68 protein-coding genes, 1 tRNA gene and 2 pseudogenes (1 of these 71 running past the window's edge) are annotated in these 53,135 nt (G+C 62.8%); 41 read left to right on the top strand and 30 right to left on the bottom strand.

The window, feature by feature from the left end:
* Both PARHAE_RS16610 and PARHAE_RS16605 read right to left on the bottom strand, forming a co-directional pair.
* A protein-coding gene (locus tag PARHAE_RS16610; RefSeq protein WP_420899418.1) for a [protein-PII] uridylyltransferase crosses the window boundary here: on the bottom strand, window positions 1-1,529 show its 5' portion. It extends 1,246 nt beyond the left edge of the window; 1,529 of the gene's 2,775 nt are visible here — the first part of the coding sequence; it begins with the start codon at window positions 1,527-1,529; its stop codon lies off the left edge, out of view.
* A gap of 11 nt (window positions 1,530-1,540) precedes the next feature.
* Entirely contained in the window at window positions 1,541-2,749 is a 1,209-nt protein-coding gene (locus PARHAE_RS16605; protein ID WP_126155686.1) for a penicillin-binding protein activator, read from the bottom strand.
* A gap of 89 nt (window positions 2,750-2,838) precedes the next feature.
* Between PARHAE_RS16605 and rsmI the strand changes: the two genes are divergently transcribed.
* The 3 genes from rsmI (at window position 2,839) to PARHAE_RS16590 (ending at window position 4,616) form a co-directional block, all read left to right on the top strand.
* Window positions 2,839-3,747, top strand: a complete 909-nt coding sequence (rsmI, locus tag PARHAE_RS16600) for a 16S rRNA (cytidine(1402)-2'-O)-methyltransferase (RefSeq protein WP_126155685.1) — start codon at window positions 2,839-2,841, stop codon at window positions 3,745-3,747.
* 113 nt (window positions 3,748-3,860) lie between these two features.
* On the top strand, window positions 3,861-4,190 hold the full coding sequence (locus tag PARHAE_RS16595; protein ID WP_241232854.1) for a YraN family protein: 330 nt from the start codon (window positions 3,861-3,863) through the stop codon (window positions 4,188-4,190).
* A 276-nt stretch (window positions 4,191-4,466) separates the two neighbouring features.
* Window positions 4,467-4,616, top strand: coding sequence for an H-type lectin domain-containing protein (locus PARHAE_RS16590; protein ID WP_164555293.1), 150 nt, complete (start codon window positions 4,467-4,469; stop codon window positions 4,614-4,616).
* Here the strand turns inward: PARHAE_RS16590 and PARHAE_RS16585 are convergent.
* Together PARHAE_RS16585 and PARHAE_RS16580 are read right to left on the bottom strand one after the other, a co-directional pair.
* Window positions 4,613-5,389: an alpha/beta fold hydrolase gene (locus tag PARHAE_RS16585; RefSeq protein ID WP_126155683.1), complete on the bottom strand. Its 777-nt coding sequence runs from the start codon at window positions 5,387-5,389 to the stop codon at window positions 4,613-4,615. The two genes, PARHAE_RS16590 and PARHAE_RS16585, sit on opposite strands and share 4 nt — an antisense overlap.
* Window positions 5,386-5,985 carry a 2-hydroxychromene-2-carboxylate isomerase gene (locus PARHAE_RS16580; protein ID WP_126155682.1) on the bottom strand — a complete coding sequence of 200 codons (600 nt, stop codon included), beginning with the start codon at window positions 5,983-5,985 and terminating at the stop codon, window positions 5,386-5,388. Before PARHAE_RS16580 ends, PARHAE_RS16585 begins: the two co-directional genes overlap by 4 nt.
* Window positions 5,986-6,067: 82 nt before the next feature.
* On the opposite strand from PARHAE_RS16580, the gene PARHAE_RS16575 reads away from it, so the two are divergent.
* Entirely contained in the window at window positions 6,068-7,087 is a 1,020-nt protein-coding gene (locus PARHAE_RS16575; RefSeq protein ID WP_126155681.1) for a ribose-phosphate pyrophosphokinase, read from the top strand.
* Between the two features lie 120 nt (window positions 7,088-7,207).
* Window positions 7,208-7,518, top strand: a pseudogene (locus PARHAE_RS16570) (transposase); the annotation flags it as partial.
* Between the two features lie 252 nt (window positions 7,519-7,770).
* On the opposite strand, the gene PARHAE_RS16565 reads toward PARHAE_RS16570, so the two are convergent.
* The 4 genes and pseudogenes from PARHAE_RS16565 to PARHAE_RS21210 all read right to left on the bottom strand — a co-directional run bounded on the left by PARHAE_RS16565 (window position 7,771) and on the right by PARHAE_RS21210 (window position 9,364).
* A complete protein-coding gene (locus tag PARHAE_RS16565) occupies window positions 7,771-8,820 on the bottom strand; it encodes a tyrosine-type recombinase/integrase (RefSeq protein ID WP_126155680.1) in 1,050 nt (349 codons plus the stop codon).
* Window positions 8,821-8,840: 20 nt separating this feature from the next.
* Window positions 8,841-8,993, bottom strand: a pseudogene (locus PARHAE_RS22175) (helix-turn-helix transcriptional regulator); the annotation flags it as partial.
* A complete protein-coding gene (locus tag PARHAE_RS21930; protein ID WP_277600683.1) occupies window positions 8,990-9,124 on the bottom strand; it encodes a hypothetical protein in 135 nt (44 codons plus the stop codon). The gene PARHAE_RS21930 and the pseudogene PARHAE_RS22175, both read right to left, overlap by 4 nt.
* 66 nt (window positions 9,125-9,190) lie before the next feature.
* A complete protein-coding gene (locus PARHAE_RS21210; protein WP_164555292.1) occupies window positions 9,191-9,364 on the bottom strand; it encodes a hypothetical protein in 174 nt (57 codons plus the stop codon).
* Between the two features lie 298 nt (window positions 9,365-9,662).
* On the opposite strand from PARHAE_RS21210, the gene PARHAE_RS16555 reads away from it, so the two are divergent.
* Window positions 9,663-10,061 carry a hypothetical protein gene (locus tag PARHAE_RS16555; protein WP_126155678.1) on the top strand — a complete coding sequence of 133 codons (399 nt, stop codon included), beginning with the start codon at window positions 9,663-9,665 and terminating at the stop codon, window positions 10,059-10,061.
* A 48-nt stretch (window positions 10,062-10,109) separates the two neighbouring features.
* On the opposite strand, the gene PARHAE_RS16550 is transcribed toward PARHAE_RS16555, so the two are convergent.
* The 8 genes from PARHAE_RS16550 to PARHAE_RS16515 form a co-directional block, all read right to left on the bottom strand.
* A complete protein-coding gene (locus PARHAE_RS16550; protein ID WP_126155677.1) occupies window positions 10,110-10,706 on the bottom strand; it encodes a hypothetical protein in 597 nt (198 codons plus the stop codon).
* A gap of 498 nt (window positions 10,707-11,204) precedes the next feature.
* Window positions 11,205-11,492: a hypothetical protein gene (locus PARHAE_RS16545; protein ID WP_164555291.1), complete on the bottom strand. Its 288-nt coding sequence runs from the start codon at window positions 11,490-11,492 to the stop codon at window positions 11,205-11,207.
* Window positions 11,493-11,841: 349 nt separating this feature from the next.
* Entirely contained in the window at window positions 11,842-12,060 is a 219-nt protein-coding gene (locus PARHAE_RS16540) for a hypothetical protein (RefSeq protein WP_126155675.1), read from the bottom strand.
* A gap of 98 nt (window positions 12,061-12,158) precedes the next feature.
* Window positions 12,159-12,575, bottom strand: coding sequence for a hypothetical protein (locus PARHAE_RS16535; RefSeq protein ID WP_126155674.1), 417 nt, complete (start codon window positions 12,573-12,575; stop codon window positions 12,159-12,161).
* A gap of 92 nt (window positions 12,576-12,667) precedes the next feature.
* Window positions 12,668-12,988 (bottom strand): hypothetical protein, encoded by a 321-nt coding sequence (locus tag PARHAE_RS16530; RefSeq protein ID WP_126155673.1) that lies wholly within the window; start codon window positions 12,986-12,988, stop codon window positions 12,668-12,670.
* Window positions 12,985-13,359, bottom strand: a complete 375-nt coding sequence (locus PARHAE_RS16525) for a hypothetical protein (RefSeq protein WP_126155672.1) — start codon at window positions 13,357-13,359, stop codon at window positions 12,985-12,987. Before PARHAE_RS16525 ends, PARHAE_RS16530 begins: the two co-directional genes overlap by 4 nt.
* Window positions 13,356-13,874, bottom strand: coding sequence for a DUF3780 domain-containing protein (locus tag PARHAE_RS16520; protein WP_126155671.1), 519 nt, complete (start codon window positions 13,872-13,874; stop codon window positions 13,356-13,358). The genes PARHAE_RS16525 and PARHAE_RS16520 overlap by 4 nt, the downstream gene beginning before the upstream one ends.
* Window positions 13,875-13,973: 99 nt before the next feature.
* Window positions 13,974-14,474: a hypothetical protein gene (locus tag PARHAE_RS16515; protein WP_126155670.1), complete on the bottom strand. Its 501-nt coding sequence runs from the start codon at window positions 14,472-14,474 to the stop codon at window positions 13,974-13,976.
* Between the two features lie 371 nt (window positions 14,475-14,845).
* Here PARHAE_RS16515 and PARHAE_RS16510 point away from each other — a divergent pair, with 371 nt between their 5' ends.
* Window positions 14,846-15,532, top strand: coding sequence for a hypothetical protein (locus PARHAE_RS16510; RefSeq protein WP_126155669.1), 687 nt, complete (start codon window positions 14,846-14,848; stop codon window positions 15,530-15,532).
* Here the strand turns inward: PARHAE_RS16510 and PARHAE_RS16505 are convergent.
* The 7 genes from PARHAE_RS16505 to PARHAE_RS16480 form a co-directional block, all read right to left on the bottom strand.
* A complete protein-coding gene (locus PARHAE_RS16505) occupies window positions 15,527-15,781 on the bottom strand; it encodes a hypothetical protein (RefSeq protein WP_126155668.1) in 255 nt (84 codons plus the stop codon). The genes PARHAE_RS16510 and PARHAE_RS16505 overlap by 6 nt on opposite strands.
* A 58-nt stretch (window positions 15,782-15,839) precedes the next feature.
* On the bottom strand, window positions 15,840-16,304 hold the full coding sequence (locus PARHAE_RS16500) for a hypothetical protein (RefSeq protein ID WP_126155667.1): 465 nt from the start codon (window positions 16,302-16,304) through the stop codon (window positions 15,840-15,842).
* A 68-nt stretch (window positions 16,305-16,372) separates the two neighbouring features.
* Window positions 16,373-16,573 (bottom strand): hypothetical protein, encoded by a 201-nt coding sequence (locus PARHAE_RS16495; protein WP_126155666.1) that lies wholly within the window; start codon window positions 16,571-16,573, stop codon window positions 16,373-16,375.
* 64 nt (window positions 16,574-16,637) lie between these two features.
* Window positions 16,638-16,865, bottom strand: coding sequence for a hypothetical protein (locus PARHAE_RS16490; RefSeq protein ID WP_206437005.1), 228 nt, complete (start codon window positions 16,863-16,865; stop codon window positions 16,638-16,640).
* Entirely contained in the window at window positions 16,862-18,181 is a 1,320-nt protein-coding gene (locus PARHAE_RS16485; protein WP_164555290.1) for a hypothetical protein, read from the bottom strand. The genes PARHAE_RS16490 and PARHAE_RS16485 overlap by 4 nt, the downstream gene beginning before the upstream one ends.
* A gap of 107 nt (window positions 18,182-18,288) precedes the next feature.
* A complete protein-coding gene (locus tag PARHAE_RS21205; protein WP_164555289.1) occupies window positions 18,289-18,465 on the bottom strand; it encodes a hypothetical protein in 177 nt (58 codons plus the stop codon).
* Window positions 18,452-18,871, bottom strand: coding sequence for a hypothetical protein (locus PARHAE_RS16480; protein ID WP_126155663.1), 420 nt, complete (start codon window positions 18,869-18,871; stop codon window positions 18,452-18,454). The genes PARHAE_RS21205 and PARHAE_RS16480 overlap by 14 nt, the downstream gene beginning before the upstream one ends.
* Before the next feature lie 412 nt (window positions 18,872-19,283).
* Here PARHAE_RS16480 and PARHAE_RS16475 point away from each other — a divergent pair, with 412 nt between their 5' ends.
* The 23 genes from PARHAE_RS16475 (at window position 19,284) to PARHAE_RS16365 (ending at window position 40,406) form a co-directional block, all read left to right on the top strand.
* Window positions 19,284-20,000, top strand: a complete 717-nt coding sequence (locus PARHAE_RS16475) for a hypothetical protein (RefSeq protein WP_206437004.1) — start codon at window positions 19,284-19,286, stop codon at window positions 19,998-20,000.
* Between the two features lie 271 nt (window positions 20,001-20,271).
* Window positions 20,272-20,922, top strand: a complete 651-nt coding sequence (locus PARHAE_RS16470) for a helix-turn-helix domain-containing protein (RefSeq protein WP_126155661.1) — start codon at window positions 20,272-20,274, stop codon at window positions 20,920-20,922.
* Entirely contained in the window at window positions 20,919-23,060 is a 2,142-nt protein-coding gene (locus PARHAE_RS16465) for a terminase gpA endonuclease subunit (protein WP_126155660.1), read from the top strand. Before PARHAE_RS16470 ends, PARHAE_RS16465 begins: the two co-directional genes overlap by 4 nt.
* 137 nt (window positions 23,061-23,197) lie before the next feature.
* Window positions 23,198-24,013, top strand: a complete 816-nt coding sequence (locus PARHAE_RS16460; RefSeq protein WP_126155659.1) for a hypothetical protein — start codon at window positions 23,198-23,200, stop codon at window positions 24,011-24,013.
* A gap of 38 nt (window positions 24,014-24,051) precedes the next feature.
* Window positions 24,052-24,288, top strand: a complete 237-nt coding sequence (locus tag PARHAE_RS16455; protein WP_126155658.1) for a hypothetical protein — start codon at window positions 24,052-24,054, stop codon at window positions 24,286-24,288.
* Window positions 24,288-24,791: a RuvC family protein gene (locus PARHAE_RS16450; RefSeq protein WP_126155657.1), complete on the top strand. Its 504-nt coding sequence runs from the start codon at window positions 24,288-24,290 to the stop codon at window positions 24,789-24,791. The genes PARHAE_RS16455 and PARHAE_RS16450 overlap by 1 nt, the downstream gene beginning before the upstream one ends.
* Entirely contained in the window at window positions 24,791-26,263 is a 1,473-nt protein-coding gene (locus PARHAE_RS16445) for a phage portal protein (RefSeq protein ID WP_126155656.1), read from the top strand. Before PARHAE_RS16450 ends, PARHAE_RS16445 begins: the two co-directional genes overlap by 1 nt.
* A 38-nt stretch (window positions 26,264-26,301) precedes the next feature.
* Window positions 26,302-28,416: a phage major capsid protein gene (locus PARHAE_RS16440; RefSeq protein ID WP_126155655.1), complete on the top strand. Its 2,115-nt coding sequence runs from the start codon at window positions 26,302-26,304 to the stop codon at window positions 28,414-28,416.
* Window positions 28,417-28,480: 64 nt separating this feature from the next.
* Window positions 28,481-28,825, top strand: a complete 345-nt coding sequence (locus PARHAE_RS16435) for a DUF2190 family protein (protein ID WP_164555288.1) — start codon at window positions 28,481-28,483, stop codon at window positions 28,823-28,825.
* 80 nt (window positions 28,826-28,905) lie between these two features.
* A complete protein-coding gene (locus tag PARHAE_RS16430) occupies window positions 28,906-29,205 on the top strand; it encodes a DUF2190 family protein (RefSeq protein WP_126155653.1) in 300 nt (99 codons plus the stop codon).
* A 101-nt stretch (window positions 29,206-29,306) separates the two neighbouring features.
* A complete protein-coding gene (locus tag PARHAE_RS16425; protein WP_126155652.1) occupies window positions 29,307-29,519 on the top strand; it encodes a hypothetical protein in 213 nt (70 codons plus the stop codon).
* A gap of 235 nt (window positions 29,520-29,754) precedes the next feature.
* A complete protein-coding gene (locus PARHAE_RS16420) occupies window positions 29,755-30,789 on the top strand; it encodes a hypothetical protein (protein ID WP_126155651.1) in 1,035 nt (344 codons plus the stop codon).
* A gap of 1 nt (window position 30,790) precedes the next feature.
* A complete protein-coding gene (locus tag PARHAE_RS16415) occupies window positions 30,791-31,174 on the top strand; it encodes a hypothetical protein (RefSeq protein WP_126155650.1) in 384 nt (127 codons plus the stop codon).
* A gap of 62 nt (window positions 31,175-31,236) precedes the next feature.
* Window positions 31,237-31,677, top strand: a complete 441-nt coding sequence (locus tag PARHAE_RS16410) for a hypothetical protein (protein ID WP_126155649.1) — start codon at window positions 31,237-31,239, stop codon at window positions 31,675-31,677.
* A 4-nt stretch (window positions 31,678-31,681) separates the two neighbouring features.
* Window positions 31,682-32,461 (top strand): hypothetical protein, encoded by a 780-nt coding sequence (locus tag PARHAE_RS16405; protein ID WP_126155648.1) that lies wholly within the window; start codon window positions 31,682-31,684, stop codon window positions 32,459-32,461.
* 54 nt (window positions 32,462-32,515) lie between these two features.
* Window positions 32,516-33,007 carry a hypothetical protein gene (locus tag PARHAE_RS16400; protein ID WP_126155647.1) on the top strand — a complete coding sequence of 164 codons (492 nt, stop codon included), beginning with the start codon at window positions 32,516-32,518 and terminating at the stop codon, window positions 33,005-33,007.
* On the top strand, window positions 33,004-33,246 hold the full coding sequence (locus PARHAE_RS16395) for a hypothetical protein (RefSeq protein WP_126155646.1): 243 nt from the start codon (window positions 33,004-33,006) through the stop codon (window positions 33,244-33,246). Before PARHAE_RS16400 ends, PARHAE_RS16395 begins: the two co-directional genes overlap by 4 nt.
* A gap of 4 nt (window positions 33,247-33,250) precedes the next feature.
* On the top strand, window positions 33,251-35,662 hold the full coding sequence (locus PARHAE_RS16390) for a hypothetical protein (RefSeq protein ID WP_126155645.1): 2,412 nt from the start codon (window positions 33,251-33,253) through the stop codon (window positions 35,660-35,662).
* Between the two features lie 4 nt (window positions 35,663-35,666).
* On the top strand, window positions 35,667-36,137 hold the full coding sequence (locus PARHAE_RS16385) for a hypothetical protein (protein WP_126155644.1): 471 nt from the start codon (window positions 35,667-35,669) through the stop codon (window positions 36,135-36,137).
* A complete protein-coding gene (locus tag PARHAE_RS16380; protein WP_126155643.1) occupies window positions 36,134-37,798 on the top strand; it encodes a hypothetical protein in 1,665 nt (554 codons plus the stop codon). Before PARHAE_RS16385 ends, PARHAE_RS16380 begins: the two co-directional genes overlap by 4 nt.
* Window position 37,799: 1 nt before the next feature.
* Window positions 37,800-38,915: a hypothetical protein gene (locus tag PARHAE_RS16375; protein ID WP_126155642.1), complete on the top strand. Its 1,116-nt coding sequence runs from the start codon at window positions 37,800-37,802 to the stop codon at window positions 38,913-38,915.
* Entirely contained in the window at window positions 38,915-40,000 is a 1,086-nt protein-coding gene (locus PARHAE_RS16370; protein ID WP_126155641.1) for a hypothetical protein, read from the top strand. Before PARHAE_RS16375 ends, PARHAE_RS16370 begins: the two co-directional genes overlap by 1 nt.
* Before the next feature lie 31 nt (window positions 40,001-40,031).
* The gene (locus PARHAE_RS16365; protein WP_126155640.1) at window positions 40,032-40,406 is read left to right on the top strand and encodes a helix-turn-helix domain-containing protein; all 375 of its coding nucleotides are present in this window, start codon (window positions 40,032-40,034) and stop codon (window positions 40,404-40,406) included.
* On the opposite strand, the gene PARHAE_RS16360 is transcribed toward PARHAE_RS16365, so the two are convergent.
* Together PARHAE_RS16360 and PARHAE_RS16355 are read right to left on the bottom strand one after the other, a co-directional pair.
* Complete coding sequence (locus PARHAE_RS16360; RefSeq protein WP_126155639.1) at window positions 40,403-41,989, bottom strand: AAA family ATPase; 1,587 nt, start codon at window positions 41,987-41,989, stop codon at window positions 40,403-40,405. The two genes, PARHAE_RS16365 and PARHAE_RS16360, sit on opposite strands and share 4 nt — an antisense overlap.
* A gap of 24 nt (window positions 41,990-42,013) precedes the next feature.
* Window positions 42,014-42,691: a hypothetical protein gene (locus PARHAE_RS16355; protein ID WP_126155638.1), complete on the bottom strand. Its 678-nt coding sequence runs from the start codon at window positions 42,689-42,691 to the stop codon at window positions 42,014-42,016.
* A gap of 291 nt (window positions 42,692-42,982) precedes the next feature.
* On the opposite strand from PARHAE_RS16355, the gene PARHAE_RS16350 reads away from it, so the two are divergent.
* From PARHAE_RS16350 to PARHAE_RS16340, 3 genes are all read left to right on the top strand, one after another.
* A complete protein-coding gene (locus PARHAE_RS16350) occupies window positions 42,983-43,735 on the top strand; it encodes a peptidoglycan recognition protein family protein (RefSeq protein WP_164555287.1) in 753 nt (250 codons plus the stop codon).
* Window positions 43,736-43,876: 141 nt separating this feature from the next.
* Window positions 43,877-44,179 carry a Gp49 family protein gene (locus PARHAE_RS16345; RefSeq protein ID WP_126155636.1) on the top strand — a complete coding sequence of 101 codons (303 nt, stop codon included), beginning with the start codon at window positions 43,877-43,879 and terminating at the stop codon, window positions 44,177-44,179.
* Window positions 44,180-44,205: 26 nt separating this feature from the next.
* The gene (locus PARHAE_RS16340; protein ID WP_126155635.1) at window positions 44,206-44,607 is read left to right on the top strand and encodes a hypothetical protein; all 402 of its coding nucleotides are present in this window, start codon (window positions 44,206-44,208) and stop codon (window positions 44,605-44,607) included.
* A 76-nt stretch (window positions 44,608-44,683) separates the two neighbouring features.
* On the opposite strand, the gene PARHAE_RS16335 is transcribed toward PARHAE_RS16340, so the two are convergent.
* The 4 genes from PARHAE_RS16335 to tig all read right to left on the bottom strand — a co-directional run bounded on the left by PARHAE_RS16335 (window position 44,684) and on the right by tig (window position 48,128).
* Window positions 44,684-45,838, bottom strand: coding sequence for an AAA family ATPase (locus PARHAE_RS16335; protein ID WP_126155634.1), 1,155 nt, complete (start codon window positions 45,836-45,838; stop codon window positions 44,684-44,686).
* A 321-nt stretch (window positions 45,839-46,159) separates the two neighbouring features.
* Window positions 46,160-46,233, bottom strand: a tRNA-Gly gene (locus PARHAE_RS16330).
* A 41-nt stretch (window positions 46,234-46,274) separates the two neighbouring features.
* Window positions 46,275-46,694 carry a DUF1489 family protein gene (locus PARHAE_RS16325; RefSeq protein WP_126155633.1) on the bottom strand — a complete coding sequence of 140 codons (420 nt, stop codon included), beginning with the start codon at window positions 46,692-46,694 and terminating at the stop codon, window positions 46,275-46,277.
* A 99-nt stretch (window positions 46,695-46,793) separates the two neighbouring features.
* Entirely contained in the window at window positions 46,794-48,128 is a 1,335-nt protein-coding gene (gene tig / locus PARHAE_RS16320) for a trigger factor (protein ID WP_126155734.1), read from the bottom strand.
* 146 nt (window positions 48,129-48,274) lie between these two features.
* Between tig and PARHAE_RS16315 the strand changes: the two genes are divergently transcribed.
* Window positions 48,275-48,658 (top strand): hypothetical protein, encoded by a 384-nt coding sequence (locus PARHAE_RS16315; protein WP_126155632.1) that lies wholly within the window; start codon window positions 48,275-48,277, stop codon window positions 48,656-48,658.
* Here the strand turns inward: PARHAE_RS16315 and PARHAE_RS16310 are convergent, their stop codons facing one another.
* Window positions 48,659-49,039, bottom strand: a complete 381-nt coding sequence (locus PARHAE_RS16310) for a hypothetical protein (protein WP_126155631.1) — start codon at window positions 49,037-49,039, stop codon at window positions 48,659-48,661. It abuts the gene before it with no gap.
* 195 nt (window positions 49,040-49,234) lie between these two features.
* On the opposite strand from PARHAE_RS16310, the gene PARHAE_RS16305 reads away from it, so the two are divergent.
* From PARHAE_RS16305 to PARHAE_RS16280, 7 genes are all read left to right on the top strand, one after another.
* Window positions 49,235-50,416 carry a tyrosine-type recombinase/integrase gene (locus PARHAE_RS16305; RefSeq protein ID WP_126155630.1) on the top strand — a complete coding sequence of 394 codons (1,182 nt, stop codon included), beginning with the start codon at window positions 49,235-49,237 and terminating at the stop codon, window positions 50,414-50,416.
* Between the two features lie 165 nt (window positions 50,417-50,581).
* On the top strand, window positions 50,582-50,785 hold the full coding sequence (locus PARHAE_RS21435; protein WP_206437003.1) for a hypothetical protein: 204 nt from the start codon (window positions 50,582-50,584) through the stop codon (window positions 50,783-50,785).
* Between the two features lie 178 nt (window positions 50,786-50,963).
* Window positions 50,964-51,146 (top strand): helix-turn-helix transcriptional regulator, encoded by a 183-nt coding sequence (locus tag PARHAE_RS16300; RefSeq protein ID WP_126155629.1) that lies wholly within the window; start codon window positions 50,964-50,966, stop codon window positions 51,144-51,146.
* A 9-nt stretch (window positions 51,147-51,155) separates the two neighbouring features.
* On the top strand, window positions 51,156-51,368 hold the full coding sequence (locus PARHAE_RS16295; protein ID WP_126155628.1) for a hypothetical protein: 213 nt from the start codon (window positions 51,156-51,158) through the stop codon (window positions 51,366-51,368).
* On the top strand, window positions 51,365-51,595 hold the full coding sequence (locus PARHAE_RS16290; protein WP_126155627.1) for a PIN domain-containing protein: 231 nt from the start codon (window positions 51,365-51,367) through the stop codon (window positions 51,593-51,595). Before PARHAE_RS16295 ends, PARHAE_RS16290 begins: the two co-directional genes overlap by 4 nt.
* Window positions 51,592-51,951, top strand: coding sequence for a hypothetical protein (locus PARHAE_RS16285; RefSeq protein ID WP_126155626.1), 360 nt, complete (start codon window positions 51,592-51,594; stop codon window positions 51,949-51,951). The genes PARHAE_RS16290 and PARHAE_RS16285 overlap by 4 nt, the downstream gene beginning before the upstream one ends.
* Window positions 51,948-53,087, top strand: coding sequence for an AAA family ATPase (locus tag PARHAE_RS16280; protein ID WP_241232853.1), 1,140 nt, complete (start codon window positions 51,948-51,950; stop codon window positions 53,085-53,087). Before PARHAE_RS16285 ends, PARHAE_RS16280 begins: the two co-directional genes overlap by 4 nt.
* The last annotated feature ends 48 nt before the right edge of the window (window positions 53,088-53,135 follow it).

Here is a 53,135-nt window from a genome sequence, read left to right as displayed (position 1 = left end):
ATCTCGGCCAGGGCGGCGACGCATTGGATGGAATGTTCGTCCACCGTGTAGTGGTGATACATGTTGAACTGCATCATCGCCACGACGGGTTCGAATTCGGGGATGAAGGCCGCCAGCACGCCCAGCTCGTTCATGCGGCGCAAGCCCCGTTCGGGATTGCCGTGCTTCAGCAGCAGATCCATGAAAATCCGCGTCGCTTCGGGATCGCTGCGGACCTTGTCGTCGATCAGGTCCAGATTGGCCGCGACCAGCCGCATGGCGTCGGGGTGGATCAGGATGCCGGTGCGCAGCGCCTCTTCGAACAGGCGCAGGATGTTCAGCGGATCCTGAAGGAAGGCGGCGTCGTCAGCGATGGCCAGCCGTCCCAGGTTGTCGACGAAACCGTGCCGCAGCTTGCGGCGGCGGCGGAACAGCCGGCCCAGGAAGGGCGCGCTGCGAACATGGCGCGCCTCGAGTTCCGTCAGGAAGACGCGGGTCAGTTCGCCCACATGGGTGGCGTGGCGGAAGTAATCCTGCATAAAATACTCCACCCCGCGCCGGGCGGATGTGTCGCGATAGCCCATGCGGCGCGCCACCTCGACCTGCATGTCGAAGGACAGGACATCGACGGGACGGCCCGCGATCAGGTGCAGGTGGCAGCGCACGGCCCACAGGAAATCCTCGGCCTGCCAGAAGGCCAGATGTTCTTCGCGCGTGAAGACGCCCAGATCGACCAGTTCGACGGCGCGGTCCACGCGGTGGATGTATTTGGCGATCCAGTACAGCGTTTGCAGGTCGCGCAGCCCGCCCTTGCCCTCTTTGACGTTGGGTTCCAGGACGTATCGCTGCCCGCCCTGCCGCTGGTGGCGGGCCGATCGTTCCTCCAGCTTGGCCTCGATGAATTCGGGGATGGTCCTGGAAAACAGCTCGACCCACAGCCGTTCGCGCAATTCCTCGGCCAGGGGGGCGTGGCCGGTCACCAGCCGGTGTTCCACCAGCGAGGTGCGGATGGTCATGTCGCCCGCGCCCAGGCGGATGCAGTCGTCCACGCTGCGGATGGAATGGCCGATCTTCAGCTTCAGATCCCACAGGATGTAGAGCATGGATTCGACCACGCTTTCCGCCCAGGCGGTGATCTTCCACGGGGTCAGGAACAGCAGGTCCACGTCGGATTCGGGTGCCATTTCCGCCCGGCCATAGCCGCCGACGGCCAGCACCGCCAACCGTTCGGCCTCGGACGGGGACCGCTGGGGATGCAGCCAGGTGGTGGCGACATGATGGGTGGCGATGACGATGCCGTCGGTCAGGGTGGCGATGGCGCGCACGGTTTCGCGCGCGGCGCGGGGGTGGCTGGCAAGGCCCGCCTCGATGGCGCGCATGGCCTCGGACCGGGCGTCCGACAGCAGGGCCACGGTGCGCGCCCGGATCGCCCGGCCTTCGGTCAGGCCCGACAGCGCCCCGTCCAGGATCGGCAGGAAGGCGGCGGGGTCGAAGATGGGATGCGCCCCGGACAGGGCCGGGGCGCTTTGCAGAATCGTCGTCTCGGGCAGGTCGGCCAAGATCAGAACCCGGCGCCGCCAAAGCCGCGCTGCGCCGGATCCAGGATCACCAGCCGGTTGCCGCGCAGGGTGGCCACCGCCAGGGCGCGTTCCGAGGTTCCGTCGGGCCGCAGCCGAAAGACGCCGCCGACGCCGGCAAAGCCCGCGCGCTGCGTCAGCCCCGTCGTCGTCAGGGCATTGCGCTGTCCGCTGCGCACCAGCGATGCGATGGCGGCAACGCCGTCATAGGCCAGGCTGGCCAGTTCGTGCGGCTGTTCGCCATAGGCGCCGCGATAGCGGGCGTCGAACTGGGCGCGCAGGCCCTGATCGGGGATCGCGAACCAGCCTTCCTGCAACTGGGGCAGGGTCATGCGCGCGGGCGGCTGATCCCAGCGGGTCAGACCCATCATCTGCGTGACGGGCGACCGGACCCCGGCGGCGGCAAGCTTTTCCGTCAGATAGGGCAGGACAGCCTGGTTGTTGGCCGTCATGAACACCGCATCCACCTGCCCCGACCGGGCCGCCGCGGCGATCTGCGGGGCCACGGTGTCGATGCCGGTCACCGAGACGGGGTGGTTGATGCGCCCCGCCAGCCGCGCGCGGTTGCGGGCGATGGCGGTCTCGATGGCGCGGCCGCCCAACTGTCCGGCGATGTCATCCTCGGCCACGACATAGATGTTGCGCTTGCCCTGGCGGACGCCATAGCCGACCAGCCGGTCGGCGATGTTGGCGAAGCTGTTGCCCAGGATGAAGACGTTGCCGCCCGCGATCTCGGCATTGTTGGAGAATGACAGGACGTTGATGTTGCGCGGCCGCATGGCATTGCCCACGGCATTGGCGCCTTCCGCGAACAGGGGGCCGACGATGATCTGCGCGCCCGCATCGGCGGCCGCATTGGCCTGGGCCACGGCCTGTTCCGTGCTGGTCCCGGTGTCATAGACGCGCAGGTCGATCGTCGCGCCCTGCGCGTCGGCGGCGGCCATGCGCGCGGCATTCTTGAGGCTGCGCGACAGCCATTCCAGATCGGCCGATCCGCTGCCGCCCGGCGCCAGCAGGGCAACCCGCACCGGCTCGCCTGGGTTGATCAGCGGGCCGATGGCGGGGCCGCTGGCCTGCTGCGATCCTCCTACGGGGTCGCAGGCCGCCAGGACGAAGGCGGACAGGATGGCTGCGGCACGGGTAAAGGCGCGGCGCAATCCGGCGGCGGGCCGGGTTGTGGCGGAAACGACCATATGAAACTTCCCTGCTGTAAGGTATCGGCGAGGTGCGGGCAGCCTAGGACCAACGGGCCTGCTTGGCAATCAGTCGGAAGGAGAAGGCGATGACCGGAACACGCGAAGAACCCCAATCCGCCCATCGCCTGTCGGCCCATGTCGAGGCGACGCGGCTGGACCCCGGCCTCTACCTGGTGGCGACGCCCATCGGCACGGCGCGCGACATCACGCTGCGCGCGCTTGACGTGCTGAATGCCGCAGACCTGCTGGCGGCCGAGGATACGCGGGTGCTGCGCCACCTGCTGGACATCCACGGCATTCCGTTGCGGGGCAGGCGGATCCTGCCCTATCACGACCATAACGGCGAACGTGCCCGGCCCGGATTGATGGCGGCCCTGGCGGACGGGGCCAGCGTCGCCTATGCCTCGGACGCGGGGACGCCTCTGGTGGCCGATCCCGGATACCGCCTTGCCCGAGAGGCGGCGTCCCTGGGCCATCGGGTCCATGCCATTCCCGGCCCCTCGGCGCCGCTGGTCGCGCTGAGCCTGTCGGGCCTGCCCAGCGACCGCTTTCTGTTCCTGGGCTTTCCGCCAGCAACGAAAGGCGCCCGGCTGACATGGCTGCGCGACTGGATGGCGGTTGATGCCACGCTGATCCTGTTCGAAAGCCCCAGGCGCGTTAATCAAACATTGAAAGAAATGTGCGAGGTTGACGCGAATCGACTTACAGTGGTGGCGCGCGAACTGACCAAACGGTTCGAGGAAGTGATCCGGGGCACCGCCGCCGAACTGGCGCAGGATCCGCGCATGGCCACCCTGAAGGGAGAGGTCGTGATGCTGGTGGACCGGCCGCAGCCGGTGCAGGCGGACGGGCAGACGGTGCGCGCCGCATTGCAAACGCGGCTGGCGTCGATGACGGTGAAGGATGCCGCCCGCGAGGTGGCGGCGGAATTGGGAATGGCGCGGCGCGATGTCTATCAGATCGCGCTCGGGCTGGCGGATGAAGGGACGGATTGAGAATGGGCCATGCCGTCAGAACACTGGACCTGCCCTGGGCGGTGCCGCCGCAAGCCAGGCAGGTGTCCTTGGCCCGCAGGACGCGGGGACGCCTTGCGCATCTGTCCGGTGCCTTGGCCGAGGACAGCGTGGCGCGCGTGCTTGAAGGCAAGGGCATGACGATCCTGGCGCGGCGTTGGCGTGGCAAGGCCGGGGAAATCGACCTGATCGCGAGACATGGGGAATGCCTGGTCTTTATCGAGGTCAAGCAGTCTTCCTCCCACCAAGACGCTGCCTGTCGGCTGGGCGCCGCGCAACAGGGCCGCATCATGCGCGCTGCATTGGAATATTGCGAGGCGGCCGGACAGATGCCCTTGCCGGAATTGCGCTTTGACGCCGCCTTGGTGGACGGTCGGGGACAGGTGGAAGTCCTTGAGCGCGCGTTCGAGGAGGCCCTGGCCTGAGAGGCAGGGCGAGGCTGGTCAGGAAATCGCCGAAATCTCTAAGCGTCCGCTCGAACAGGACCGGGGATTGGACATCCTTCTGTCGAAGGAATCTTGAGGATGAGGCATTCGACCATCATGCGGTGGGCGTTTGCCGGGGATCCTCCCTGCTGTTCTCGGCCTTCGCAAACCACCCTCCGCTGTGGCCGTGCAAGGGGCCGCGCGTGATCCGGCAGGCGGTGTTCTTTGAGAGGCGCGCGCCGTTCATGTCGGTGTCCATGGGGGCTATCGGCCACAGTGCCAACCAGCAGGCCGATCCCGGACAGCGTCACCCGGCCAGGCTTCGAGATCCTTTTCCAGACCTGGGACGATACACATGTGGCGCGGATCCGGGCCGGGTGGCTGACCTTCGGCGCAGGCCCGCACAAGGACGACTGCGCGGTCTAGATCCTGTCCAGGTTCAGGGCGATCAGTCCGGCGGTCTGGTCGGGATGAGTGAGGGGCAGCATGTGTCCCGCATCCGGCACGGAGGCCCGGCCGACATCGGCAAGGCGGGCAGCCAGCGCATCGGCGATGCGGTGGATCACGGTCGGAGAACGTTCGCCGGCGATGATCATGACCGGCGCGTCGATGGATTCCAGCCCTCCGTCCCGCAGGATGCCGGCCTGGTCCCGCGTCAGGGTGTCTTCTGTCTGGGCGACAAGACCAATCTGCCGGGCCATGGTCTGTTGCGCGGGTCGGGGAAGCGTGTCGAAGGGCTGCGCGCCCCAGATGTCGATGAACCCGCGCGCGGCGTCCTCGGCCCGCCCCTGGGCCAGAAGATCCGCCAAGGCCGCGTCGCGGGCTGCCTGTTCCGGGTCCGGCGCGGCGGCGAACAGCACGGGTTCGATCAGCGTCAGGCTGCGCACGGCGTCCGGCGCGGCCACGGCGATGCGCAGGGCCACGGTCGCGCCCAGGCTGTGGCCGATCAGGTCCAGCGGGCGGTCGATGAAGCTGGCGGCGATCCGGGTCACGGCGGTGTGGAAGTCGGGGCCACCGGGCTGGTCCGTCCAGGGCCCGCTGCGGCCATGGCCCGGCATGTCGAAGGCCGACAGATCGACTCGACGCTCCAGCCGCGCGGCGATCGGTCCCCAATAGGCCGCGTTGCCCATCATGCAATGCAGCGCAAGGGCCCGGCGATCCTTGTCGCCCGGCCAGTGCCGCTTGTGGATGCCGCTCATGCCGCAGACAGGTGCCGGTCCAGGAAATCCAGCCGGTCCTGGCCCCAGAACCGCTGGCCGGTTTCGCGGACGATATAGAAGGGCGATCCGAAGGCTCCGGCCTCGACCGCCTGTTCCAGGTTGCGGCCATAGGTCTCGGCGCCGATGAACAGCCCCTTGTCCGCCAGGGCGGGATCGAAGCCATGCGCACCCAGAATATCGCGGATCACGGCATCGTCGCTGATATCGCGGTCCTCGGCCCAGACGGCGCGCAGGACACCCTGCACCAGCCCGCCCAGATCGCCGCCACCCGCCTGCTGCGCGGCGATGATGGCATAGGAAGAGGGCGCCATGTTCACCGGCCAGAATGCAGGCCGGACGTTCAGCGCCATGCCCAGGTGCTCGGCCCAGCGGGGCAGTTCCTGGGCGCGATACTCCATCCGGCTGGGATGGCGGTCGGCCGGGCGGACGCCTCCGGTGCGGTCGAAAAGCTGCAGGATGTCCAGCGGCTTGTAGCTGATCGTCGCGCCGTGGCGGTCGGCGATCCGTTCCAGCCGGTCGCCTGCCAGATAGGCCCAGGGGCTGATGGTTCCGAAATAATAGTCGATGGTCGGCATGACGATCCTTCGCGGTTTGCCCGCAGGCTAGCCCGGTGGTAAGGCGGGCGCAATCTGGCGAATCCCCGCGAAAGGCCCATCCATGCCCGTCATGACCGAACCCAAGCTGATTTCCGGCAATGCCAACCGCACGCTGGCGGCGGCCATCGCCCGGCGCATGTCGATGCACCGGGGCATGAATGTCAGCCTGTGCGACGCGCGGGTGGAACGCTTCAACGATCAGGAAATCTTCGTCGAGGTGTTCGAGAACGTGCGCGGCGAGGATATGTACATCATCCAGCCGACCTCGAACCCCGCGAACGACAACCTGATGGAGCTGCTGATCATGTCGGACGCGCTGAAGCGGTCCTCGGCGGCACGGATCACGGCGGTCATCCCCTATTTCGGCTATGCCCGTCAGGACCGCCGCGCCAAGGCCCGCACCCCGATCAGCGCCAAGCTGGTGGCGAACCTGCTGACCGAGGCGGGGATCGACCGGGTGCTGACGCTGGATCTGCACGCGGCCCAGATCCAGGGGTTCTTCGACATTCCGGTGGACAACCTTTACGCCGCGCCGGTCTTTGCGCTGGACGTGCAGCATCATTTCCGGGGCCGAATGCAGGATCTGATGGTCGTGTCCCCCGACGTGGGCGGCGTGGCCCGGGCGCGGGAACTGGCGACCCGGATCGGCGCGCCTCTGTCCATCGTCGACAAGCGCCGCGAGAAGGCGGGCGAGGTGGCCGAGATGACCGTGATCGGCGATGTCGAGGGCAAGGTCTGCATCATCGTCGACGATATCTGCGACACCGCCGGGACGCTGGTGAAGGCCGCGCAGACCCTGACCGACAGCGGCGCGACCGAGGTCCACGCCTATATCACCCATGGCGTCCTGTCCGGCCCGGCGGTGGAACGCGTCAGCAAGTCGGTGATGAAATCGCTGGTCATCACCGATTCGATCCAGCCGACCGAGGCCGTGAAATCCGCGCCGAACATCCGCATCGTGCCGACCGCGCCGATGTTCACGCAGGCGATCCTGAACATCTGGAACGGCACCTCGGTCAGCAGCCTGTTCGAGACGGACACGCTGCTGCCGATCTATGAAGGCCTATATTCCAGCCTGTAGCGCCCGGCCCCGTCCGATGCGTCCGGCGGGAATATCTGAGTAAGAAGAAGTCCAGGTCGTGTTGACAAAGGGACTCCCCTGCGCGGTCGGCTGTGATTCAAGATCATCTCTGCGTGGGAGGTGAGCTTGGCGCGCAACCTGATGTCCGACGATGAGTGGGCCTTTTTCGAGGGCTTCATCCGCTCGGTCCGGCATTCTCACAGGCGCAAGCCTGCGGATTATCGGCTTGTTCTGGATGGACTTTTCCGGGTCCCGGGAACGGGCGCGCCCTGGCGGGATCTGCCAGAGGAGTTCGGCAAGTGGTCATCTGTCTACGGCCAGCTTCGGCACTGGGCGCTCGCCGGCTGTTGGATAACATCCTGGACGCCCTGAACCACGCGGGGCTCGCGCCCGACAAGCTCCAGATGATTGACGCCGCGTGTGGGCGATCGTGAAGCGAGAAGGGGCTGCAGGTCTGGGGAAAGTCTGGGGCGGAGTATCCCCGAGCAGTCGTTTTTGGCCACTCAAGCCACTTCCGAAAAACTTCAAAACACGAAGCGTCAGAACGGAAGACAAGCAATCGCTTCTATTCTAACGTAATCTTCGAGATGGTTTGGAGCGGGTGAAGGGAATCGAACCCTCGTATTCAGCTTGGGAAGCTGACACTTTTACCAATCCTCTCCAACTATTGTTGAGGAAACGCATCATGTCTGGGGGCCATTCTGGGGCATGATCGAGAAGTCGACCATGGCGTCGCTCAGATCCGACTCGAGAACGTGCGCGTAACGCATGGTCGTTTCAATCGACGCGTGTCCGAGGAGGCGCGAAACGAGCTTCAGGTTTCCGGTCTTCCGAAGGACTCTGGTGGCGAAAGTGTGGCGCAAGTCGTGAAATCGAAAATCCTCGATGTTCGCCATCTCCAGCGCTTCTCGAAAGTCCTCCATCAGCCCGCCGCCCTTGTGCGAGATCGGTGTGAGCGGGTAGCCGCGGCGTCGATGGTCGCGGTAGAGGAAGACGAACTTGCCGGCCACGGGATCGTCCGACCGGGGGATGGCGTCCAGCAACGCGCCGATCTCGGGGCTGATCGGGAAGCGATACCGCTTGCCATACTTCCCGATGAACGTCATCCGGCCGTGGCGTCGGTCAATGTCGGACCAGCGTAGTTTGGCGACCGACGCGAGGCGCGCGCCGGTCATCAGCGCGAACATGGTGAAGGGGTGGAGGTCCCACCTGAGGTGCTTGAACAGCTCCTCCTGCTCCTCCATCGTCAGCTCTCTGACGCGCTCTTCAGGCTCCTTTAACCGCATCTTCCGGAAGTCGATTTCGGGAAGGGCGGAGCGATTGGTTCGGGCCATATGCTTGAGCGAACGGTCCAGCATATCGAGCTGCCGGTTGATCGTCGCCGGCGTGATGCCGTCAGCGCGCCGGCTGTTGATGAACGCCTGGACGTCGGCCGTGGTCAGCGCGCCGGTGTCACGCTTCTCATCGAGAAAGAGGAGCAGGCCGCGCGCCTGGCTCATCGCTGTCCGCGCGCTCGGCTGGTGCTGACAGACGTCCGTGTAATACGTGCCCAGTGCCTGACCCAACGTGAACCGACCGGTCGCCTCCGGCGCGTGTGCGGCCTCAAGCTTCAGCCGCGCTTCGACAAGCTTTGCCTCTTCGAAATCTTCGGTTTCGCAAGATCCGCGAAATCGACTACCCTTGATGACGAAATCGTATTGCCAAATGCGGCTTTTCTTGGTGCGAAATGGCATTCGTTTTTCCGGCTTTCTAAATAGTAATTAATGTCTTCAATTCGATAACGGATCGATCTGCTGGTGATCGCCACGAACGGCGGCCCGTCCCGGCCGCGCATGCGTCTGAGGGTTCGCGGGCTGATGCGAAGGAGTTCGGCTGCTTCGTCCGGTGTGAGGAGGCGGACCGTCATCGCGCGTCCTCCTTCTCGTCTTCCTGCTCTTCCCGAACACGAACGTGCTCTTCAAGAAGAGTAGTCAGGAGATGCCGCTGAAGAAGGATGTTGAGTAGCTCGCCCAGGCCGGCGCCGCCGATGATGCCCATATCGGTCCCCTCGGGTGTTCACGAAATTGGATTTTTTGGTGGTTTGGCGTAGACCCTGGCCGGGTCTCAGAACGACGTGTCTATGCCCGTTCGCACAACGCGTAAGGCCTGGACGAAGGCCTGGAAGCTTGCGCCGGGGCCCACAGACAGGATCGCCTGGTCGATGGCGTCAGGGATATCGTCATGACCGTAGCCCTCGATGGCCTTCGCGACGCCGGCGGCATTCCAATCCTTTTTCATACGATCCTCCATCTCCGCAAGACGAATTATTGCCGAGTTCGTATTACTTCGCAAGCCGGTCAGCCGGGCCTTCGGCGGGTATTTTCTCCGTCCTACACTCACCCACAGGCCCGAGATACAAAAAAACCCCCGCTCTCGCGGGGGCTTAGGTGAGCATGAGTCAGGAGATACACACATCCCCAATATAAGTCGGTCTGGGACAATAGCAACCTTCAATGTCTCGAAATGTCCGATTAAGTGATGACAGACTCGACATGTATCTCTATGCTGTGGATCCCAGAGCAACGAGGAGATGACGATGAGCTATGCGATGATGCGCCTCAAATACGAGCTGATCGGTCTGGTGATGCTCGTTGTCGGCGTGGGAGGGATTATTGGCTCTTACACGCTCGGCTTCTTCAACTGGCCGAGCGCTGGATGCTGGATCCTCGGCCTGATCCCGTTCCTACAAGGTCGCCGTTATTCGGAAGCGGGGGTCTGGATGGGGACGGTCATTCTTGTTGTCGCCCACGCCGTGGGAGCGATGTGCGCTCTTTACGCCTTTGCCGGCATCTTCATGAGCCCCTTGGCAATCTGGGAGCTGGCCGTCTACGCGCCCCGCGATCCGTCGAAGTTGGGCGAGGGCGCGTTTCTGTTCGTGTTCGGATACGTTCTGCCCGGCGTCGTGTGGCTCAAGCTCTTCCTCGGGTGGGACTGATCTGCGCACCCGGTGCGCACACGCAGGTCACGTTGCGCTTACGGAAGTTCACAGCAGATCGTCATCGTCTCGCTTCTCCAGGAACTCTCGGAAGGCAGCAGTTATCGGATTTGACCCTTGTTCGACCCCTTGGCTGGTGCCGGGGGTTTCATCAGGCGCGATCCCTAAACTCATGACAGGCGGCTCCGGTTCGCGCTCCGTCAACAGATCGTCAGCTCCGAAATACATTGCCGGTTCGTAAGGTCGATCTTTGAGCCAGTAGCCGTGGCCCTTCAGGTTAATGATCTGTGGCATCCTCGTAAGGCGGGCGGAGAGTGTGTTCCGCGGGTCACTACCACCAACCACGATGCCCGCAGCCTCGAGATCAGACAGGAGATCGGTGCGATTGCGCGGTGATTCTGCCGTTCCCAGCACCTCAAGAACCGCCTTTTCGAATTCGGCAATAGGGGTGATCGGACGCTCCGTGGTAGCCTCCTGTGGGACCTGTGTGGCCTCCGGGGAAACCTGATTAGGGGCACCGTGTGGCCCGAAGACGCTCGCTACTCGAGCCTCCCATTTCGCATACTCTTCAAGCAGTTGGTCGATCTCTTGCAGCCTTGCGCGGAGTGCGCTTTGTTCGGCCCTTAGCGTAGCAATCATGTCCATAGCCACCCCCTGATTTTGCATGATGCCTATCACGAATAATTCTGTGTCGCAACGCAGTCGTGACCGTTTACCACGAAGCGCTTGTGACGTTGTTAAAACCGGTGTATGTCTGGACCACGGGGTGCGGTGACGCACTACTCAACAGTGGAGGTCTAATCGAGAGCAGGAACGCGGGATGACCCGCTTGTGCTCTTCAGGACGAGAAAAGCCGAGCACAAGGCCCGGCTCTTCCTGAAAAGCTGATATCGACGGGCCGCAGGCCTTGGACATCGCTCACGTTGCAATGACGATTGTCACATGTCCTGCGTCTCGATTCAACAGGAAACTGCAACCGAAGGATGCAGACGTGACAGACATGTCCAAAACTCCCCGGTGGGTTCGAGCCTATGATCGGGTCCGCTACGACCGACCCGAACATGTTAGGGCCCACTGGAGGCCCCGTTTGGGGCCGAAGGACCGAAAGTGAGATTGGACGGGGCGCGTTGGCGCCCCGTTCTTTTATTGGCCGCTCGTCTGCCTGACTTCGCTGTCGCAGATATCGGCGATCTCAGCGTCCCCGGCAGGACCATTTTCAACGGGGTAGTGATCGGCGTAGACAGGACATGCTGCACGAAGCCGCTGCTGCTGTTCCGGGGTCCATTTCCCGTCTTCTCCTTCGGGACGCATCGAACGTATCTCCTCGAGCGTCTCCTGAACCTGCGCCTCCGTCATTTCGCCGCCGTCGGGCATCGCCAGTTCGTCTGGACGGGTCATCCAGTATGCAAGGGCGGCGATGATGACCAGCACGATGGCCCAAGTAAGCTTATTCCGCATGAGTTCTTCCCGGTAAAAATCAAGTGGTTGATCTCTACGCGGGGGTTTGCTGAGCAACAAGCATGATGTGCGGCGGCTACCCTCCCGGTCGGCACCTCACGAAGAGATCCTGCACCTGCGCATGAACGAACGCCTCAACGGCAGCATCAGGTGACACGAACTCCCTCTCCATGACAGCGACCAGGGCGGCCGGCGGGGTGCGGCGGAGGTGCGGTGCTTGCTGATGCTCCCTACGTTAATGGTCGGCTATGCCAAGGGGTCAGGCTTTTACGCCGACCGCCTCAGGGGGACATTAGGGTCCCCTTGTGTGTTTCTGGGTGGTCTACTTCATGTCCTCGAGCATCTTGATCACCTTGTCCGCTGCGGCCGAGACCTCCTCTGCCGGCGCGGCGAAATCTTCGTGCAGAAGGTTGATGAGCATGCCCGAGTCGAGCATCTCGCCGATGAACGGAACGGCTTGATCGAGCGTGTCGAACTCCTGACGTCCGAGATGTTGCATGCTCATCGGGCCTCCCCATACGTCCACGCGAAGCTTCGTCATGGTCTTCTCCTTCTGAATGCCCGGCTTCCGGCCGGGTGCGGCGCGTCGTGATGAGCGCGTCCATAGGCACCCCCCGGCTGCCCATGAAGACGCTCACCTCAGAAGATCGGAAATGTCCCCGCGTTCTCTGCCATGTCCTGCCTCGCTTTGAGCAAATCCCAGTCAGCCTGATCGTAGTGATCACGGGCGTGCTGGAGCTGGTCCTCCGCGATGACGAGCATGGCCTTGGCGTGCTCCCGGTTGTCCTCGGCGGACCGGATCTGACGATCGAGGCTGCGGTGGCGGAGCCAGCCTTTGAAGCGAGAGAAGGCGGGTTGGGGTTCTTCGTCGATCAGGTAGGACATGCCCGGTTTCAGGAGGCCCGCCTTCGCGCGACGATCGTATTCGGCGCGGGAAATCTTGATGCGGAATGCCCAGTCAGCCTCACGTTTTTCCGGGAGTTTGATCCTCAGGTCGCGACAGAAAAGCCGCCAGTTTTCTTCGGGAGTGATCCGGTTGGTGGTATCAGCGTGCATCGTCTTCTCCTTCTCGAAAGTCCGGCATCCGGCCGGTGCGGCGTGCTCGGTGAGCGCGTCGATGGGCTGTCCCGGACAGCCCATAAAGACACTCACGCTTCCGCCTCATCCTCGAGTTCCCGGAGCCAGCGGTTCGCCTTATCGCGAGAGATCCCCATAATGTTGTGTGACTTGAGGCCGTATTCATCGAAGCGGCAGTAAAGCTTGAGGACCTCTTCCCGAACGGCCCGGCTGCGGACCTGGACGCGGCTCAACTCGTCCGTCGTCATCCCGTCAGTGAGCGCCATAAGCTCGTCCACTTCACGTCCCGTCAGCCGGAAATTCCGCATGATGCCCCGGCGGCGGAAGTGGGTGCGGGAGGCGCTGACCGACAGCTCGAAGCGCTCGCGATCGTTGAATTTCTCGAGCTTCATTTACTGACCTCGCCCATCGAAAAAAGCTTGTCCATGATTTCTGCGAGGTCGTCCGGCGAGTGGATGTGCGCGATCGCCCTGGCGGCGCGGATGCCGTCTTCCTGCGCGGCGGTGACCGAGGTGCAGGAGGTGAGCGAGACGTTGTAGCGGCCGACCTCGACGCCTGTCCCCCAGGCATAGACCCGTCCCCTGACGGCTTTAGGGCGGCCGTCATCGTGGAGGTCGATGATCATGTCCGTGCCGATTGGGCGCTCGACCAGCTTGACGGCTTTCCGGGCGACCCACTTACCTTCCTTGGCGGGTGCCGGGGGCGGGGCGGTCATCGGCCGGGGCGTGACCGCGGTGATAGAGTCTCTGATGCTGGCGTTCATGCTGCTGCTTCCTCTTCCGAAGTTTCTTTTTTCGTGAAGGCGACTTTGATGGCGGCTCTCCAGCCATTCTGCGGCGCGTCCCAGGCGCGGCCGTCCATGTCGATCTGCTGGAAGAGCCACCACATTTCCTCGGGTCGGTAGTGCTTCCAGCGGGCGACAGCGGCCTCCGCTTGGGAGGGGGTCATGTGCTCAACGGCCCACGCGAGGACGATGACTTCTCGGCCCAGGATGCGGTCGATGCGATTATCACCGATCCTGATCCTGGAGGTCTTCAGACCCTGTTCACGAATTCGGGCGATCATGTGCGTCTCGACGGAGGGCGCGATCGCACGCCAGACTGCGCGGGGAAGGATGACGCGGCAGATGAGCTGGAGACTCGTCCCGATCCCGGCGGCGCCGAAATCTTCCCACAACTCGACGTCGGCCGAGCGATCGGATGGGACCTTGATGACGATGTGATGCGGGGCGGCGGTGTTCGGAACACCGAAGTCCCTGTAGGTGATGCTGTCTTTCATGATGTGCTCTCCTTTTCGGGTTCATCTGCCCGTCGCTGCTGCCGAACCCGGCAGCAATGAGGGGTAGACGAAGCCCCCGGTCCGCCGGGGGCTCGTTGATCAGACGCGGATCAGACCGCCATCTGAACCGACTATCTCCCAGCTGGTCTCGATCTTGAGGATGCTGACCTCCTCGTTCAGTCCGTCAGCGGGATATCCCCGATCCAGAAGTCCGGTCCGCATCTCGCCGTCCCAGTCGACAGGGCCTCCCCAGCTCTCCGCCTCCGCCCTCTGCGACGCGGACATGGTGATCATGCCTTTGGTCGGGTGCAGCGTATGTAGACGGTGAGGATGCCACCGCACGCCGATCCGCTGCTGAACCTGAAACAAGAATTCCCTGACTATCTCCTCGGCGCCTTCGACGCGGGTCGGGTAGATAGCGCCGATTTCAAGCAAGGTTGACCTGGGAGAGTAGGCGAAGAGGTGGATCTCGGGATGGATCGTGGTGGCGGCCATCTCGTGAGCCAGACGCCTCACTAGGCGGACGCCTTCTTCGGCTTCCCTGATCTGCTCCCTGGTGCCCATATAGCAGCTCGTCCTGATCTCGTTGGGGTGTTCCATAGTGCTTCTCCATGTCTGCTTATTGTTGCGTTCGTATTATCAACATAAGGGCTGTGGGTGACGCGTCAAAATCCTTTTTGCGCATACCTTTAAAATTTATCGGTATGCGTCAGTTAGGTGGCCGGGACTGTATGATGATTGCCCCTTATTCGGTTAGAGAAAGACAAAATCAGACATTGAAGTCACAGGCCTTCTTTCCGTCAGCGCGCTGATCATCAGCGCGTCAAAATCAGGGCGGAAAACGCGTCAAAATGCGCTGACGGGGCGAATCACCCCTGGGCGGGAGAAGGGTTCAGGAAGGGGGAGGATGGCTGGGACGTTGCGCCGGGTGCGATGCTCTGTCATCTGTCTGACGAACGGACGGAGGAGACATGGATCACGACATAGAGCTGCGTCTCCAACGCATAGCCGGCCACGCGAAGCGCGGGTGGAAGGGCGACGCGGCCAGGGAACTGGGCGTGACGACGCGGACCATCCACCGCGCGCTTACCGGTTATCTTCCCGAAAGCCTGCGGCAGCACATTGAAGACCTGGAGCGTCGGCGGGATGCTGAGAAGAACGAGTCAGTGCTCGACGTCGTGCTCCGGAAGTCTCTGACCGAGGCAACCCCGCCCGACGACGCGAAGAGCGAGAAGGATCACTACAGGGCGGGTCTTGCCGACGGATTCTGGCTCGGCGTCACAGAGATCAGGAAAAGGTCATCGGAAGAGGACCAGCCGCTGATCCAGCGCCTGATGAGCCAGCGGAATCGCGAACGTCCTGCGGTCCGCGAGGCAAGGGAGGCCCAGCCGCCCGGCACGATCAGCGGCGCGATGCTCAGACGGGTCGCGGATCACTTCGAGAAGGAAGGGGAGATGGTGGACTCGGGTCTTCGGTTTTACGAGCGCACGAACATCCAGCGTCAGATCGACCAGATCGTCATGCCGTCGATACAGCGGATCGCCGATGCGATTTGGAGGCACGGCCAAGACGACGCGCGACGGGTAGCCGAGATCGAGGAGAAGCGCTTGATCCGGGACTTAGCGTTTCTCTTCGATCGTCAGCACTACTCGTCATGATCTGCAGCAGTCACAGATCCGGTGCGCCGGCTGAGTGCTAATAAATGGCCGACTGCAACTGAGACAGGAACGGACCGCGGCGCGAGGGGAGATCGGCTGACTCATCGGGATGCCCGCTTGCTCGAGCCGATTGCAGATAGCGACGCGAGTGATCCCGAGCTTGAGCGCCATTTCGGCGGTTGTCATGCCGGAGATGCGGAGCTGGAGGAGTTCGGCGAGTTCTGCGGCGCGGGATTTGACGGCGGTCATGTCATCGTCCTTCGTGAATGGCCCCGGCCGCCGCGGGCCGGGGAGGGGTTCGGGAAGATCAGGAAGCCGGCAGTTCGATCAACTGGAAATCCACGGCTGCGCTCTTCGTGCCGCAGGTGGACGTATCCCCGGATTTAGACCACCTGATGCGGACCTCGCGAGCCACGTTCTTGAGGTGTAAGACGTTATCTTCGTCAATCCGACATCCGATAAGCGGGGCGTTGATCAGGTCGGACAGGTTCCCGTCCACGCTCTGGATCACGATGTCTTCACAGCACTCCGACGCGTGGAAGAACCGGCAGGCGGTGCCGTCATAGAACCAGAGGATCAGCTGATCACCCGAGTTCTCCTCTGATGTCTCCAGGCGAACATCGTGGACCGGGCGGACACACGTCGGCCATTTGAAATTGATGAGGTTGTCTATCTGAGCGTTGATGTCGGACGGGCGCTCGTAGTCGGGCCAGGTCGGCTCGGGGAGACTGGCGTCGCTGTCGTAGGCGAGGGAAGCTCGGGCGGGGGTCATGGCTGTTCTTCCTGAATGATGCGGGGGACGCCCCGGCCAGGTCGGCCGGGGAAGGGTTCGGGAGGGGTTCAGCGGACGAGAGCCATACGGGCCTTGCGCTCGGCCTTGGATGCGGCCCTGCGGGCTTCCCTGGCGGCGGCGCGGTCCTGGTATGCGAAGATCCCGGCGCGGCGGCGGTAGTCTTCGAGGGACGGCTGTTCCATCAGATACTGGAGGCGCTGGATGGCCTTCATCTGGCTGGGGGTCAGGGTGCGCGGGGTGTTGTCCATGGTGGTCTTCCTTCTGAATGGAGGGGGGTGCCCCGGCCTTGGGGGCCGGGGTCTTTCGAGAGGGTCAGGCGAACGCCTGAGCCACGTAGCTCGCTAAGGAGAAGGTCAGCGACAGGGACACGAAGTAGGCCGCCAAGGTCGCCGAGATGAGGAATACCCAGTCGCTGGCCTCACGTCCGGACGCGTCTTGCCCGAGAGCTTTCTCCACCCCGATGTAGATGGTCAGGAGGAGGGCTGAGGTGATGAGTTCGTAACCCATGATGAAGAGCAAAATCATGTCGTCACCCTTCATGCTGCGTCAGAAAAGACGCTGACCCAGCCGGTGCCGGCGTCCCGGCGGGCGCCTTTGTCCGGGCAGGCGTCGTCCCGGAGGAAGATCGGCTGCCGGAAAGTAATGCCGTGCTCAGGATGGACCACGATCAATGTCTGGGACGGGTCCTCGGCCGGGACGCGGAGCATGCGGAGGGCATACTCGTCGGGGCCCTTGAGCGAGCCGCACACCGTCGTAGTCGGGAGGAAGATCGAGCGGTGCCAGTGGCCCATGATGATGTGGTCAACCGGGACGCCGAGGCTTTCGAGGGAGTTCGCCGTCTTGAACGAACCGCGGGTGATCGGGCCGATCGGGCCGATGATGCCGTCCCCGCCCTTTGCGCCGATGCGGTCGCCGTGGGTCAGGAGGAAATTCATGCCGTAGACGCTGAAAACCGTTTCCCCGGCCGCCGGGTTGACGATGTGGACGCGGGGGTCGTTCTCGAAGGCCTTGCCGATGAACTCGTAGATGATGAAGTCGGCGTTCCTCTCCGCATAGCCCTTAGCGCGCGGCTTCCGGTCCATGAAGCGGCCGTGGTTGCCGAGCGCGGTCGGGATGAAAACCTTCCCGAACTCGTCGGCCAAGCGGGTGATCGCGGACACGAGGACGTCGCGGGCCGTGATCACGGATGCGATCAGGCTCAGCTCGTCCGTCTCTGCCAGCTCCGCATGGATACCCCCGGAGACCATATCGCCGCCCAGAGCGACCACGATGCCGGGGTAGCGCAGGCCAGCGAGATGGCGGCGGGTCATCGCGATGGTGCGGTCGACGGTCTGCGAGATGCGGGACTTGGCGATGGCCACGTCGAACCCGTATCCGCCGGCCTGAGACGGGTCGACGCGCTCTCCCAGGTGCCAGTCCGTCAGGACCAGGACCGGCACGCTTTCCTCTTCCGAAGCCTTCTTTTCGGAAAGCCACAGGGGCTCGGGGCGGACGGGGATTGAGGAGATGCCGGCAAGGATCGCGTTCAGCGCGGTCAGGTCCTTCAGCTGCTTCTCAGCTTCACGGGCGCGGGCCTCTGCGGCGACCACGCGGTCGGGATTGCTGCCCCCTGCGGTGGGGACGCTGCACGCTACGGAGGCGAGCGTGTCATACTCCGTCTTGATTGAGGCGAAGCGCGTCAGGAGAGACGTCGGGGCGATCCCGGCTTTGACGTTCTTTGCGATGCGGCGAATGAAGTTCGATTTACTTCCGCCAACTCGGCGATGGGCTTCACCCAGGGTGATTGTTCCTGCGACAAGCATGCTGATTATGTCAGCCGGTATTATCTGCGCCTGGGTCAATACTGTGTGCTTCACGTGCTCTCTCCTCGTGTCTTCCCCCGACCCAGGGATTAACACGACGGATGATTAGCACTGTTGCTACGCGGCCTTATTAAAAACTCGGCCGGTTTCTCGTTTTTACCTTATTGGGAAGGAGAAACGAAAATAGCGGGCATGAGCTGGATATCGGGATTAGTAACAACCTCGTGAGCAAACTCGGTGGAGCGGCCGGCGAAGGCGGCTGTCGAGTATGCGAGCCAGACCAGGAGCAGGCCGTAGGTCCAGCGGCGTTCGATCCGGTCGCGATCAGCTTTGCACATTGTCTCTTCCCTCCTGGGTAGGCTCCTGCGCGGGCTCCGGCGGGGGTAGTTGACGCGAGGGGGGCAGAGCGCCCGTGCGCAAGGAGATTAAAAGGTCTACGATCTTCAACATTTTGCTGGGCGTGATGGTTGCGCTGACCTCGGTCGAAAGGCGGATGATCGTCTGCACGATTTTGAATCCCGTAAGAGCCATCAGGACCCCAACAAGCAGGGTCGCGGCCTCCTCATGGCCTTCGGAAAATCGACCGAGCAGGGTGACCGCCGGGGCAGTGCCAACATATGCGCAGAGGTATGAGCTGAGCATGGCCGAGACTCCTTCCCGGAGCGAAGAAACCGGGGGGTTCATCAGCTTTACGATCATCGCGGCGGTGATCATCAGAAAAAAATACAGCTCAGGCGTCAGCATAGGACGACCGTAGCACGAGCATATGAAAATAGCTGTTGCTATCCCCGCAGATTATTTTAACATTCACTTTAACCCGATTTTAACAAGCGTGTCATTTCCGCAACATATTCTCCCTGCTTCCCGAAAAAATGACAAAGCGGCGCATTTTAGGGGATTGACACGTTCGCTGTTTTCTCTACATTAGACTTATAATCAGATATGAGGGGGCTAAAAAGGCCTTAAGGCCTTTTTGCCCCCTCATTAGTCTATATTAGTCTGATTAGACTGATATTCGGAAAGATCAGTCAGAATCCTCCCTCTCTCTATCCTCTCTATTCAGGCGGCGCTGGCGGCTGGTGACAGTCGTTTTCGCGGCAGTGGGGTATGGTGGGCCATGGACGTAAAATTCGACGTAGCGGGCATGAAGCGTAAGATGGACGAGGCGGCGACGGCGGTGAGCCGCGGCGCGGCCAAGGCCGTCAATGATGCCGCGTTCGGGCTTCGAAAGAAGACGCCGGAGTATCTCGAGAAGACCTTGGACAGGCCGATGCCCTTCACCACGAATGTGCGGGGAGTCATCGTCGACAAGGCAAAGGAGGGGTCCGGACGATCGAACGCGAAGGGCGTCCACGCGCGGATCAAGATCGCTAAGTTGCAGGCCAGCTATCTGGCGCCTCTCGAACATGGTGGCGCGAAGGAGAAGGGGATCCGGCCCGCGATGGGCGTGAAGGCCGCGCGCGACAAGTTCGGGAACATCAACAAGAAGTTCCGCCGCGGCGGGGCAACGGAGCAGCTCCTCGCCGAGAAAGTGTCCGCGCGCTCATACAAGACGGGCAAGAACGGGAAGAAGCGGCCTTCGGGGGCGACATACCAGGTCGGGCGCTATTTCGTCGGCGATCCGCACGCGGCGCGGAGGGGGGGACGTTCCTTCCTCTCCCGAATACTTCGTCGCGGACGCCGGAAAGGCGTCATCGGACTATACGAGCGCGTCGGCAGGAACAGCCGGATCCGCCTGGTCGCGGAATATTATAAGCGCCAAAGTTATTCCCCGAAATTGGGTCTCATTTCGAACTGGAGAAAAGAATACAGGGTCATGCTCAAGACGATCGTGCAGCCCGCCGTCAAGGCTGAGCTTCGTAAAGTTAAGTAGGAAAGTTAGTTAATAAGTAAGTTTTCCGGGGAATTTCATAAATTTATACCGTTGAAAATGCTGCAAAAAATGACTCCGGGTCCTCCCCCCAGGGGGGTGCCCTACATGAGTGTTTTGGCGAGTGTGAGCCTCTCGTTCCTGTAAAATTTTGAAACTTCAGTTCATATTTACTTGTCAGAATCGATTTCGAGAAGCCGATAAGTCTTTGAACAACAGTCGTTTTCGGTGGCTGATGCTATGCTGCAGCTATGAATCCAGAGGCGTTGCAGACATGACCACCACCATCGTCCTTCACGAAGACGGCTCCGTCACCGCATCGGACGCTGCGAAGCTGTTGGGCGTGACGTATCGGACCGTGAACTCGTGGATCACGCAACGTGATGACCCTTTGCCGACGAAATTCCTGGCCCAGGGGAAGGGCGGGAAGGGCGGTGCGACCCGCGTCAGCATCGCTGACGTGATCGCCTGGAAAGAAGCGCGGGCTGCAGACAAGGCAGCCGGCCAGGATTTCGAGGATGATGACGATCAGGACGACGGCGAAGCCTCACCGGACGGCTCTCCGACAAAGAGAGTCCGCTACAACTTGGAGAAGTCCAAGGCCAAGAGGGCTCACCACCTCGCCATGATCGAAGAAATGAACGAAATGGCCCGGCGCTATTCGCTGCTGCCTGTCGACATGATCATCCAGATCACCGAGGAGGACCGTGCGAACATCAAGGCGGGTATCCTCAACTTGCCTGGACGCCTTGCTACGCGGATGGTCCCCCTGACTGACCAGAAGGCCTGCTACGACGAGATCAGGAAGGAATGCCTGGACCTCCTGCAGACGCTGAAGAGCGGCTACGACATAGCCTCCGAAGCCGTAGAGAACATCAAGGTGGAACGCGGGCAGGCCGCGCCTGATGACGGGGATGAGGCTTGAGCCGGAATGAGGACATTGACTGGTCGGGACCGGCGGAAAACTTCCGTTCCCTTCTGAATAAGGCCCTGGCCGCAGCGGTGGACCCGCCGCAGCAGCTCCCCCCTGACGAGTGGGCGGACAAGTTCCGGTATCTGAACAAGGACGCGGGCGCGGTCGGCGGCAAGTTTCGGGTAGCCGACGTCGAAGTGGCGCGAGGACCGATGCGCGCTGCCGTAGAACCGGGCGTCAAAGAGATCGTGATCAGCGCGGCGACGCAGCTCATGAAGACCACCGTCCTCGAGTGCATATGGGGGGCGTTCGTCCATCTCGACCCCGGCAACAGCATCATCGTCCAGCCTGACAACGATCTGCTTCACAAATTTTCCGAAAAGAAGCTGAAGCCTTTAATCCTCGCGACGCCCGTCCTTCTCAAGGCTTTCGGCGGGAAGCGGGCGTTTCTGAAGCGCTCCAGCGAGAACGCTATCGGCGAGAAGAAACATATCGGCGGCTCGGTCACTATCACGTCCGCTGGCAACCCCGCCCGCGCTTCGATGCTGACGTGCGACTTCCTCGGCATTGATGAGGCGGATAACGTGCCTGGTTCCTCGAAAGAGGGCAGCATGTTCAGGCTGTTCGAGAACCGTCTCTATAAGAGCCGGCGCCCCCTCATGGTTGTTGTCTGCTCTCCGACTGTGGAGGGAGAGAGTGAAATCGAGAAGCGGATCCTGAGGTCCGATCGCCGCCGCGCATACGTTGCTTGCCCCTGCTGCGGGCACGAGCAGTTCTTGGTCTGGGAGCAGGTCAAATACAAAGACGAGAACGGAAAAGCGAAGCCGGAGATCGCCGCATACCACTGCGAGGCCTGCAAGCAGCCCTGGCCTGAGACCGAGCGCAAGCGCATCATGATGACCAAGTGGGCCGTTAAGTGGCGGCAGACCAGGCATTTCTCATGCTGCGGGGAACGTCAGGACCCGAACGTGAACCGCTTGTGGGACGACACGCATGGATGGGCCCTCTGCAAGTGCTGCGGGAAGCCGGCCGTCAAGAATAAACGGGCAGGATTTGACCAGGCCTCCAAGCTGTATTCGCCTGAGCAGGATCTTTCAGAACTGGTTCGCGAATGGCTCGACGCTCAGGGCGATCGCGGGGAGATCATGGCCTTCGTCAATACCGCGCTGGCTAAGACCTACCCTCGCGCTGCGGGGGCAAAGGTTTTCGAGATGGAGGGGGTTGGTCTACAGGGGCGCGTCGAACCTACCTGGGCCCTCCTCCCGAATAAAATCAAAGCGATCACCGGTGGCGTCGACGTGCAGGCTGACAGGCTGGAGGCCCAGTTCGTAGGCTGGGGCGACGGGGACGAGAACTGGGCACTGGAGCATCACATCATCCCTGGCGATCCCAACACCGACAAGCCCTGGCAGATCCTGGACACGCTCATCCGCGCGTCCCGTCAGCGCGAGGACGGCACCAAGCTGCCCGTGGCAGCGACCTGCGTCGACTCCGGATACCTGACAGATGCCGTCTACACCTACTGCAACGCCCGCTCGGGCGCGCGGGTCTGGGCCATCTCCGGCGCCAAGAACCCCCACGCTGCCCCCTTCCCGAACACGCACAGCGTGCAGACGGACAAGCGGCGCGCGGCATCGTTCGGTTCGAGATTTTACCAGATCGGCACCCAGGCCCTGAAGGACCGGATCCAGTCCATGATGACCGCGCCGGCTGAGGGTCAGCTGGCGATGCATATACCTGACGACCGCGAGGCCTGGTGGTTCGATCAGATGACCGCTGAGCATAAAGTGTCGGGCAGGGACAGCAGCGGCAACACCACATATCTCTGGAAGATCAAAAAGGACGGGGCCCGCAACGAGGCCTTCGACACCTACGTCTACGCCTATGCCGCCCTCCACGGTCTCCGTAAAATGGGCATCCTCCGCTCCCACCACCTGGCGCCGCCCTCGGCCGCCCTGGAGCGGATGGACGAAGCAGAGGCGAAAGAGCTGGTCGCCGCCACCGTCCCCTCTGCCGCAGAGGAGCAGCCCACGCTGTCGCAAGCCGCCGCCGCCCAGGTCCAGCCCGTCCGCCGGCCGAAGTCCGCGCCCCAGCGCAGCAATCCTTTCGGCAACTCCTTCTCGAAAGGCTTCAGCAAGTTCAGGTTCTGACGGCATTGTGATCGTATGATCGTTTCTTGTTGTCTGGTTAAGAAAACGGTGAAAGCGCGCGATTTTCCCTGCAAATAAGGCTTGCTCGAATCATCAGACCCTTTCATGTCCGGATAATAAGACACGAGGAGGTTCACATGGCATACGACAAAGCAGAAGCCGCCGAGGAAGTAAAAGTGTTTAAGCGCACGGACCCACGGCCAATCCTTCGGCATCTCGGCTGGACGCAGAAGGATGGCAAAGCTAAGGACCGCTACATCAACGAGCATGGCGCAGAGCTGGATCTCTGGGGCGGGTCGAAGCCCGGCGATTTCTTCGCGTTCTCAACGCCCGGCGTCAGAAGTCGCCCGAAGTCGGTTCTGGACCTCGCGATGGACAAGTGCGGCGGAGGGACCGCGAGTTACAAGCCCGCGTGCGATCTCCTGCGCCAGCTCTTCGGCCCCGCGCCCTCTCTCTCGAAATGGGACGAGGGGACCTCGGCCCCGTCTTTGGGCGATGAATACAGCGGGGTCATGATCACGGAGCAGAACGCGGCCCGCCTCCGGGTCTCGCCGGATGGCTATCTCCGCATCCCCATGTCCACAGTGACGGACGCCGGCCTGAAGGTCGCCGGTTACACCGATCTGGGTTCGGAAGCGGGGGACAGCGGCCGGGTCGGCATCTGGTCAACCGCGTCGAGCACTGCCGGCGGCGTAATCGTGGTCTATCCGGAACTCCGTGACGCCCTCAACGGCGCCTACGGTTCCGGGATGAGCCTGTGGTCCCCCCGCGGCGCCGACCGATCAGCCGTGGCGCTGGTCAAGCTCGCCCTCGCCAAGCTGGACGCGGACACCCGCGTCATCGTGGCCGCACCCGACACCGCAGAGGGTGACGCCCGGCGGGCTGATATTCGGAAGGCGCTGGGTGACGCGGGTGTCTCGACACTCGGGTTCATCCTGGGCTCGACCCTGTAGCAACAGCCGTTTTCGGTCGCATGCCGCATACTGACGGCATGTCGACGTTCGTGACCAAAACCCCGGCCGAGAGGCTGCAAATTCTTGAAGCGCTCGAGGAAGCTATGTCCTCGGGCGCTTACTCAATCGCGCACGAAGGCAAGACGATCACCTTCCGGACGCTGAGCGAGATGACCCTCCTGCACTCGATGCTGTGCCGGTCGCTTAACATCAATCCGAACGCCGCCGCCGCCGCAAAGCCGCGCATCCTGCGCGGCGTCCTGAGGGTGCGCTGATGCGTATCGGCGGTGTGGATCCTGGTCTTAAAGGTGCCCTGGCCTTCGCCGACGTGATCGACGGCGAGATCGGCCCTGCGCGTATCTACGACATGCCGGTCACCGAAACCGTCGACGGTCGACCGCTGCCGGACGCCCGCGAGATCCTCCGCATCGCCCGGAAAGAGCGGGCCGACATGATCATTCTGGAGCATGTCGAGCCGAGGCCGAGGGCCGGGGCCACGTCGGAATGGCGCTTCGGTGTCGGCTACGGCCTGACCCGCGCTGCGCTCCAGCTCGTCGACGATGAGCCCCGGATCCATCTCGTCCGACCGAAGGCGTGGAAAGAGAAGATGGGCCTGTCCAGCGACAAGAAGCTCAGCCTCGCCATGGCCCGCTCCCTCTTCTCGAATAACGCGGCGGACCTCCGGCGCGAGAAGGACGACGGCCGCGCCGAGGCCTGCCTCTTGATCCGGTATTTCCGCGACCATCTCCTTAAATCCGGCGCCGTGGAGGTCTGCTGATGGGTATCCTCGACCGTCTCTTCTCTTTCCGAAAGAAACCGGCGCCCGTGCCGGCGAAGCGCGCGACCCGGAATTACAGGCCGCCCGTCGATCTGAACGGGGACCCGATCATGCAGCACAGCCGGTTCGAGCGCATCCCGTCAGCGCTGGGATCGCTGCGCGGCGCTGCCCGGAACTTGGTCCATACCAACCCGAACGCCTCCCGCGCGACTGAGGTGCGCGTCGAACACTCTATTGGCACCGGTATCCGCTATGCTTTCTCCGGCGCCCCCGGCTACGACTCCAGGTTCTTCACCTGGGCGACCACGACGGAGTGCGACTACGAAGGACAGCTAACCCTCTACGCGATCCAGGATCTTTTCTGCCGATCCATCGTCGAAGCGGGCGAGGGCATTATCATCCTGCGTGACGGTAAAGCGAAAGACGGCTATCTCCCGAAACTCCAGGTCGTCGATCCGGACCTGCTCGACGCGACCGCGACGCCGAAATACCCCGACAACCGGGTGGTGCAGGGTATCGAGATCAAGCCGTCCGGGATGGTCATAGGTTTTCACTTTTCCTTCGACTCCGGGCAGGGGAATCGTTGGCAAGAGTTCGTGCATGCCGATCATGTCATCCATGCTTTCGAGCGGAAGTGGCCGGGGCAGCTTCGCGGTATCCCCGCCGGCGTCCAGGTCCTGACCAAAGTCGAGGCGCTGGAGGCTTTCATTACCGCCGCGTTGGCGAAGGCTCGTATCGAGTGCTGCCTCGGCGTCGCTGTCGTTCGCAAGCCAACGATGGACGACGGCCAGTCCAACCCGTTGTTCGATCAACTCGCGAGCCAGCAGGCGGCAGACCCCGACTATGAGCGGCCGACCCATCTGTCGCCCGCCCTGATCTTCGACGTTGAAGCGGGCGCGGACGTAAAAGCCATCACGCCCAGCTCCAGCGGCGGCTACGAGGCTTACATCAGGATCAACAGAGAAGATATCGCAGCTGGCTATGGCGTGCCCTACAGTTTCATGACCGGGGACGTCAGCCGCGCGAACTTCGCGTCTAGTAAGGTCGCTCTCGAAGCCTTCTACAAGACTATCGAAAGATTCCAAGCCAACACCCTGTTCCCTGCTTTCCAGCGCATCGAGCTGTATTTCCGGGAAGCCTACGAGCTGGCCGTGGGCGTCGATCTGTCCCACCTGGACGTCACGCTCATCCCGCCCAGCCGCGTCAGCTTCGAGCCCGCCAAGGACATGCAGGCGAGAGCCCAGCGCATGTCTATCGGCACAATGACGTGGCGCCAGGCCTGCTACGCTGAGGGCATAGACCCTGACGTGCAGTATGCCGAGCTGCGTCGCGAGCAGACGCTGTTCGCGCAAGACGGAATGACCTTCAACTTCGGAGGGTTCTTGGTTGGCGCGCAACAGGCCGCCGAAACCGAGGCTGCGGAGAACGCGGCCATCGCCGCTGCCGAGGCCCAGCAGGGCCCCGAGCTGTAGCAACACCTGTTTTCGGTCCCCTGTCGCATAATGTCCTCATGAGCACCAAACGCATCCTCAAGAACCGCAACCGCACCCGCTCGAACGGCGTGATGCCCGCTTCTTTTGACGAGGAAGCGCGCACGATCGATCTGTGCTACTCGGCTGGTTCACGTGTCGATCTCTACGACTACTACGAGGATCTCGTGGTCAGCGACGACGCGATCGACACGTCGAGGATGGATGCCGGTGTCGTCAATCTCATCATCGAGCATGACCAGGTTTCAAAGACCGTCGGGCGCGTCATCGATCACTGGATCGAGGACGGCAAGGCTATGGCCCGCGTCAAGCTCTCCGCGTCCCAGGACCCGGAGGTGGCCGGCGTCGTCGACGACCTGATCAACGGCGTCCGGCGCGGCATCAGCGTCGGCTACGATATTTTCGAGATCGAGACGGTCGAGGAAGGCGGGAACACCGTCTGCACCGTCAAGTCCTGGATGCCGACCGAACTCTCCGTCGTCAACGTGCCCGCCGACGCCCTCGCGTCCGTGCGCTCTAAGAAATCCCGTCCCCAGCAACGAAAAGGAAAAGCTATGGCTGGTAAACGCGCAGCTGCGGGCGTGAGCGCTCGCAAAAAGAGGACCCGGGCGACCGAGGAAGAGGAAGCGGTTGACGTCGTTGATGCGACCGCGACTGAGGTTTCCGAGACCGTCGACGAGCTGGAAGAGCTTGAAGGGGCCCTCGACGAAGTGGCCGACGGCGAAGATGCCGAAATGGCTCACGAAGACCTGGTTGCCGCCGTCGAGTCCCTGACGGAGACCGTCGCCACCTTGACCGAGGCTTCGGAGGCGACCGAAGAAGTCGTTGCCGAAGGCGAGGAAGAGGAAGAGGCTACCGGCGAACGCAGCCGGAAAGCCGAACGCAGCCGGATCACTCAGATCCTGGCCATGGCGACCCGTCACAAGATGCCGGCGAAGTTCGCGACGCGGCACATCAACTCCGGGACCAGCCTGGATGAAGTGCGTATGCAGATCCTCGAAGCCCGTGCCGAGCGTTCGCCCGGTCCGATCAACGGGACCCGCGCGTCCATCCTCCGCGACGAAGCGGATACGGTCCGGAAGCACGCGACCCGCCGAATCCTGGACAAGATCAAGTCCGCTGACTCCGGCGCCGAGGCCGGCTTGTTCCGGCGCGCACGGATGGTCGATATCGCAAAAGCCTCTCTGAAGGGGACCCGCGGCCTGTCGAACATGGCTGACCGCGAGATCATCGCGCACGCAGTCCGCGCTGCGGCTCATCCGGGCATGCACTCCAGCGCTGACTTCTCGTTCACGACCGCGATCGGCGATGCTCTGCGTATGAGCATCAAGGAATACCGCAAGAACAAGGTCAAGACCTGGGAGCCCCTGACGAGCCGCATCACCGTTCCCGATTTCCGCGACGTCTACACGCTGAGCGCTGGGTCCGGCATGAACCTTCGTCCGATCCCGGAAGGCGGCGAGGTCGAGTTCACGACCATGCAGACCGAGATGGGCAAGATGTCGATCGGCGAATACGCGATCGGCTTCGCTCTGACGTTCCAGACCCTGGTCAACGATCAGATGGGCGTCATCCAGCGGCACGTGAAGGACACCGGGTCCATGGAATACCGCTTCGAGAAGCGGCTGTTCTGGGACGCGCTGCTCGGCAACCCGGTTCTCGAAGATGGTCAGCCGGCGTTCGATGCATCGTTCGGGAACGTCATGACTGCACCGCTGTCCGTCGCGTCCTACGCCGAGGCCGTGCATCGCCTGTCCATCCAGACCGATCTGGACGACGAGGAGATGGAGCTGGAGCCTTTCGCGTTGATCGTCAACTCGGCTGACTACGCTGTGGCGAAGTCGATCTTCGCCCCGATTCAGGCCACCAAAGTTGAGGATTACAACGTCTTCGCCGGCGTGGAGCCCCTGATCGTCGTCAGCAACAAGATGCCGGTCGGGTCCTGGATGCTCGCATCGTCCCCGGACGAAGCAGACTCTGTCGCGACAGCGTATCTGGAAGGCTACGAAGGCGTCGAACTGCAGGAGATCGTGAACCCGCTGGTGAACGGCATCAGCTTCATCGCCCGGGCTTACGGCGGGGCGAAGCTCACCGGCCGCCGCGGCTACGTCATGTCCACCGGCACCGGCGCCTGATCAACCAGCGCCCCGGCTCATCACCGGGGCGTCCCCCTCTTTCCGAATGATACGGAGAAACCCCATGCGTAACTACGTCTCGAGCGGCGACACGCTCAACCTGACCGCCGAGGTCCCCATCGCCAGCGGTCAGTTCGTCATCCTCGGCGAGCTGTTCGGCATCTCCACTAACCAAGCCGCCGCAGGCGAGCTTTACGGCCTCAAGACCGAGGGCGTCTACGAGATCGACGTGGCGTCCGACGCTGCGGTCGAGACCGGCACTCCGATCTACGTCTCCAGCACTGGCGTCCTGACGACTGACGCGGGCGACGAGGCCGAGCCCAACCTCCGCGTCGGCGTCTCCGCCGGCGATCCTGTCACCGTCTCTGCCGGGGTCGGCCGCGTCCGCGTTCGCCTGCAGCAGCGCTAAGCATCCCGCCCCCCCAGCGGGAGGCGGTCGGGTGATCCTCGGCCCGGCCGCCGAACAGATCTTCAGGAAGGGAACGGCACATGCACACCGACGTCACAGCTGATCGCGACACCGCGCCCGGAGAGTTCGTCATCTCCGGCCTAGACGCGGGCTATGCGACCCATGCGGCTTCCGAGGGCGAGCCCCTGCGGCTGCTCTCCGCCGGTCTCTTCCTGGAACGCGTCCTGTCTCCCGAAAATGTCAGCGCCGGCCAGCCGATCTTCTTCGCCGACGGCCGCTTCACGACGGACGTTTCCGGCACGATCGTCGGCACCGCTTATGAGGACGCTGAGACCAGCGGCGAGTTCGCCCGGGTCATCGTCCGTCTGGGAGATTTCTGATGAGAGGCGCCCTTCAAGCACCCCGGTCAATCCACGGATCGGCGCTCCCGATCCCCCAGCTGGACTTCTCCCGCGGCCTGCACACGTATGTGGACAACACCATGACGTGGCCTGTCGAGGTCAGCGCGGGCGCGTATCAGATCACCGCCACGGTAGGGGTTTTCGTAAGCCAGTCTGGGGAAGCGAGCCCAAACCCTGGCAGCGCATACATCGCCGCCGGCGTGCCCTTCCATCTCCTTCTCGAAGCAGGGACGCTCTCCGTTATCGCGACCGGCGACGATCCGGGAGACCTCTTCGTCGTGCCCCTGCGGTAACCGCCATGCTGGTATCGATCGTTACCCTTCTGAATATACCGCCGTCTATCCGCTCATCGGCCGGCGGGTCAGGGCCTGGACCGGTTGATCCCGTGGATCCGGTTGAGCCAGATCCGGAACCCGGACCCGCCGCGCCCTATCGCCTAACGTCGGCCGGGGTAAACGTCGCGTTTCGTCGACCGTCGGATCTTCGGGTGACGTCATTCATGATCGCCGTAGCAGTGAGAGTATAGAAATGGATATCCTCGAATCGTTCGCTCAGTATGTCAGCACGATGGACATGTGCTCTCAGCCTGACGGCTGGATGATGCCTGTCTACGCATCGAATAACGTCACGATCGGGAGGGGCTACGGTCCCTCCGGAGAGAACGAGGTCCGCGTCGACAGCAATCTGGCCCGAGGCGGCATCTACAAAAGATTGGAAGAAGCGGGGGATCGGGCGTTCTCCGGCATGCTCGTGCGATCGTTCTATAACGGCACGCGGATCCTCTTTCATGACGAGGACTCACTGCAGAGAAATATGTCGGGCGGAAGCTCCGTGCCGGTGGCTCCGGTGTCAGTCGAAATTTCTGCTTATGGTATCAGCGTCTATCACTCGATCTTCACGTCAGAGAGTGGACTCGCGGCGAACCAGATGTTGATCGGTAGCGCTCTGGCTCCCCCATCGACATCATGGATTTATGTAGATGTCGACTTCTCCGGACCCCCTGAGCAATCCAAGGTCAGCGTCTATGTCGATACTGTCCCGAAAGGTGAGTTCACATTTGACAGGAACCGAATCGACTCAGGATTCCAGGCATCCCAGATCAGCGCGATCAGTCTTCATGCCGTGTCTGGGGGCGGACACTGGGTCTCGTCCGTGACCGCCGGCCGCATGTCCCCCTACGCACCCGCGCAGCCGTGGCGCTACCTCGTGAAAGGCTACGCCGCCCCCGGAAACCTTAGTGCCAACCCACCGAACGATGCGACGGGCGAAACGGTTGAAAATCAGGCTTTTGCGGACTTCGCCATGTCTGCCGATATCCCGTCAAGCGGTATTGAGGCCGCGAGAGCTTTCGTTCGCATCGCGGGTTCCGGAGGTGAAGAGGAGGCCCTGGCGGTGGTCGAACTGAGGTATCCCGACGAGCCGAACGGCGTCCGAAATACTGATATCGTATATCACCAGCCGGTTCCGGTTTCGATGACTCCGCGGCTTTTCTCCGCGCCGCTCCCGACAGACGCCTTCTCAAGCCTAAGCGGCGCCATCATCCGCGCCAGATCGGAGTTCTGACATGGATTTCGCACGCCTCTTCGACGTCGCCCTGGCCGGCCCCATCGCGCGCACTGTCGGCGGGGGCAGGCGCTTCTTGGTCACGCTCAAAGACGGCCGGACGATGACTGTCGAGGGCGTCTACGAGCCTAAGCATGAAGAGGTCTTCAACGAAGGCGGCGTCGAGATCCTCCGCCCATGGCCACGCATCCAGCTCCGCCGCGCGCAGCTCATCGCGGCCGGCGTGACGGACCCGCAGCGCGGGCTGTCCGGCGCCCGCGTCCTGCTCGACGACGGCCAGGTCTACTTGGAGCAGATCAGGGATGACGGCTACGCCTTCGTGAATGCGAAAACGTCATCTGTGGCGGCCGAGACGGAGCAGCGCCCGGTCCCCAGGATCCTTTAGCGTAGCAACAGTCGTTTTCGGTGATGCGCGGTATCCTTTCGTAAAGGAAGGATCACCAGCGCATGCACCCCCGCACGGCAGTCAGAAAGCTCATCTCGCAGTCGCTCGCCGACGCGTTCCCGGACGTGCGGGTGTCGGCCGGGTCGGTCAGCGATCTCAGCGACGCGGACGACGGTCTTGTCGTCGAAGTTCCGACCGAGAGCGTCACTGTGGAAGGGTCCAACAAGGGGCCTTTGCGCCGTTCGATGAGCGTCACCGTCACGGCTTTCTCGTCCCGCCCCGGAAACGGAGTGGAATCGCTCGACGCCGCCGAGGACCTGGCCCGCCGTGCCGCGCTGCACCTGATCATGACGCGAACCGGGGACGTGATCCCCCTTTCCGAAGTCTCACAGCTCGACGAGTCCGAGGAGACGCTCGCGTCGGTCGTCATGACCTTCTCCGTCGAGACGATCCACCTCGACGACATTCGCGCAGCCTACAGAACCCAGCGTAACGGAGCGTAACGCCATGTCTCAGACCATCCTCCGCCCGCCGAGCATCGGCACTTACACGCAGTCCAAGGGTCCGCTGATCCTGACGCCGGAATGGACCGGTGAGGGGCCTGCGCCGCAGTATCTGCCGGGCTACCACCTTGGCGATCCGGAAAGCATCACGCTGGCGATCAACGAAACGCTTGAGCCGGTCATGTCGAACTTGTTCAGCGTCAAGACGAAGCGCTTCGACCTGACCAACGAAGTCAACGTCGAGCTGACCGCGCGCTTCAAGTCCTTCAGCCCGATCACCCGCGCGGTGTCGATGGGCGGCAGCGTCGACACGCACAGCCAAGAAGCCGGCACGGACACCTTCACATTCGGCCCCGGCATCTACGATATCGAGAAATACGATATCATCATCGGTTCGGCGCTGAACGCGGACTCCGAGAATGCTGTCATGGGTGAACCCGAAGACGGCGGCGAATACCTCGTCGACGTCAGGACCGGCGTCTTCGAAGTGTTCGAGGGGAACGAGATCACTTTCGACGTGTCCTGGCCCTCGATCTCCGGCCGCTTCGTCACTGGTATCGCGTCCTCCGCCGGCATCATCGGTCAGTCAAAGTTCATCGGTCTGAACAACCAGGGCGTCCGCTCTCTGGTCTGTCTCTACAAGACGCTCTGGAAGCCTTCCACAGCGCGCGAGATGGTCACCGACTCCGGCCTGACAACGATCGAGATCAAGGGCACCGCGATGGTCGTCGCCGGCAAGAAGTTCGGCATCGGCTACGAGATGGACCTTCCCGCTCTCTCCTGAACCCTGCGCCCCCTCACGGGGGCGTCACCTTCAACGCCATAGCACGAGGACACCATGGCCCGCATCCAGCTCGCAGACATTCTGCCCCCTACAAACATCGTGCAGATCTCCCAGGGGGAGATCGAGTTCTCGAAAGTGGACCTCAAGGACGTCATCGCAACGCTCTGGCGTCACCCCGCTGTCGTCGACGTGATCGAGAAGCGCGACGCCGCAGCCGGGGTGAGCTGGGCCGCCGTCCTGGCTACCGCACCCACGTTCATCTCGGAGATGATCTGCCTTTCCCTGGGCGGCAATCCCAAGTCAGCCAAGGACATGAGCCACGTCGACGCGATCGCGGCCGGCGACCAGCTCAAGCTCGCGAAAGGGATCTTCGAACTGACCTTCCCGGACGGTATCTCCGATTTTTTCGGCGAAGCTGCCGGCTCCTCTTCGGACTCGGCATCCGCAAGCCCAGGGGCCAAGATTCCAGGGGTCAGCGTCGATCCGAAGAGCGGCACAGCGATGGTGAAGGTGGATCCGGAGATCGAGCGGCTGACCTCAGTGTGACCGAGATCCTGGCCGCGATCGCTGATCGGGCGATCCGAGCCTACGGATACGAAGCGGTGATGAAGATGAGCCCCAGGCAAGCCTACGCCGTGACGGTCTCATCGAACCAGTTGAGGGAGGCCGACCTGGCCCACGGCGCCATCGCGGCGCGGGCGGGCATGGGGGGCACGAAGGAGGAGTTCGGGGCATTTATCGGCCGGCAGATGAGGCGGGCTAACGGGATCGAGACGGAAGGGTAAGACGATGGCCGAGGCCGGCGGAGCAGATATCGAAGCCAAGGTTGGCGTAAGCGGCGTCTCCGCCGTCCGCGCCGCTTTCAGGATGATGGCTTCAGAGGCGACCCGGCTCACCGGTGCGACGTCTCGCGTCGCCGCGTCCGCACGTTCCGACTTCGGCCGCATCATCACCGCCGGCATCCAGCCCGCCGCCGCCGCTGTGAGCAACCTTCAGGGCGCGATCGGAATGCTGTCGTTCGGAGGCGCTATCGCCGGGGCCATGACCCTTCTCGGCACGATGCGCACCATCGCGTCGACGACGCTTGAGACCGGCAACGAGATCAACCGCCTTGCCAGCGCCGCGAAAACTTGGGGCGTCGGACCTGAAGGCGGCTATTCCTCCGCTTCCCGGATGGAAGCCGTCGAGTCCCTGCTGTCCCGCGCGACCGGCAATGACGAAGGCCAGGGCCTCTATCCGATGATGCAGGCTCTGCTGTCCGTCGTCGACGCGGCGCGCGCTGACGATCAGACCGCGAAGGACATGCTGGATGCCCTGAACATCAAGCCGTCCACCCTGTTCCGAGCGGGCACGGATGAGCTGCTGCCGCTGCCCGACATGATCAAGGCGATCTCCGTCGCTGTGAACGAGCTGGACGAAGCCAGCAAGATGAACGCGTTCAATAAACTTTTCACGGGCGACGCCATGAAGGCGGCCGCTCTCTTCGAGATGACGCCGAGAGCGATCGACGACTACCTCAAGGAGCGTTCCAGGCTTACGAACATTCGTCAAATGGACGAGGAGTGGGCCCGCGAACTCTTCCTCGCGAAGGACCGGCAGCAAGCCGCGATGACCGGCATGAGCACGTCCCTTGCCCGCGGCTACGCGGATGCTTTCATCGGCATCCTGAACTCGCGAACTGCTTTCATGTCCGGGATCCAGGGAGACCTGGAGGACGTCGGGACCGTCTTCGGCGACTTCGGCGAGAACGTAGCCAACCGGATGGAGATTTTCGGGGACCGGATCCTGGGTATCCTTCGCGGCGTTGGTGGAAACATTGCTGAGGGGCCCCTGGTCGGCGCCCTCGACGTCGTTGTGCGTATGCTCGACTGGTCTCTTACGAAGGTGGAGCAGTTCGCCGATTACGTGATGAACGGTAACGCCGAACCAGGGTGGATCAAGGCCTTGGATTTTGCTGTTCGCGGCGTCGGCGCGGCGTTCGGGTGGGTCCGAGATCGCGCGATGGAGCTTAACGAATATCTCGAGACCGGGACAACCGACGTGGGCTGGGTGCGGGTCATTTCAGCCGGAGTAACGATGGTCAGCGAGGCGCTGGAGTGGGTCCAGGCGAGGGTGATTGAGTTCCTCGACTATCTCGAGAAGGGCGAGACGGACGTCGGCTGGGTGAACCAGCTCGTCGAAGCCCTCGGGATGGTCGAGACAGCCATCGGATATGTGCAGACGGCCTTTAACGCGCTCGCCGAGTTCTTCGGTCTGGACTCCTTCGGTGAGAAGACCGCACTTGTCCTGGGCCTCTTATTCTTCCGAAGAACCATTTTCGGCGTCATCTCGTCCCTATCGCTTCTCGCCGGGAAGAAGGTTCTCGGCGCAGTGGTGTCTCAGCTCACCAGCATCGGCACGGCCGCTACAAATGCAGCAACCGGCGGTGTCGCTACGCTCCTGAGCAGGCTCGCAGATGTCGCTAAAAGCCCCCTCCTTAAAGTCGGGGCCGGGGTCGCTGCAGGTTTCGCGGCGGTCAGTGAAGCGGAGCACATCACGCTGATCGCGGATATCGTCGACCGGGGTAAAGCCCTGGGCGAGGAGGTCGCGAAGGAGGAGGGCGAGGAAGCCGGCAAGGCCTACGCGTCCGCATACATCCGGTCCGCGATGGATGAGCTTCGGAAGAACCGCGGCGACGGCTTCATCATGTCGATCTACGAAAAGATCGGCAGCGATGCGTCATTCTCGGCTCTCTACGCGGAACTCGAAGAGGCGATGAACGAGTCCCTATCCGACTTGGGCTCTCGGGCAAAAACCTTCGCGATCGCCGGCGCTCAGCAGGCATATGCGGACCTTGCCGACGAACTGGGATGGGACCTGGCGCCCGACGGGACCGTCCAGCTGCCCGGCGGCCTGACCATCTCCGCGGCTGAGCTGACGAACGGCGCGCTGGACGGGGTGAACGAGGCGCTTCAGGGGATGAAAGCAAGCGTGATCGTTGATGACGTGACTTTCAGTGGTGCCGCGAAAGCCCTGGATATCATCGGGAAGCCGCTGGCCCCCGAGGACCGGACGTCCCACTACGCCGAAAAATACCCGCAGCTCACTCATCAGGTGATGATCGACCTCGGCGGCGGCCGTCAGATCCCGATCAGGACGACACCCGACGTCGCGCGCCAGGTCGAGCGGGACGCGGCGCTTATGGCAAGGAGCGGGATGTGATGTGATGCGCTACAGCGAACTTAAACTGAACGGCCAGCCGCTTCTCCCCGGCGCGGACCGGAACGTCGCGGTCAGCGTGACCCCGATCAGCCAGGCGACGAACCTTCGCCGGACGGTCAATGGCGAACTGATCAACGTCGCCCGCGACGTTTATCGAAAGCTGCGCGTGACGATTTCAGGAAGGGGCCGCCGGTCCCCCGCGTTCTCCGACATGTTCCCCGGCGACGACATGACCGTGCAGCTGCCGGACCCGCTCTTCTACGCCGGTGCCGATATCGGGCGGACCGTCATCGAGAAAGCGGGGGTTCTGGAGGACTGCAGCGAGATCCGCGTCCCCCCAGGTGCGCCGTTCGCACAGCCCGTTGCTGCCGTCGGCTATATCCTCCTTCTCGAATGCAAGATCACCGGACTCTCCGTCCAGGTGGACGAGTGGAAAAAGGACTACACCTGGAACCTGGAGCTGGAAGAGAAATGACGATCCACGTCTACCGGCACTCGACATACGGCACCCGCACATACGGGCTTGAGTTTGAAGGCGTCCTGAACGTGCGCTGGGTTCAGCAGCGCGGGGGCTTCGCAACATTTGCTTTCGAAACAGTGCGGCCCAGCGCCGGCTTGCTGGACGGGCCGCGCTTCGCGACCCTGGTCATCGACGGGGAGCCGCAAGGCACCGGCGAGATCGTCGGCTACCCCATCGCGCTGGCCGGCGACCTGATGACCATCGAGATCGCATGCCGGCACCCGGACTACAGCGCCCGGACGGACGCGCTCTTCGCCGCTATCCCCGTTTCCGAAAGGCTCGCGGACGCGAAAGCGCCGCGCCGGTCCGAGCCTTACGTCGCTGCGGACGTGTTTCAGAACCCGCTGGAGGCGAACCCTCGCTTGGTCCCTATCGGCGGGGTGATGAATGAGGATATCGAGCTGCACGGCGAAGGTCTCAACAACCCGGACCATCCCATATTTGATCTCCGGCCGACCCTCTTACACTCGCCTATCCGGCAGCTGACCATGACCGTGACGTCGACGCACAATGAATACATGTCCCGCGTGATCGATTTCGGGAGTCTGATCGGTGAGCAGGAGACGCTGACCCCTGACGAATACCGCGAAGCGATCGGGTCCCTGGTCTTTACCGGGAGTCAGTTCGATCAGCTCACGAGCAGCGTAGAGCCCGCGATCACGTTCGACCCGCCGCAAGTCGACGTGACCGTGCGCCGTCCGCGAACCGATCCGATCACGTATCTGCAGATCGGCCGGAAAGACGTGAGGTTGATCGGTGAGCGGTTCGCCGCGCCGAGCCTGCAGACCGTCGTCAGCGTCGAGAAGGCCAGGCGGGAAGACCTGACCCTGACCCTCTATGCCGGGATCCGCCCGACATACGGCGGCGCGCATGACGAGACGGAGCAGCTCACCCTCGCGAACCCTGAACTGGATCTCGTGAACGAGGTGACGCACGTAAAATCCGGCCGGCCGGGCAGCCCCGGCTACATCCGGCGCTTCCGGAACATCAAAGCGTCCTATTTTCGGGAAGCAGGGGACGCTGCGCAGCTCGTCCTGCGTAACCTGATCGCATACGGCGCCGCGAAGATCCTGAGGGCGGCGCACTGCATCCGCTTGGACGTGGAGTGCCTGGCGACGACTGCCCGCATGCTCACGCTGGAGGACCGGATCACCGTCCGCGACGACAGGCTGGAGAACGGGATTGCGACGGGGCAGGTTGAGTCCATCGAGTGGACAGAGGGCGAGGGGGGCGGCATCGCCCGCGTTTCGATCCTGGTGCCCGTCGGAACCGGCGGGGAGTTTGCGCCCCCTTCCGGGACCGTCGCTGTGAACGGGAGCGTGGGGACCAGCGCCGATATCGCGGCCCTGGCGGCCGGCCAGGCCTCGTATTTCGTCGATGACGTCGAGATCACGGGCGGCCTCGCCGATCAGCTACTCGTTGTTGACGAGATCAACGCGAAGAACCAGGTCCCGAAGCCGGTCGGTTCGCCGATGTTCGAAAGCGAGGAGATGATCTCCGTCCGGGATTATCTGCCCAAGCCCCGCATCTCGATGCAGTTCCGACAACTGGGCGGCGACCCGATCATCTCGTCGCTGTCGAGCGGCTTCTCCGTCCCCGTGCAGAAGGGCTTCTGACATGAATGAGTGGGCTCGACAGCACCAGGATATCAAGCGCGTCACCGAAGCGGACCGTCAGCGGATGGTCGACGCCGGCGAGATGCCGTCCGGCTATCAGTATCGCGAGAAGATGCCCGGCCAGGACTGGGACGGCGGGTGGGCCATCCGGAGGACAGAGCGCGGGGGATTTGAGGGACACCGCCTCGCGAAATCCCGGCCCAAACTCGGGGATCTCCGGGAGTGGCTGCCTGGGCGCGCGACGCAGACTGAAACTTTCGATATCGCCAATCTCGAGCATGTCCAGGTTTCGGAAGTGGAAGACGTCGCGACCGGGGTCATCTCCTCCGCCGTCGTCCTCGGCGGCCTGCGGCCCCACGCCCATCACCCCGGCGCCTGGAACCTCATGTCTCACCCCACGGCCACGCTGAACGGCACGTTCTCCAGCATCGTCATCCCACATCCCGTCAAGCTTTCTGAAATGCTCATCAGCGCGGCGAAGCGCGCGGATATCACCGGCGGCGCATCAGCGGGTGACGATGAAGAGGGTGTGTCCCCGCCGATCATCACGGACACCCCCGAGGGCGGGGACATGGGACAGGAAGTCGTCAGAGACGACGGGTTCAAAGTCAAGGAAGGCATCACCGCGGCAGAGGCGCTGGCGTCCCCAATCGCGTCCGTTCTCAAGGACGAAGCGGAGGATAAAGCGGGGTTCAGCGTCTCCGGGACGGCGATCTGCGATCATGCGGGCATGACCGCCCTTTCCGAACATCTGAACTCGATCGCCGGCAACCCGGATCACCGGATGGAGTTTGCCGGCATCAGATGGGCCGGGATGCTGCAGCACGGCGCGTCCCCCGCGACTGTCCAGCTGACCGTGCCGGGGCACACTATACCCGCATACAAAGCCGATGGCAGCCCGGATCCGGCAGGCAGCATCGTGATCCAAGGCCACAACGGGGCCACCGTCACGTCGATCTCGGCGCTGCCGCATCCGGTAACGTGGGTTGCGGGGAACGAGGAGAACGAAGTGGACAACCCGCCCGAGCGCGCCGTCGTCGATCTCCTTGTCGTCGCGTCATACAACAAGACGGCGAAGAAATGGGACCGGATCCTGGTGGCGACGAGGAGGTCGTGATGGTCGATAAGCCCCTTCACGAAGACAAGATCATCGCCATCCCGCTGCAGGCCGACAGCGAGAGGCACCGAGTAGAGCGCCCGTTCCAGGGCCGGATCCGGGAGCGAGTCCTGATCGACGAGTCGAGACATGTCGACGACGCGGACTGGCCGCAGCAGCAGATCAGACAGTATGACGGCCCGGCCGAGTCCGCTAAGCCGCCGCGCGAGATGAAGCCCATCCCTGGCCGGGTCGTCGCACTGCGATCATCGCCCGTCCTCCGGAAAGATGTTTTTGTCGCCACCGCTGCGACGAACACCTACGCGCCCGCAGGGCAGAAGAAGGTTTATTCGGGAAGCGTCCAGCTGATCGAGCTGATCGACCGGCCCGTCTACCGGCTCGAACCGACGGCCGCTCCCACGATCGACCTGAGGCTGCACATCACGTCTCAGCAGATCGCCAACGCGACGCGGATCGGCCTCGGCTATCTCGGGATCTCCGACCCTGCAGACCGATACGCTGACCAGGATCTGATCGTTTTCGGCGGGGACCTGACGCTGATCGTCCAGCCCTACCGATACCCCGACACCCGACCGTATCAGTCCGCCGGCGTTGTAGGTCGTCGGATGCCGCAGACGATCAATATCACGGCTCACCCCGGCGTCGGGCTCGAACGTCAGGGCGGGGCGATCCTGATCCCCGGTGTCGACATGCGTCCGGTTGAGATGAACTATCCTGATATCAGATTGGATCGGACGCCGGACCTGGATCACCATGGGGCCGCACCCTTCACCGTCAGGACTTACGGGTCCGGCGTCGGCTCACCGCTTGCCGTCCGGACATACCGTGGACAGCTCCTCGAGGAGAACGGGGAACTGATCGGGGATGGTGACGAGATCCCGATGGTGAGGCCGGCGACGATCAAAGCCATCGCGCCGGACGACGCGGAGGTGATCGTCAGGATCCCCTGGACGCTGGAGATCGCGGTGCGTTTCAACGGCGCCTGGACCGTAGATCCGGAGACGCAGGAACCCGTCTGGAACGCCACCGGCGGTTATACCTACACGTCTAAGATCGTCTTGGCGCCCCATAGTGTTACGGCTTGATACGGCCCACAGAGGGCCGTATTCGTGAAGCATGAGCGATCTCCCCGACTATGCCATCAATCTCCGTCGGCTCCAGGACGCGAGCGGCCGGACGCAGGCCGAGAACGCCAGGAGAGCCGGGCTGGAGAGAGACGCTTACGGGAGATATCTCCATGGCAAGACCCGGCCCCCGGCGGCAAAGCTCGCCGCATTGGCCTTGGCCTTCGGAGTGGCACCTGAGGATATCGATCCTGAGCAGACGGGCATCACCATCGATGATGCGGACCTACCTCCTCCTTTCGAAATACAGGAAGCCCGGACTAGCGGTCCGGGCTATCTGAGGGTGAAGATCGACGCCGACCTTCCGGCTGATATCGCGGGCCAGATCGTAGAGCTGGCCGCTTTCAGCGCGCCGAAGCGGCGTTAGACATCGAAGTCGGGCGCTTCTCCGAGCGAGAATTTGGGATGGTCGGCTCCCGGCTCACCGAACTGCAGTTCGATATCCGTCCCGTCCTCACGCTGCTCCCACTCGTCGGGCATCTGGTCCATGCCGGGCACCTCGTCCATCGCCCGTTCGTCGTCCTCGGACTGGATCTCGGGGATCCGCTGGTCACCCGCTTCGATCCGGCAGAGGTCTTCGACGCCCTCAGCAAGCGTTCCGCGCCTCACTGCGTAGTCGAGGATATCCTGATAGACGACAGCTTCGTCGGACGCGGCGAAGTGCAGGAGATCGGTGTCGACGGCGCCTTTAGATGCCGGAGGCTCAGCGCCCTCACGGTCAGCCGTCGCGTAAGGCCCTTCCACGACGTCGTATCGGTTCGGGACGCCTCCGGCCGTCGTCTTAACCTGCAAGACCTGATGCCCGGCGAGGAGGGTTTTGAGTGCGGAGTTGACCATCGCGGGCGTGGCCCCCTCCGGGAGGAAGTTCTTGATCGTCGACTCGGCCAATTTTTCGGGAGAGAAGGCGCCGGTGAGACTGAACGGCTTGCCCGAGATGGCGGCCGCGAAGATCAGTTTCGGCAGGATCTTCAGGACGCGCATGTAGCGCCATTTCTCTTCCGACTTCGAGGAGTCGAGGAGGGATTTGCCGTCGTAGCGGGCCATGAACGTCAGGTGCTTATGGGACCTGACAACGGGGAAAAGCTCCTGCGTCAGCGGAAAGCCCAGGTTCGACTTCACGCCGCAGACGTAGAGAGTGTCGCCCTTCTCAAGCCCGGTGACGCCCTTGAAAAGATCGTCCGTCCGGTGGAGCACGATGACGTGCCGCGCCTGGGAGACGATCTGGCCGGATCCGCGGATCATCCCGATCAGCGCCGAGGGCGATGACTGATCCGTCAGCTTCACCTTGGCCGAGTCCTTAGTGACGTGGACGGTCATGATGACAGCCGCCTCGGCCAGCCTCGCGAGCAGATTGAGCGCGCTGAGCGTCTGAGAGGAGACGAGATCGGAGTTGTAGTCGCCGGACCCGCATGACCGCATCGTATCGAAGATGATAACGTCCGGCTTCATGAGGACCAGCTCGTTCAGCAGTTCTCGGCCGATACCCTGGGTCGGTGCCCCGTCGTCACCGAAGATACGCTCCCCGGTCTGAGACGCCTCCATAACCTTGTCGAGGCAGATGATGATCAAATTTCCCTTAGACATGGCCTCCTTGGCCATCCGCAGATGGTCGCTGGCGGGGCGATCATAGGCAAGTTTCTGAATAACATCCTCTTCCGTCTCCTCTGCCGTGACGAGGACACACTTCAAGGGGCGCTTATGATCCCTGTTCCCGAAGAGACTCCAGACCCCGGTCGCGGAGGCGACCACGATCGCACTCAGCAGAGCCGTCGTTTTGCCCTGGCCATGGTCCAGGCCGAAGATCGTCGCCTTGCCGCGCGGGATCAGGAAATCGTCGATCCAGTCGCGCGGTGCGGCCTGGGTCAGAAAGATGCTGCGCATCGCGAAGCGGCCGATGAAACCGGTGCGTTCTTTGCCCGCGAGCGGGTGGATCTGGGTGACGTTGCTCATGCTGTTTTCTCTTCTTGCTCGATTTTATGCACCAGCTACGGCGCGGTTTGTCCCGGCGTTCTCACACGGGTTCTCAGTCAGGGCGGCGATCGCCTCCCGGAACTCTCTGATGCAGCGGCGGCGGAGCGCGTTGCGATAGTCGCGACGCGGGTCACTGTCAGTGTCCTCGTTTTCGAAAAGGGGGGTGGCAGGGCTGAGGAAGTGGTCCTCGGCCGCCTGCTGCGCGTCGCCCTGCGCGTCGTCCGTGTCCGTATCCAGTCCGGCGCCGAGAAGTAGGAGGCGGTGATATCCGGGAGGTGCGCCACGGGGCGCTACGTCGAGGGACAGGTAGAGCGTCGCGACAGCCGGGGCGATCTGGACGGCCTTCGATGGCCTCGCGATCTCCGATGCGATCTGGTTCCATGGGTATGTCGCGAGACGGGAGCGGAGATCGCTGAGTGCGTCACGACATACTGACGTCATGAGCGCGCTATCCCGGCTATTTTCTCCCGGCCTTCCGAAAGCGATAATCGAGGCTTGCATCGAGATCGCCGCGAGAGCTTCGGCCGATCCTTCCGTAAGGCCGTGCATTCTGGAAAGAGCCCACAAGAAGTTATTAAAATCAGCGTTGCGTTTGGATGCTTCGGTGACCGATTTGATATCATTTATGACCTGAAGATCGGAGGCGACGATCAGCTCCTCTTCTCTTTGCTCTCGCGCCATCCCGTGACTCCTCGCTGCTTTAGAGTCTCAAGATAGCCACCAAGGATGCAAATAAATACAACAACTTGCGCATACAGATAAGATTTAAAGGTATGCATGATGCGGGTTTTTCAGTTTCTCCTTTCAAATAAGGTAAAAACAGAAAATCCCGCTTCCCTATATTGATATCATTTATCCGGACTCTGTGCCGCTAAAATGGCGAGTCAGCGCGCGTATCAACAGCCGTTTTCGGTCTTTTGTGCGAATCTTCTCGCGAATCACCCGCGCGGAGTTATTAAAATGACAGTTAAAATGAACCGCATCGTCGGGCACCACTCGGCAGGGCCCTTCAGTGTCACTGTGGCTGATCGAGAGCACTACCATCGGATCATCGACGGAGACGGGAAGAGGCACTCTGGTCGGCATCCGATCAGCGCAAACGCGCCCGGCAAGCCGTTACGCAGTGGCTCCTATGCGGCACATACGCGCGGGCTCAATACCGGCTCTATCGGCGTCGCCATGGCCTGCATGCACGATGCGAAGTGGTCCAGTCCCCGGTCCTGCGCTTTCTTCCCGAAGGCGGCCCAGGTCTCGGCGTTCATCTCCGAGATGGCGGATCTGGCGATCGAATACAGCATCCCCGTCACCCGTAAGACCGTCCTGACCCACGCCGAAGTCGAGATCACGCTCGGGGTCGAACAGGCTGGAAAATGGGATTTCGACTATGACCCGTGGGGTCGGATCGACAGCCGGGATCCGGTCGTCATCGGGGACCTGATCCGAGACGCGGTGAGCGCCGAGATCGCGCGCCTGGGCGGCAAGCCGGCACCCGCCGCAGCAAGCCCCAGGAAGACGCTCCGGCGCGGTCACACCGGTCCCGAGGTGCGGGAGCTGCAGACGCTGCTCAACGCCGCTCTGAAGCTTGATAAGCCGATCGCGGTTGACGGGCAGTTCGGCCCTGGAACGTTCGGTGCGGTCCAGCTTTTCCAGATAGAGTCCGAGCTTCTGCCCGACGGTATCGCCGGGCGCATGACGTGGACCGCGCTTCTCGAAGCGGCTGCGTGATGGACGACCTCTTCATCATCGCGCTCATCGTCCTCGCCTGGATGCATACGCCTAACGCCTGCGGCGCGCTTCCGGGAGAGGACTGCCCGCGCGTGATCGGACAGCAATACTACCCCTGATCCCCTTCAGAAAGGACCTGACATGGAAAGCGACGAACAAGCCGTGGAGGCGAAGATTAAAGACAAGGGCCTTACCGCCGCGCGGGTAACCCCGGACATGCTCGATGAAGAGATCGCGGGCGAGGATTACCACGTCTTCCCGAATAGCTGTCTGACCGTTTGCGCGCTGACACTTCAGAACGGATTCACCGTGACTGGCGAGAGTGCCTGTGCGTCCCCGCAGAACTTCGACGCCGAGATCGGCCGACAGATCGCCCGCAGAAATGCCCGCGAGAAGATCTGGCCGCTGCTGGGCTTCCGGTTGCGCGACCGGCTCTGCGCCTGACCCTCGTCTTTCAGAAAGGAAACCTGATGGAACCGACTCTCACTGACCAGCTCCTGGCGGCGCTCATGCCGACGATCCTCGCCATCCTGGCGATCCTAGGCAGCATCGTGACGATAAAGCTGAACGGCTACCTCAGCAGGCTCAGCGACGCGACGGGCGTCGAGATCGACGCCAAACACAGGGACGCCCTGATGCTCGGTCTGCGCAACGCTGTCCTCCTGCTCGTCGCCGGCCGCGCGAACGACCCCCGTCTCAACATCCTCGATGTCTGGAGAACCGGCGCCGACATTCCTGATCATGATATTAAGTTCGTCATCGACCGGGTGCGTCAGCGATACCCCGATGCCGTCGACCATTTCGGACTTACTGAAAAGGCGCTTCGTGACATGGCCGTCGCTCAGATCGAGAGCGTCAAACTCTCCGGGTAACTGTCCCTTCTTCCGAACAAAGGCCGCCCAAACTCGGGCGGCCTTTGTTATTAATGGGGTCCGGAACGCGGCATAATTAGTGCAGGAAACTTTCTGGCCCATCGATCGCTTTCATGCGCCCGACAATCGCGCTGATCTCGCGCAGGTGGACCGGCCGCCGGGCCCGCAGATCGCGGACAAGCCCGCTGATCGCCTCCCGAACGTCTTCCTCCAAACCGGACTCTAGGCACTGCCGCCGGGCCGCGTGGACGAGATGATCAGCGCTGAGATGATCGACGTGATAGACGCGGAGGCGGCTTCGGAGGGGCGCGCTGAGGCCGTCCAGGCTGTTGGCTGTCATGAGGTAGGTGACGCCGCGCGCGTCTACTGGCACACCATAGTAAGGGCACCGCCACGCTGCTGCGGTGATTGGTTCGAGAAGAGGCAGCAAGGTGGATTGCAGACCTGGGACGGTGTTGCCTTTATTCGTCTGGACGTCACCGGCGGCTTTCTCGACTTCATCGAGTATGATGACCGGATTGTAGATACGGCGGCCGATGATGGTCTGGGATACCGCGCCGGGGTGAGCCGCTCCCCACCCCCGTTCCATTCCCACGACGCCGAAATGTCCGCCCGTGGACGCGTCGATCGCGACGTGCGGGATGCGAAGGATCTCCGCGATCCGGCGTAGCGCGGCGCTTTTTCCAGTCCCAGGAGGGCCGACGACGAGAGACGGCGGGAGGTAAAATCCGGCCCCTGTCCGGGCCGCTTCTCGAAGAGCGCGGAGCATGTCGATGTGCAGTTCCCTCATCCAGGGGGCTTCCTCGTGAAGGGCAGCGACAATCTCGTCAGCGCGATGCATGCTGACCTTGCCGGCCACGACCGCACCCTGGGCGGCGGTCATCCGGAGGTGACCGCGCTCGGCTTCGGAGAGGTGTTTAATGTCGATCATCGACGCGGCTGAGAGTCTCTGCCAGAGCCTCCTGGCCCGTCTCTTGTCGCGCGCCAAGGTTAGCACGGGGATCCTCATGTCGGGAATCTGATCCAGCTCGAGCAGATACTCGCGCCGCTCCGGATCCCCGTCTTCGTCGAGAGAGAGGATGCGCGGCGGCAGTCCCTGGATATCGGCGGACCTGATCCGGGCCGCGACGATCACGTGGCGGCGGCATTGAGCCACCCGACCAGCCAGATCCTCTTTCTTGAGACCCACAAATGACAGTGCGGGGTCAAGAACGCGTCTTTTCTCAATCATGATTGGGAAAACCTCTAACTTGAGAAGGCCAGAAATTAAAACTGTCTTTCCGGGGAGATGAGCATAAACGGGGGGAAAGGGTGGCAAACCATCTCCCCGGAAATGTCGGCGGGGGTGGTTTTAATAGGCTCAACCGGGGCGTGTCGCGGCTGATGCGGCCTGAGTCTGGGGGGAGGTCTGGGGCCCAGTCTGGGGCGCAGTGTCCCCGCCCAGCATTTACTGGCCGCGTTTGTCCCTTCCGAAAACGTCGTCTTGGACGACGCACGGCGACGCCATCGCGAGTAAGCGATTGACGTGTAAAGGTTTTTCGTGAAGGAGGGTTGGAGCGGGTGAAGGGAATCGAACCCTCGTATTCAGCTTGGGAAGCTGCTGCTCTACCATTGAGCTACACCCGCGTGGCGCCTTGGCTAACCGATGGCCGGGGCGTCGTCAAGCGTCAGACAAGGCCCATTTCCGCCAGGGCGGCGGCCATCTGCGGGGGCAGGGCGGCGTCGCCCGCGCGGCCGCGCGGCATGTCGGCGGGGGCGTCCTTGGCGGGAAGATAGCGCCAGCCCTGGAACGGGCGGCGCGGCACGGCCGTCACTGGCACGATGTCGCGGTCCAGGATCAGGGCGCAGCGGCGGATGCCGTCGTCGCGGTGGTGTTCGTCCAGCCGGACGATCCGCTGGCGGGCCAGCATCACCCCCTTGAACACCCAATAAATCGAGCCGCCCGCCAGCAGTTCGTCTTCCCGCTTGGGCCACATGCGGGTGACATGGACGGCGGGGCCGTCGCCGAAGCGGCGCTGCCATTCCAGCAGATCGTCCGGGCCTTCGGCGCCGACGCACAGCTTCATGAGGTGGAGTTGGCCTGACATGACCGCAAGATAGGGGGCAGGGCGGCCGGTCGCAAGGATGGCGCAAACGAAAAGGCCGCGCGGACGGCGCGGCCTTTCGAAGCAGGGTTCAGCGGGCGATCAAAGCTCGTCCAGGGCCTCGACGGCCTTTTCCAGTTCTTCCTTGGTGACGGTCTTTTCGGTGACCTTCGCCTGTTCGGCGATGTGGTCGACCACCTTGTCCTCGAAGATCGGGGCGCGAAGCTGCTGCTGCACGGCCTGGTTCTGCTGGACGAATTCGAAGAAGGCCCGTTCCTGGCCCGGATACTGGCGCGCGGCGCGCAGCACGGCCTGGGTCATCTCTTGGTCGGTGACGGTCACCTCGGCCTTCTGGCCGATCTCGGCCAGCAGCAGGCCCAGGCGCACGCGGCGTTCGGCCAGCTTCTTGTGTTCGTCGGTCGGTTCGATGCTGCCGTGGCTGTGGTCGTGGACTTCGGGGTTTTCCTCGTGCCACAGCTGGTGCGCGATCTGCTGGGCCTCGGCCTCGACCAGCGATTCGGGCAGGTCGAACTTTACCTTCTGATCCAGCTGGTCCAGCAGCGAGCGTTTCAGGATCGCGCGGGCGGCGCCGGCATATTCCTGCTCCAGGCGGCCGGCGATCTGCTTCTTCAGGCCCTCCAGATCCTCGGCGCCGAATTTCTTGGCCAGTTCGTCGTCGATCTCGGCCGGTTTCGGGGCCTTCACGGCCTTGACCTTGCATTCGAAGGTCGCGTCCTTGCCCGCCAGGTGCTTGGCGCCGTATTCTTCCGGGAACTTGACCGAGACGGTCACGTCGTCGCCTTCCTTGGCGCCGACAAGCTGGTCCTCGAAACCGGGGATGAAGCTGTTGGACCCCAGCACCAGCGGATAATCCTCTCCGGCGCCGCCCTCGAAGGCTTCGCCGTCGACGAAGCCCTTGAAGTCGATGACCACCTGGTCGCCGTCCTTGGCCTTGCTGCCCTTGCGGCGGTCCTCGAAGTTCTGGGCAGATTTCGCCAGGTTTTCCAAGGCTTCGTTGATTGCCGCGTCCTCGGCCGGGACGGTCAGCTTTTCCAGGGTCAGGCTGGACAGGTCGACCTCGGGGATCGGCGGCAGCGCCTCGTACGAGACGTTGACGACCACGTCGTCGCCTTCCTTCCAGCCTTCGCCGTTCTGCATCTCGACCTTGGGCTGGGTGGCGGGACGGTCGCCGGATTCGTCCAGGTGCTTTTTCAGCGCGCCGTCGATCGCATCCTGCATGGCGTCGCCCAGGATGCGCGGGCCGAACTGTTTCTTCAGCATGGCCAGGGGCACCTTGCCCTTGCGAAAGCCCTTCAGTTCGACCTCGGGCTGGGCTTCCTTCAGCTTCGCATCGACCGTCGCGGCCAAATCGGCTGCCGGAAGCGTAAACTGGTAGCCCCGCTTGAGACCGTCGTTCTGGGTTTCCTTGACCTGCATCATCGTCCTCGTGCCATAGGGGCCGCCAAAGCCGGGGCGGCCTGAAAAATTCCCGCCCTTCTAGTCGCCGAGGCCGCAGGCTGCAAGCGGAACCCGCGCCGCAGCCTGGGCGTTTTCCGCCGTCCCCTTCGTGTCAGAGGCCCGCCATGACCCGCATCAGCGCCATCATCGCCACCAGCCTTCTTGCGGCCAGCACCGGCTGGGCGCAGACCGCGCCGGTTCCCGCCGTGGACCAGCCGCGCGCCGTGAACGAGGCCCCCGCCGCCAGGACCGAGGCGCAGGGCCAGTCGGGCGAAGGCGACTGCCCGGCCCGCGACACCGTGGCCGAGGCCGCGACCGCCCCGCAGCCTGGCGCCGACAGCACCGACGCCAACAACACCGGCAGCAGCGGGTGGAGCGGGGGTCTGGGCGGTTCCGTCCTGGGCACCAACACCCAGGGCGCGGTGGCGCAGTCGCCCACCTGGCAGCCGCCGACCGCGCGCGGGCTGGATCTGGCCGGGCGCGCGGACCCGGCGCCCGCCGCCTGCTGATCAGTTCAGGATCGGCACCTGCGGCTCGGCATCGTCCAGCCGCAGGCGCAGCCCGTCGCGATTGAAGAATTCGCCGTCCCGGATCAGCGTCCGGTCGCCGTTCAGCGCGCGCATAAGCTGATCCAGCCGCTCCTTGGCGATGCCGTCGGCCACCAGCCCCTCGCGCCCCGCCCGAAACAGCGCGACCGCGTCCCAGGCCACGCCCGATCCGTCCAGATGCGCCGCCATGACAGGCCAGGCGATATCGTCGCCGATCACATGCAGATGCGCCGACCGCAGCAGATTGACCCGACCCTCCTGCGTGCCGACCAGGACGATCAGCAGGGTGAAGCCCTGCGTTTCCGCGAAGGTGGCGCGCAGCCAGTCGTCGAAATCGGTCATGGCCGGCCTTCGGATGATGGCGGAAGGGAATGACCGCCTCCGCCATTTCTACAACGTTCCCAGATGTTCCGTTGTGCTTTGATTTTATTGACACATAGCAAGTTGTATGTTCCCGTAAGTTCCACTGTTGTTCACGGCGTTCCCGCGCCGAATGGGGGACGCATTGGAGGGTCGAAAGGTTATGCGGTTGTTTTCATGAGAAGGCCAGAGAAAGCACTCAGCGCCCGGTTCGTCCAAACGGTTAGTGAACCGGGAAAATACTTTGACGGGCACGGCCTGATCTTGCGCGTGGATGCCCACGGGAACAAGGCATGGGTGCAGCGGATCGTCATTCAAGGCAAGCGGCGGGAGATCGGCCTAGGCAGCGCGGTCTTCGTGTCGCTGGCCGAGGCGCGGGCCACCGCTTACGAGAACCGCAAGCAGGCGCGTTCGGGCGGCGACCCACTACTGGAACGCCGCGCCCAGCAGGAGATCCAGACTTTCGAGACGGCCGCGCGGACAATCTATGACATGCTGCGACCCACCTGGAAGAATGAGAAGCACGCCAGCCAGTTCATCAGCACGCTTGAGACCTATGTGTTCCCGACAATAGGTCGCACCAAGGTATCGGACGTGACCAGTGCCGATGTGCTGGAGGTGTTGCGCCCGATCTGGACCGAAAAGGCAGAAACCGCATCCCGCGTTCGCCAGCGGATCAGCAAGGTAATGAAGTGGGGCATCGCGCAGGGCTGGCGCAAGGACAACCCCGCCATCGGCATCACGAACGCCCTGCCAAAGCAGACAGCCGCGCGACAGCAGCGCAAGGCGATGGACTATACCGAGGTTCCGGCATTCCTGACGGCGTTGCGTCAGTCGCAGGCAGGCATGTCCACGCGCTTGTGCCTGGAGTTCCTGATCCTCACCTGCGCCCGGTCACTGGAAGCACGCGGCGCGCGCTGGGACGAGATCGACACCGATGCGAGGGCATGGAACGTGCCCGCCGACAGGATGAAAATGAAGCGGCCGCATCGGGTGCCACTCTCGTCGCGGGCACTGGCCATCATCGAGGAGGCCAAGGCTATGCAGAACAACAGCGGGCTGATCTTCCCCGGCACCAAGGCAGGCAAGATGTTGTCCGACATGACGCTTTCCAAGCTGGTCAAGGAACTTGGCTTCCCGGTGGACGTGCACGGGTTTCGCACCAGCTTTCGGACGTGGACGCAGGAAAAGACGAACTTCCCGAACGACATTGCCGAGCGGGCCTTGGCCCATACAGTCGGCAGTGATGTGGAGCGTGCCTATGCGAGGTCCGACCTGTTCGAGAAGCGCCGCAAGATGATGGACGCTTGGGCAGGGTATCTGGCGCAGGACAGCGCCAAAGTCGTGAGGATTGGATGATGGTGCCAATACGAGCGTCGATTTCCAGAGCGAGTTGCCAGATTGGTTATACATCGTCCGCAGATAACGCGCGCAGCCTGTTTCCTGCTGGACGAGCCGCAGGAACAAATGCTGGCACGTGTCGCCACGTTAGCATCGGGAAGGAAATCGCTGCGCTTGCCGTGATTGGCGCACGCCCTGTCAGCACAGGGTTTTTTCGATGAACTGCTCTACATTTCCACAGATTATCCACAGATGACCCATATGAAATGGCCAGTGGCGGCAAAGCGCGCATTTGCACTGCGCCAAGGGGTGGTGCATTATGACTTTGTGATGATGGTTATGGCGTCCCTTGGGACATATGACTTTCGGATCAGGACGGCACCGTGAGCGCGAAAGCGCGGTGACGCCCGCAGATGCCTTTCTTGGCGGTCAGGCTCTGCGGGCGAGGTTGGAAAGTTAGCGAGCCTTCCAACCCCATCCTACACAAAACGTGGACGGCTTGTCCACGTGCCTTCGAAACCCGCGAGAGCGGGATGATGAAACGTGTCAGGATAAGGGCTTTGACATGCCAGATAAATTGCTTCGCCTTCCAGCAGTTATGGAAATGACCGGCCTTGGCCGCTCGACCATTTACCGGATGATGAGCGAGGGGGAGTTTCCCAAACCCATCCGCCTTGGGCAGCGTGCGGTCGCTTGGCCGACTGATTCGATCCGTAATTGGATCACCTCACGCCCGGTTGCGGCATGAGGCCCGGCCATGATCATCGCGCGCAGTCTGGACGAACTGCTGCTCCTCAAACCGAAGGGCAGCTTCCGCGTCACGGTCGTTTCCGGCCAAACCGCCATCCTGGTGAATAGGCCCGGCCAGCCGGAAGAAACCATCTTCTGCCTTTCGCCAGGTCACGCCAATCAGGTTCGGCAATCGCTATCCGATGAGGGCCTGACGGGATTGGTGGAGGGCAGCCGATGACCAAGCCCCTCACCCGCCAACAGCAATGGCGCCGGAACAATCCCCGGCGCTATGCAGCGCATCTCTATGTCGAAACCCTCAAGCGCTTAGGTATCCTCACGCCGCAACCTTGCGAACAATGTGGAGCCAAGGCCGAAGCGCACCACGACGACTATTCCCGCCCCGGCGACGTGCGGTGGCTCTGCCGCAAGCACCATGTCCAGCTGCATACACGGGTCGGGCAATGAGCGGGGAAAACATAGCCCCGATCTCGCATGCAGGCGGGACCGGGGCCGATATTCAAGACTGGCTGTCGTGGATCGATGATAACATCAGGCGAGAGGTTGCGGCAAGAAATCTCGCCGATGCCGTGCTGGATTGCGATCCGCTCGACCGGCTCGAAATGCTGGAGCAGTGCTATGATGCCTTGCGTCCCGGCTTTCCGATCATCGCCATGAACAGCCTCATGGTCGAAGCCTCGTTCTGGGCGGATAGGGCCAGCCCGGCCGAGCGCAAGGCCTATGCCCTGGCCTGCTTCAACCGCATGCCTGCCCGCGATCAAGCGGCCTTCCTGGATTATGTCCAAGGGAGGAGCGCGGCTTGAATGTCTTTGCCAATCTCGATCAGAAGGACCGGCGGTCCATGCACCCGGATGGCCTCTATACCGAGGATCCGGCACCACGGGCTTCGCGCTTCTATTCCGCGTCTGACTTGGAGGGGCTGGAAGTCCCGCCCCGGCACTGGCTGGTGCGCGATCTGGTGCCCTCTGGGACCGTGACCCTGCTGGGCGGCGATGGGGGCACAGGGAAGTCACTGCTGGCCCTGCAGTTGGCCTGTGCAGTCGCTACGGGCGGCACATGGCTGGAGCGCCATGTATCGGGCGGCGGCGCCATATTCATCAGTGCGGAAGATGACGATGCCGAGTTGCACCGCCGCCTCGATGACGTGGTGCGCGCATCGGACATGCAGTTCAGCGACCTGGACCGCCTGACCATCCGCAGCCTTGCAGGCGAGGATGCCTTGCTGGCCTTCCTAGATCGCGGATCTGGCGTCCTTTCCCCATCGCCCCTCTATGCGGAATTGGACAAGCGCATGGCGGATGAGGCGCCCGCGCTGCTGGTGCTAGACACGCTGGCAGACCTGTTCCCCGGCAACGAGAACGACCGGGCACAGGCGCGGCATTTCATTGGCCTGTTGCGTGGGTTGGCTATCCGCCACGACTGCGCGGTGATCCTGCTGGCCCATCCGTCTCTATCTGGCCTCAATAGCGGCACCGGCACCAGCGGATCGACCGGCTGGAACAACAGTGTGCGGTCCCGGCTATACCTCGAACGGGTGGCGCAGGATGGCATTGAGATGAACCCGGATGCGCGGGTGCTGTCCACCAAGAAGGCTAACTACGGGCGCACGGGCGGCGAGATCAGCCTAACTTGGCGCGATGGTGTGTTCGTGGCCGATCCTGCCGAAACTGCCCTGGACCGCATGGCTGGCAATGCCAAGGCTGAACGTGTGTTCATCAAGCTGCTTCGCGAGTTCACGGGGCAGGGGCGCAGGGTCAATCCCTCTGGAGCTTCCACCTATGCACCCAAGCTATTCAGCGAACATCCTGACAGCGAAGCCGTCACTAAGCGGGCGTTCAAGTCCGCAATGGAGAGCCTGCTGGCATCAGGCAAGGTCCGTATCGAGACCGAAGGACCGGCATCGCGCCGCGTGTCGTATCTGGTTGAGGTAGGTGCATGACAGGCTTCAACCCCCCTTCAACCCCCTATTCAACCCCACCATTCAAAC

This window comes from Paracoccus haematequi, from assembly GCF_900631945.1.
GTDB classification, from domain to species: Bacteria; Pseudomonadota; Alphaproteobacteria; order Rhodobacterales; family Rhodobacteraceae; genus Paracoccus; species Paracoccus haematequi_A.
The sequence above is the reverse complement of the archived record's forward strand: the minus strand, read 5'-3'. Positions and strand labels throughout refer to the sequence as shown.

Bases quoted from the DNA above. Each gene is read 5' to 3' on its own strand.
- PARHAE_RS16405 (WP_126155648.1), top strand. From the start codon at position 31,682: ATGTCTCAGACCATCCTCCGCCCGCCGAGCATCGGCACTTACACGCAG.
- PARHAE_RS16415 (WP_126155650.1), top strand. From the start codon at position 30,791: ATGGATTTCGCACGCCTCTTCGACGTCGCCCTGGCCGGCCCCATCGCG.
- PARHAE_RS16335 (WP_126155634.1), bottom strand. From the start codon at position 45,838: ATGATTGAGAAAAGACGCGTTCTTGACCCCGCACTGTCATTTGTGGGT.
- PARHAE_RS16425 (WP_126155652.1), top strand. From the start codon at position 29,307: ATGACGTGGCCTGTCGAGGTCAGCGCGGGCGCGTATCAGATCACCGCC.
- PARHAE_RS21210 (WP_164555292.1), bottom strand. From the start codon at position 9,364: ATGAAAAAGGATTGGAATGCCGCCGGCGTCGCGAAGGCCATCGAGGGC.
- PARHAE_RS16455 (WP_126155658.1), top strand. From the start codon at position 24,052: ATGTCGACGTTCGTGACCAAAACCCCGGCCGAGAGGCTGCAAATTCTT.
- PARHAE_RS16380 (WP_126155643.1), top strand. From the start codon at position 36,134: ATGACGATCCACGTCTACCGGCACTCGACATACGGCACCCGCACATAC.
- PARHAE_RS16285 (WP_126155626.1), top strand. From the start codon at position 51,592: ATGAGCGGGGAAAACATAGCCCCGATCTCGCATGCAGGCGGGACCGGG.
- PARHAE_RS16410 (WP_126155649.1), top strand. From the start codon at position 31,237: ATGCACCCCCGCACGGCAGTCAGAAAGCTCATCTCGCAGTCGCTCGCC.
- PARHAE_RS16315 (WP_126155632.1), top strand. From the start codon at position 48,275: ATGACCCGCATCAGCGCCATCATCGCCACCAGCCTTCTTGCGGCCAGC.
- PARHAE_RS16535 (WP_126155674.1), bottom strand. From the start codon at position 12,575: ATGCACGCTGATACCACCAACCGGATCACTCCCGAAGAAAACTGGCGG.
- PARHAE_RS16510 (WP_126155669.1), top strand. From the start codon at position 14,846: ATGGATCACGACATAGAGCTGCGTCTCCAACGCATAGCCGGCCACGCG.
- PARHAE_RS16515 (WP_126155670.1), bottom strand. From the start codon at position 14,474: ATGGAACACCCCAACGAGATCAGGACGAGCTGCTATATGGGCACCAGG.
- PARHAE_RS16440 (WP_126155655.1), top strand. From the start codon at position 26,302: ATGAGCACCAAACGCATCCTCAAGAACCGCAACCGCACCCGCTCGAAC.
- rsmI (WP_126155685.1), top strand. From the start codon at position 2,839: ATGACCGGAACACGCGAAGAACCCCAATCCGCCCATCGCCTGTCGGCC.
- PARHAE_RS16290 (WP_126155627.1), top strand. From the start codon at position 51,365: ATGACCAAGCCCCTCACCCGCCAACAGCAATGGCGCCGGAACAATCCC.
- PARHAE_RS16575 (WP_126155681.1), top strand. From the start codon at position 6,068: ATGCCCGTCATGACCGAACCCAAGCTGATTTCCGGCAATGCCAACCGC.
- PARHAE_RS16300 (WP_126155629.1), top strand. From the start codon at position 50,964: ATGCCAGATAAATTGCTTCGCCTTCCAGCAGTTATGGAAATGACCGGC.
- PARHAE_RS16345 (WP_126155636.1), top strand. From the start codon at position 43,877: ATGGAAAGCGACGAACAAGCCGTGGAGGCGAAGATTAAAGACAAGGGC.
- PARHAE_RS16520 (WP_126155671.1), bottom strand. From the start codon at position 13,874: ATGAAAGACAGCATCACCTACAGGGACTTCGGTGTTCCGAACACCGCC.
- PARHAE_RS16375 (WP_126155642.1), top strand. From the start codon at position 37,800: ATGAATGAGTGGGCTCGACAGCACCAGGATATCAAGCGCGTCACCGAA.
- PARHAE_RS16325 (WP_126155633.1), bottom strand. From the start codon at position 46,694: ATGTCAGGCCAACTCCACCTCATGAAGCTGTGCGTCGGCGCCGAAGGC.
- PARHAE_RS16400 (WP_126155647.1), top strand. From the start codon at position 32,516: ATGGCCCGCATCCAGCTCGCAGACATTCTGCCCCCTACAAACATCGTG.
- PARHAE_RS16310 (WP_126155631.1), bottom strand. From the start codon at position 49,039: ATGACCGATTTCGACGACTGGCTGCGCGCCACCTTCGCGGAAACGCAG.
- PARHAE_RS16305 (WP_126155630.1), top strand. From the start codon at position 49,235: ATGAGAAGGCCAGAGAAAGCACTCAGCGCCCGGTTCGTCCAAACGGTT.
- PARHAE_RS16390 (WP_126155645.1), top strand. From the start codon at position 33,251: ATGGCCGAGGCCGGCGGAGCAGATATCGAAGCCAAGGTTGGCGTAAGC.
- PARHAE_RS21930 (WP_277600683.1), bottom strand. From the start codon at position 9,124: ATGGGCATCATCGGCGGCGCCGGCCTGGGCGAGCTACTCAACATCCTT.
- PARHAE_RS16475 (WP_206437004.1), top strand. From the start codon at position 19,284: ATGGACGAGGCGGCGACGGCGGTGAGCCGCGGCGCGGCCAAGGCCGTC.
- PARHAE_RS16385 (WP_126155644.1), top strand. From the start codon at position 35,667: ATGCGCTACAGCGAACTTAAACTGAACGGCCAGCCGCTTCTCCCCGGC.
- PARHAE_RS16505 (WP_126155668.1), bottom strand. From the start codon at position 15,781: ATGACCGCCGTCAAATCCCGCGCCGCAGAACTCGCCGAACTCCTCCAG.
- PARHAE_RS16420 (WP_126155651.1), top strand. From the start codon at position 29,755: ATGGATATCCTCGAATCGTTCGCTCAGTATGTCAGCACGATGGACATG.
- PARHAE_RS16445 (WP_126155656.1), top strand. From the start codon at position 24,791: ATGGGTATCCTCGACCGTCTCTTCTCTTTCCGAAAGAAACCGGCGCCC.
- PARHAE_RS16580 (WP_126155682.1), bottom strand. From the start codon at position 5,985: ATGCCGACCATCGACTATTATTTCGGAACCATCAGCCCCTGGGCCTAT.
- PARHAE_RS16365 (WP_126155640.1), top strand. From the start codon at position 40,032: ATGAGCGATCTCCCCGACTATGCCATCAATCTCCGTCGGCTCCAGGAC.
- tig (WP_126155734.1), bottom strand. From the start codon at position 48,128: ATGCAGGTCAAGGAAACCCAGAACGACGGTCTCAAGCGGGGCTACCAG.
- PARHAE_RS16480 (WP_126155663.1), bottom strand. From the start codon at position 18,871: ATGCTGACGCCTGAGCTGTATTTTTTTCTGATGATCACCGCCGCGATG.
- PARHAE_RS16460 (WP_126155659.1), top strand. From the start codon at position 23,198: ATGGCATACGACAAAGCAGAAGCCGCCGAGGAAGTAAAAGTGTTTAAG.
- PARHAE_RS16540 (WP_126155675.1), bottom strand. From the start codon at position 12,060: ATGACGAAGCTTCGCGTGGACGTATGGGGAGGCCCGATGAGCATGCAA.
- PARHAE_RS16355 (WP_126155638.1), bottom strand. From the start codon at position 42,691: ATGGCGCGAGAGCAAAGAGAAGAGGAGCTGATCGTCGCCTCCGATCTT.
- PARHAE_RS16360 (WP_126155639.1), bottom strand. From the start codon at position 41,989: ATGAGCAACGTCACCCAGATCCACCCGCTCGCGGGCAAAGAACGCACC.
- PARHAE_RS16525 (WP_126155672.1), bottom strand. From the start codon at position 13,359: ATGAACGCCAGCATCAGAGACTCTATCACCGCGGTCACGCCCCGGCCG.
- PARHAE_RS16585 (WP_126155683.1), bottom strand. From the start codon at position 5,389: ATGAGCGGCATCCACAAGCGGCACTGGCCGGGCGACAAGGATCGCCGG.
- PARHAE_RS16435 (WP_164555288.1), top strand. From the start codon at position 28,481: ATGCGTAACTACGTCTCGAGCGGCGACACGCTCAACCTGACCGCCGAG.
- PARHAE_RS16340 (WP_126155635.1), top strand. From the start codon at position 44,206: ATGGAACCGACTCTCACTGACCAGCTCCTGGCGGCGCTCATGCCGACG.
- PARHAE_RS16605 (WP_126155686.1), bottom strand. From the start codon at position 2,749: ATGGTCGTTTCCGCCACAACCCGGCCCGCCGCCGGATTGCGCCGCGCC.
- PARHAE_RS16565 (WP_126155680.1), bottom strand. From the start codon at position 8,820: ATGCCATTTCGCACCAAGAAAAGCCGCATTTGGCAATACGATTTCGTC.
- PARHAE_RS16295 (WP_126155628.1), top strand. From the start codon at position 51,156: ATGATCATCGCGCGCAGTCTGGACGAACTGCTGCTCCTCAAACCGAAG.
- PARHAE_RS21205 (WP_164555289.1), bottom strand. From the start codon at position 18,465: ATGTGCAAAGCTGATCGCGACCGGATCGAACGCCGCTGGACCTACGGC.
- PARHAE_RS16495 (WP_126155666.1), bottom strand. From the start codon at position 16,573: ATGGACAACACCCCGCGCACCCTGACCCCCAGCCAGATGAAGGCCATC.
- PARHAE_RS16500 (WP_126155667.1), bottom strand. From the start codon at position 16,304: ATGACCCCCGCCCGAGCTTCCCTCGCCTACGACAGCGACGCCAGTCTC.
- PARHAE_RS16350 (WP_164555287.1), top strand. From the start codon at position 42,983: ATGAACCGCATCGTCGGGCACCACTCGGCAGGGCCCTTCAGTGTCACT.
- PARHAE_RS16370 (WP_126155641.1), top strand. From the start codon at position 38,915: ATGGTCGATAAGCCCCTTCACGAAGACAAGATCATCGCCATCCCGCTG.
- PARHAE_RS16490 (WP_206437005.1), bottom strand. From the start codon at position 16,865: ATGAAGGGTGACGACATGATTTTGCTCTTCATCATGGGTTACGAACTC.
- PARHAE_RS16430 (WP_126155653.1), top strand. From the start codon at position 28,906: ATGCACACCGACGTCACAGCTGATCGCGACACCGCGCCCGGAGAGTTC.
- PARHAE_RS16530 (WP_126155673.1), bottom strand. From the start codon at position 12,988: ATGAAGCTCGAGAAATTCAACGATCGCGAGCGCTTCGAGCTGTCGGTC.
- PARHAE_RS16550 (WP_126155677.1), bottom strand. From the start codon at position 10,706: ATGGACATGATTGCTACGCTAAGGGCCGAACAAAGCGCACTCCGCGCA.
- PARHAE_RS16470 (WP_126155661.1), top strand. From the start codon at position 20,272: ATGACCACCACCATCGTCCTTCACGAAGACGGCTCCGTCACCGCATCG.
- PARHAE_RS16450 (WP_126155657.1), top strand. From the start codon at position 24,288: ATGCGTATCGGCGGTGTGGATCCTGGTCTTAAAGGTGCCCTGGCCTTC.
- PARHAE_RS16555 (WP_126155678.1), top strand. From the start codon at position 9,663: ATGAGCTATGCGATGATGCGCCTCAAATACGAGCTGATCGGTCTGGTG.